This is a genomic window from Streptomyces vastus, from assembly GCF_039532825.1.
GTDB classification, from domain to species: Bacteria; Actinomycetota; Actinomycetes; order Streptomycetales; family Streptomycetaceae; genus Streptomyces; species Streptomyces vastus.
Genome location: NZ_BAAASJ010000007.1, coordinates 1 through 57,671, shown reverse-complemented (window position 1 = coordinate 57,671; position 57,671 = coordinate 1). Strand labels below are relative to the sequence as shown.

Below are 57,671 nucleotides of genomic sequence, written 5' to 3'. Positions count from 1 at the left end.
AGGTGGCCGCCCGCGACGAGGGCGGTGAGTGTGACACAGCTGCGGGAGCGTCTGTCCAGACCGGGCCGGTCCCATATCTCGCCCCACGCGTAGCGCGTGATGAACTCCTGGAAGTCCCCGGAGAACTCGTCCGCCTGGGCGAACGCCCGGTCCACATGCGCGTCGCCGAGCACCTCACGGCGGACCTTGATGCCCGCGTCGTACGGGTCGGGCCTGCCCAGGGCCTCGGGCTGCTCGGCGGCGGCGGCGATCTCGGCGACGGGCGCGACCGGCGGCGCCGCGGCCAGGACCGGCTTGACCGGGGACGCCGCGATCGCCATATGGCCGGAGGTCGTGTCGAAGGCGGGCTGCCAGGCGCTGCTGAAGTGCCGTACGAGCAGGTCGGTGACCGCGGCGGGCTGCTCCACGGGCACCAGGTGTGAGGCGCCGGGCACGACCGCGAGACGGGCGTCCGGTATTCCGGCGACCAGGGTGCGGGCCTCGGCGGGGCCGGTGACCTGGTCGTCGGAGCCGACGAGAACGAGCGTGGGCACACCGACCCGGCCGAGTTCGGGGCGTACGTCGAAGGAGGCGAGCGCCTCGCAGGCGGCGATGTAGCAGCCGGGGTCGGTGGTGCGCACCATCTGCACGGCCCACTCGGTGATCGCGGGCTGGGCGGCTGCGAAGCCGGTGGTGAACCAGCGCTCCGGGGACGTACGGGCGATGGGGTCGAGGCCGTTCGTCCGTACGATCACTCCGCGCTGGCGGAACTCGTCGGCCGTGCCGAAGCGCGGTGAGGCGGCGATCAGGGCGAGCGAGGCGACCCGCTCCGGGTGGCGCAGGGCCAGCTCCGTACCGATGGCGCCGCCGAACGCGCAGCCGGCGTAGCCGAACCGCTGGACGCCGAGCCCGTCGAGCGTGCCGAGCAGCCGCCCGGCCAGGTCGTTGACCGAACCGGACGGGTACGCGGGCGCGCCGCCGTGGCCCGGCAGGTCGAACCGGAACACCCTCCAGTGCTTCATCAGCTCCGGGACCTGTCGGTCCCACATGTGCCAGGTGGTACCGAGCGAGGGACCCAGGACCAGGACAGGTGCGTCATCTGGTCCGTCAAAGCGGTATTGCAGGGTGTTGGTACTGGTGTCGCTCACGCCGCTCACGCTCTCATATCCCACAATTTCTCAGGTGCCTGGGTCGGAACCCCATGCAAGCCATCCCACTTTGTGGCGGCTCCGCGAAGATCCTCTGCATCCGGCTTTGCGTACCACCTTTTCGTGGTCTTGACGTTTCAGGTGCCGGCGGAAGCGCCGGTGAGCACCCGGATCTCCGTCTCCCGGTAGTCGGCCCCTCCAGGCTCATGCCGGTCGCTGAGCGAGCCGAGCCAGCCCAGGAGAAAGCCGACGGGGACGGAGACCAGGCCGGGGTTACGCAGCGGGAAGACCGCGAAGTCGGCGTCGGTCAGCAGTGCGCCGGGATCTCCGGAAACAGCCGGGAGAGCACCACCAGCAGTACGGCCGTGACGAGGCCCCCGTACATGCTCCACACCGCTCCCCGGGTGGTGAACCCCTTCCACCACAGGTTGTACAGGAGGGTCGGCAGGACCGCGGAGGCCGCGATGGCGAAGGCGAGGCCGACGAGGAACGAGATGTTCAGGTGCTGGGCGAACATCGACCAGCTGCCGCATGTCGTAGGGCCGGTGCGAGGTTTCGGGGACGATCGTGTCGAGATCGCCGTCTTCGGCGTGGGTCTCCAGGTCGACGTCCTCGTCCGGGTCGGCCGGCGGGTCCTCCAGGTTGTTGGACGGCAGGTACGACAGCAGGTCCTTGACGTACTCGACGGCGTCCTCGTCACTGTCCGCCAGATGGTGCGCGCTGCCCGAGACGGTGTTGTGGGTGCGGGCGCCGCCCAGTTCCTCCACGTCGAAGCCCTCGCCGGTGATGGTGGTGACGATGTCGGGGGCGGTGGTGAGCAGGTGCGATGCCCGATCGACCATCACGGTGAAGTCGGTGAGCGCGATCGAGTGCACGCCGGTGCCGGTGCAGGATCCCGTGATGAGGGATATCTGGGGGACAACGCCCGAGGCCCGGGCATGGCGGCGCAGTACCCGACCGTACGCGCCCAGCGAACCGGTGCTGTCCTGGGAGCGCGTGCTGCCGGTGTCATGGATGGTGATGACGGGGCAGCCGGTCTTGAGGGCGAAGTCGATCGCAGTGCAGGCCCTTTGGGCGTGGGCCTCGCTCAGGGCGCTGCCCACGCCGGGGAAGCCGAAGGCGAAGACGGCCACAGGGCGTCCGTCGACCGTGCCGTGCCCGCAGACGGCGCCGTCGCCGGTGTCCGCAGGGCTGACGGCGTTCCATCCGAGGAACTCGTTCAGTTCCACGAACGAGTCCTCGTCGAGGAGTTGCTCCACCCTCTGCCGGGCGGTCACCCTGCCTGCGTCTTCTGTGTCCGGCGGGCCGGCGACGGTGCGGAAGAACGCGGCGGAATCGTTGTTGAGCGGCCACAGCTCCGTCGTCTTCCTGACGGTGGTGTGGACGTCGGTGGCGCCTCGACCATCCGGTGTCCCTCCTGTCGTTGCGCGCGTCACGGGTGAGGAAGTGGGCGACAAGAGATTCGGTTACCGGACTCCGCCGCTCGCCGACAGTAGTGATTGTGGAACGATCCTTCAATACTTGGTGGCAGTCCGGCCTTTGAAGCCCGATCACGTACCGGCTTACGGCGAAACAGGCGCGAAACGAGAAGGCTTCGTAGAAAAAACCTTCATACCTCTTGAAGGATCGTTCAACGATCTCTAGCTTGTTCCCACATCGAGCACCAAGCCAGGTACACGTACCGGCAAGGTCTCAGCGGCCGGACTCACGAGGACCGACCGACCCGCAACCGCTCCGACACGACGTCTCGTTGTGCCCGTCCCCTCTTCCGTGAGGTCCACGTGACAACCACTCCTCCAAGAACCACGGCCCGCGTGGCCGGCGAGGCGACCGGCGCCTTCGCCTGGTACCAGACGATGTCCAAGAGGGGTCAGCGCGCCTTCAAGGGTGCGTTCGGCGGCTACGCCCTCGACTCCTACGACTTCCAGGTGTTGCCGCTGGGCATGGCGGCCATCACGGCCTACTTCACCCTCAGCACCTCCCAGACCGGCCTGCTGACCACCGCCACCCTGCTCGCGTCCGCGGTCGGCGGTGTCCTCGCCGGTGTGCTGATCGACCGGCTGGGCCGGGTCAAGACCCTCATGATCACGGTGGTCACCTACGCCGTGTTCACCGTGGCCTGTGGCTTCGCCAACAGCTACGAGATGCTGCTCGCGATGCGCACGCTTCAGGGCATAGGGTTCGGCGGCGAATGGGCGGCCGGCGCCATTTTGGTCGCCGAGTACGCCAAGCCGCGCTACCGCGGCCAGGTCCTCGCCTGGGTGCAGTCCTCCTGGGCGGTCGGCTGGGGACTGGCCGTCATCATCTCCACCGTCCTCCTCGACACGGTGGACCAGGACATTGTCTGGCGGATCCTGTTCTGGACCGGCGCTCTGCCCGCCGTGCTGCTGATCTACGTTCGCCTCAAGGTCGAGGACGCTCCTGAAGTCGCGGAGAAGCTCACCAAGAAGGAGGCCCGCGTTCCGGTGACCGCCGTCTTCCGAGGCGGCCTGGCTCGCAAGACCATCTTCGCGACCATGCTGTCCATGGGCGTGATGGGCGGCTACTACACCTTCGCCACCTGGCTGCCCACCTACCTCAAGACCGAGCGCGGACTGTCCGCGGTCGGCACCGGCGGCTACCTCTTCGTACTCATCACCGGCGCCTTCCTCGGCTATGTCACCGCCGGATACATCATCGACCGTCTGGGCCGCAAGAAGTCCTTCGCCCTCTTCGCCTTCCTCAGCGCCGGCCTGCTCATGGCGTACGTCCAGATTCCCGCGGGTTCCAACACCCTGCTCATGTTCGCCGGCTTCCCGCTCGGCTTCTGCGCCTCCGCCATCTTCTCCGGCTTCGGCTCGTACCTTGCCGAGCTCTATCCGGTCCAGGTCCGCGGCACCGGCCAGAGCCTCACGTACAACGTCGGACGCGCCCTGGGGGCGATCTTCCCGACGGCCGTCGGGTTCTCCGGGGGTGTCGGCGGCGCGCTGACCTACGGCGCCATCGGCTACGCCATCGCGGTGGTCGCCCTCCTGGGGCTGCCCGAGACGAAGGGCAGCGAGCTCAGCTGACCCCGTTTCAGACCTCCCGTGGGGGGAGGCTGCCGGGCCGCACCCGTTCACCGGGTGCGGCCCGGCGTTGCGTCCATGGCAGCCCCCGGGGTCCGGGTCGCCGCGGCGGCCCCGGGACGGGGATTGAAGGTCACACCGGCTGTGGGCGCGGGCTGCCTCAAGGCCCCTGGAAGCGTTCCGAGTACCTCTCGACCAACTGCTTTTCAGCATCGTCGAGGTACGAGGTCAGCAGCAGCTCCGCCCTGACGACGTTCGCCTCCTGGAGGGCGGAGAGGATCTCCCGGTTGCGCGGCAGGTACGGCTCGTGAAAGCCGCGCGGATTGTCCATGGCGTGGAACACCAGACGCAGTTCGGCCAGCACACCCCGCATGAGCTCGTTCAGGCGGGTGCTGCGGGCGAGGGCCACCACGGCCTGGTGGAAGTGGATGTTGGCCGTCCCGAGGGCGGCCCAGTTGCTGTCCTCCGACGCCTTCTCACCCTCGGCGACCGCGGCCTCCGCCTGGCTCAGGTCGTAGGGCGGCATGCTCAGGCTGCGTACCGCGGCGCACTCGATGAGCTTGCGCACCCGGTAGATGTCGATGACGTCCTGGACGGTGAGCACGCGCACGAAGACGCCGCGGTTGAGTTCATGGGTGAGCAGCCCCTCGTGGGTGAGCAGGCGGAAGGCCTCGCGAAGGGTGTTGCGGGAGACCCCGAGAGCGTGCCCGATGGAGTCCTCCGAGAGTTTGGTGCCCGGCGCCAGATATCCCTCCGCGATGCGCGTGCGCAGAATCTCGGCCACCCGGTCGGCAGTACTGGAGCGTCCGAGCAGTTCGCGGTCACCCATGAGCACGGCCGGGTCGATCTCGGCAGCCATGACGTCCATCCTTCGAACAGGGCCGACCGGCATTCCGCGGCGGCTCCAAGCTTGTCTACACCAGTGAATCGAAAAAATGAGAACGAAACAACAAGCTCCCTTGTCGGATTGTTCAACGATCCTTTAAGGTTGGGCTCGCCGCGCAGCCCGGACTCTGGATCCCCGCTGGCGGCTTCCGTCCACCCTTCGTGAGGCGGAGCACCGAAGGTGCCGTGCCGCACGCCCACAGGGCAACCACCGCGGGCCGGAAGAAGGCCCGCGCTCCCCTTTGGCAACAGCGGGTCGGGCTGCCGTGACGAGAGGACCGCAGATGTCGCAAGCAGTTCACGCGGAGGCTCAGACACCCGGACAGGCCCGGGCCGTTTTCCGCGCGGGCGCCCGTGCGCCCACGAACGGCTGGTGTGCTGGATACACCCAGGCCAACCTCATCTCGGTACCCGCCGACTGCGCCTACGACGTTCTGCTGTTCTGCCAGCGCAACCCCAAACCCTGTCCGGTGCTCGACGTCACCGGCCCGGGGTCCTGGACCACGGTCCTCGCCCCCGACGCCGACCTGCGCACCGACGTCCCCCGCTACCGCGTCTGGTGGAACGGCGAGTTGGCCGACGAGCCGACGGATGTCGTCGACGTCCGGCGGGACGACCTGGTCACCTTCGTGATCGGATGCAGCTTCACCTTCGAGGGCGCGCTGGCCGACGCGGGAGTACCGATGCGCCACATCGACCAGGGGCGCAACGTCGCGATGTACCGGACGGACAAGCCGTGCCGGCCCGCCGGCCGGATGCACGGACCTCTCGTGGTGTCCATGCGTCAGATCCCGGCCGGTCTCGTCGAGACCGCGACCCGGGTGAGCTCTCTGATGCCGGCCGTGCACGGCGCGCCCGTACACGTGGGAGATCCCGCGGCGCTGGGAATCAAGGACCTCTCCCAGCCGGACTTCGGGGACCCGGTGGACGGCGATGCCGGGGACGTACCGGTCTTCTGGGCGTGCGGCGTCACACCGCAGGCCGCCCTGATGGCCTCACGGCCGCCCTTCGCGATCACCCATGCGCCGGGATACATGCTGATCACAGACGTCTGGGACGAGACCTGCCGCGTCGGGTGACGCCATCGGCCGCAGGACAGGAAACGGATGACCCCGAGGAGACCAGGCAAGCGATGACCGACAGCGTGATAGACCTCAACGCGGATCTCGCGGAAGGGTACGGCCGGTGGGCACTCACCGACGACGAGGCCCTGTTGTCCGTGGTCACCAGCGCCAACGTCGCCTGCGGCTTCCACGCGGGCGATGCCGCAACCATGCGCAGGGTCTGCGAGGGCGCGGCCGAACGGGGCGTCGCCGTCGGAGCGCACGTCGCCTACCAGGACCTGGCCGGGTTCGGACGCAGGGACATGCGCCTGCCCGCGGACGAGCTGGCTGCCGAGGTCGCCTACCAGATCGGCGCGCTCGAGGTCTTCGCCCGGGCGGCGGGAACGAAGGTCGCCTACGTCAAGCCGCACGGGGCGCTGTACAACCGGGTGGTGCACGACGAGGAGCAGGCCGAGGCCGTTGTCCGCGGGATCGTACTGGCCGATCCTCGTCTGCCGGTGATGTGTCTGCCCGGCTCCGCCGTCCTCCGCAGGGCGGAGCAGGCCGGGCTGGACGGCGTCACCGAGGCGTTCGCGGACCGTGCGTACACCGAGGCGGGGACGCTGGTCCCGCGCGGCACTCCGGGCGCCGTGATCACCGATCCCCGGAAGGTCGTCGAACAGGCCCTCGCGCTGGCCACCCAGGGCCGTACCACCACACTCGACGGCAAGCCCGTGACCGTACGGGCCAGGTCGCTCTGCCTGCACGGCGACACACCCGGAGCGGTGGAACTGGCCCAGCGCGTGCGTACGGCGCTGGAGACGGCCGGAGTCCGTGTGGAGGCGCGCAGATGAGGGCGCTGCCGGTCGGAGAGGACTCACTGCTGATCGACCTGGAGACTCCACAGGAAGCTCAGGCGATGCACGCGGAGCTGTTGCGCCGCCGCGACGCGGGCATGCTGATGATCAGGGAGATCGTTCCCGGAGAGAAGACGGTTCTGCTCTACGGAGTTCCGGACGCAGAACGTCTGCGTGCCGAGCTGAGCCGGTGGACCGTACCGGAGTCGGTTGCGGACAGCGGGCCGCTGCTGGAGATTCCGGTCCACTACGACGGCGTCGACCTCTCCGCCGTCGCCCGGTTGTGGGGCGTGAGCGAGGACGAAGTGGTGCGCCTGCACAGCGGCACCGAGCACCGGGTCGCGTTCTGCGGATTCGCCCCGGGATTCGCCTACATGACGGGGCTTGACGAGGCCTTCCACGTGACGCGGCGCGATGCCCCGCGCACCTCGGTGCCCAAGGGCTCGGTGGCACTCGCCGGCCCGTACACCGGCATCTATCCCAGGTCCTCACCGGGCGGCTGGCAGCTCATCGGCACCACTGAGGTTCCGCTGTGGGACATGGAACGCGAACCGGCGGCGCTGCTCAGCCCTGGCACGCGGGTGCGTTTCGTGCCCCAGGAGCCCGTCCCGGAACCGCCAGCGATTCCCACGTCCACCGGAACACCCGAGTCCGCGGCGAGCGGCCGGCACGTGAGGTACCCGTGAACGACGGCAAGCTCGAGGTCGTACGGGCCGGCGCCCTGACCACGCTTCAGGACCTGGGACGGTTTGGCCACGCGCATCTGGGCGTCCCTCGATCGGGGGCGCTCGACCAGCCGGCTCACCGACTGGCGAACCGGCTCGTGGGCAACACCGCGGACGCGGCAACCCTCGAGACCACGCTCACCGGGGTGGCGGTACGGGCCAGCCGCCCCGTGACCGTCGCCGTCACCGGTGCCCCTGCCTCGGTGCGGATCGACGGCCGTCCGGCGGCCTTCGCAAGCCCCGTGCACGTGCCGGCCGGAGCCGTGCTCGACGTGGGCAGTGCCGCCTGCGGGCTGCGCAGCTACGTGGCGGTGGGCGGCGCCATCGACGTCCCCCCGGTTCTGGGCAGTCGCTCCACGGACCTGCTCTCCGGCCTGGGGCCCGCGCCCCTGCGGGACGGAGACCTCCTGCCCCTGGGTGCGGCACGGGGACGGTCTCGTTACGCCGACACGGTGTTCTGGTCGCAGCCGCCCCGGGAACTGCTGCTGCCCGTGCTGCCGGGTCCGCGGGACAACTGGTTCACTCCCGCCGCCCTGCGCACTCTCGCCACAGCCCGGTTCACCGTCTCGTCCCAGAGCAACCGCATCGCCCTGCGGACGGACGGGCCCGTCCTGGAGCGCGCGGTGCACGGCGAACTGCCCAGCGAAGGCATGGTGATCGGGGCTGTCCAAGTCCCGCCCGACGGCAGGCCGGTGGTCTTCCTCGCCGACTGCCCCACCACCGGTGGCTACCCGGTGATCGGTGTGGTGCCCGAGAAGAGCCTGGCCGACGCCGCCCAGGCCGTGCCTGGCCTCCCCCTCCGATTCGTCCCCGTGCGCCGCCGCGCGCGAACCGCGTGACCGCACGCTCCACTCGCCGAAACGGCCACGCGGTCACGGGTGACGACGAGGCGCCGACGAAGAAGACCGTGACGGTGTCGAACGACAGCGACCGCGATGACGTCGACAACACCGACAACACGGCCCAGAACAGGGCCGAGGAGCAGGCCACCCGCGCCCCGGACGAGGACGCCGAGGACAAGGCCGAGAACGCAGCCGACGCGAGGCCGGGCAGATCACGGCCGCCGACGCGATCAGGGCGGCGCTGAAGCACGCGACTGGCACGGCGGTCTCGGCCGACCTGGACGACGAGGGCACGGCCCACCTCTGGGAGGTCGGCGTGCTGACCAACGGCGGTGCCTGGCACAGCATCCAGATCGACCCGGCCAGCGGCAAGGTTCGCGGCTCGCACACCGAGAAGGACGACGACGGTGACGATGCCGCCGAGACCGCGCAGATCCGTGCCGCCCTGAAGGGGAGCTCCGTAACTGCCGCGGAGGCCGCCGAGGCCGCGGTCGCCAAGGGCACGGTGACCGCCGCCGACGGCACCGGCAGCGACTGGCGCGTGAACCCCGACTCCGGCAAGGTCACCGCCGACCGCTCGAACGACTGACCCAGGCACAGAACGACCGGGAGGAGTGACCCCGCCGCCCGCCGCCCCCGTCGGCCGACAGCCACTCCCCCCGGAGGGTCGTCGCTCGGCAATCAGGCGTCCACGGTCGTGGTCGGCGGCGAGCCGGTCTCGCACGACATCCTGCTTTCCGGCACCAGTGGCCTGCTCGGCACGGTCACCTCGGCCGACCACAAGGAGCCGGTCGTCGGCGCCATGGTGGTCGCGGCCGACGTGCTCGCCGCCGGACTCACCGACACGGACGGCACCTTCACCTTCGCCGAGCTGGTGCCCGGACCGCTGACCCTCGCGGTGACCGCGGCCGGGTTCCGGCCCGTTGCGCTGCCCGTCGAGGTCACCGCGCAGGGCGTCACCAGGAACGAGGTCGCGCTGTCCTCCGGCTCGCAGGTGCAGGGCGCGGTCACGGCCGTGGGCCGGCCGCTGAACGACGTGCGGGTCACGCTCGTCGACGCGGCCGGCAACGTCGTGGCCACCACGACGACCGGCGAGGACGGCGGCTACGCCTTCACGGACCTGGACGGCGGCGAGTACATGCTCATGGCGACCGGCTACCCGCCGAAGGCCACACACCTGACCGTGCACGGCTCCGGTGTGGACGGCCACGACATCGAGCTCTCCCACGTCGGCGAGTGACGGTCGCCGGGCCGGGCGCGCCGAGAGCGGAGGCTCGCCCGGCCCGGTCGGGGAAGAACCGGGCTCGGTGGTGGGGAACGGCAGGGGACGGCCGGCCACCACCGGTCCGGGATTCGGCACGCAAGGCATGAGTATCAGGGCCCCTGACAGGACGGAGAACCCAGGTCAGGCACCGAGGTCGGCAGCGGCCGCGGCGCCGACACCGGCATCCGAGCATGCGGCCCCGTCGGCCGTGGCGCGCGTTTCGCCGGGACCGGCGGCCATACGGCGGGTCACTTCGCCCAGCCCGTCGGCCAGTGCCCGCACCTGTTCGGTTGTGAGCACATCGAAGAACAGTTCCCGGACCAGCCCCACGTGGTCGGGCGCCGCCCGCTCCAGCAACGCCATCCCCTCTTCGGTGAGTACGGCGAACACCGCGCGATCGTCACTGGGACAGGAGCGCCGGCGCACCAGCCCGAGCTTCTCCATCTGCCCGATCTGATAGGTCAGTCCGCTCTTGGAGTTGACGAGGGCGCCGGCCAGCTCCGCCATCCGTAGCTCCCGGTTCGGGGCCTCGCTGAGCCGGGCGAGGATCTCGTACTGCAGGCCGGACAGCCCGAAATCCCGCTTGGCCCGCTGCTCAAGTCGCCGGTACAGCAGCGCGTGCGCGGTGGTGAAGGCCGTCCAGGCACGCTTCTCCTCGTCGGTCAGCCAACGTGTATGCCCCACGTCACACCTCTCCCTTTTGTTCAAATTCGAATTCTATCCGGGGAGACGCCATGACCACCAGCACCGCCGCAGCGCCCGTCCGCACCCGGGTTCGCGTGAGGTGGTCACGTGGCTCCTGGCCGGTGGCGGCGCTGCACGGCTTCGGCGCCGCGGAACGGCTCGCCCGCCTCACCGGGATGTGGCGGCGGCACGCACCCGACGCGCCGGCCATCGGCCAGTGGTGACCGGCGTCTCCGCCGCGTAACTCAGCAGCCGGAACCTCCGGTCGGGTTCGGCTGCTTGACGCGGTGGGGTGCACGGTCGGACTCAGACATGCAGGGTGGGCCGGTAGATGAGCTCTTGGATGTGACCGTCAAGCGTCCGGCTCTCGATCAGCTCGAGGTCGAAGTCGGCCGCACCCTGGAAGACCGGGTCCAGCCCGGTCTGACCGGTGATCACAGGGAAGAGCGTCACCTGGACGCGATCGACCAGACCGGCGGCCATCAGCGCCCGGTTCAGCGACAGGCTGCCGTGCGAGCGCAACGGCACCTCGGACTCCTCCTTGAGCCGGGCGACGACGTCGACGGCGTCGCCGCTCACGACGGTCGCGTCCGGCCAGTCGAGAGGTCCTTCCAGTGTCGTCGACACAACCGTGGCCGGCAGGTTCCTCATCCGTGTGACCCATGGATCACGCACCTCGGACCCCTCGGTGCTCGCGGCCAGCATCCGCGCGAACGCCCGATACGTGTTGGCCCCGAAGACCATCCGCTGCTCCTCGCGGTACAGGGCGAGGCGGTGGCCGAGGAGCTCGGGACCTTGCTTGCCCCAGTAACCGGTCCAGTTGCCACTGGCGGCGCCGAAGCCGTCGAGGCTGGAAAAGACGTCGAAGGTGTAGGTAGCGGTCATGATGCTCTCCTCGAGTGCGGTTGATCGCGTGTTGGAGATACAGACCGGCAACCGCGGCGAGACTCATCGCCCTGGACCCCTGGAGTCCGACGCCCCGGATGCGGAGCATGTGCGCCTGACCTGCAACTTGTGAGGCAACGCCACGCTTTGGGGGGGTGGGACTGGCCTCGTTGGTCGTCATGGGTCTTGGCTTCATGAGTCTTGGCGTCATGGGTCGGTCGGTGCGCCCAGGCCGGTGAGGGCGCCGACCGGGTCGAGGTCGGGGGTGCCTCGGGGCCACCAGTCGTCGTGGCCCGGTTCCGATTCGTACGCGTACCAGAGGCCGTCGTGACCGAGGCGGAGCTGTATGTGGCCGCGGGGGTGGGTGAGGTGGTTGTGCCAGGGGCGGAAGGCCGGGAAGTCGGCGGCCAGGAGGAGGGAGCGGGCGCGGTCGAAACGACCCGCCGGCGGATCCCAGGGTTCCTCGAGGACGGCGAGCCCTTCGAGTCCGCCCTGGCGCCAGGCGGCGACCGCGCGTGCCAGGTCGGCGGGGGTGCGGCCGGCGGCGGAGGCGAGGGACGCGTACAGGGCGCGGGTCGTGGCGGTGAGGCCGGAGCCGGGGCGTGCGGCGGCGAGGCGGACGGCGTCCTGCCAGAGGGTCAGCTCCGCTGCCGGGTCACGCCCCGTCGTGAGCAGCGCGTGCGCACGGGTGGCCGCGTCGGTGGCCAGCTGGTCGAGGGCGAACGGGTCCGGGCCGCCGGGGGCCGCCGGATAGGAGGGCGGCTGCCCGGGGTGTGCGGGCGAGGGCAACGGCTCGGGCAGCGGCGGGAGTTGGCGGGGCGCCAGGGCGTCACGGGCTCGTACGCCGGGGAGTTCGGGTTCTCTGCCTTCCCGGCCTTCCTGGCCTGCGTGGGCCGAGCGTGCGGCCAGGGCGGCGTTGCGGCGCGACAGCGCGTCCAGCAGCTCGCGCTCGCCCCGGCCGCGCAGCAGGAGCAGCACGAAGGGGTCTTCGTCCAGCAGCCGTGCCGTCTGATAGCAGAGGGCGGCCGCGTGCTTGCAGGGGTGGCCGTAGTCGGGACAGCTGCAGTGCGGTTCGAGATCTCCGGGGCCGGGGAGCAGTTCGACCCCGCACTCGGCGAGCGACTGCGGCATGTCCTTGTCGAGCAACGCCGCGATGTGCCCCGGCCGTTCGGCGGCGGCTTCCAGGAACCGCTCCCAGTCCTCGTCCGCGAGCGTACGCATCCGGATCTGCACCCGGTACGGCCGCGGCCGGCTCCCGTGCACATACGCGAGCACGAGCCCCGGCGTGACGGTCACGGCATCCACGTGTCCCTGCCCCGCATACACCCGCCCGCGCGCAAGCCGCGCCGGATCCAGCGCGGCCTCCTCCAACGCCCGCACCCAGGCGTTGCCCCACCAGGTCTCGGCGAACCTGTCCCAGCCCGGGGGCCGCGGAGGCAGGGCGGGGAAGGTACGGCGCAGGTCGGTGCCGTGGGCTGGGGAGGCCATGGGGCGGGGTGGGTTCGTGTTGTGCGGCTGGGGGGCTCCGCCGGGCACGGACGTGGAAGGGGACGGCGAAGAGTCCGTGTCGATCTGTGGCCCGGTGGGTCGCGTGCGGGCGCTTCGGCCCACGGAACCGACAGCGGACGCGGGTGCCGCCCAGGGTGGGAGCTGTCGCTCGGTGCGCGCCGGAGCGGGCTCCGGGGCCGTTGCCGAGGGTTTCGTGCTGCGTGATTCGTCAGGCCTCGTCGTCCGGGCGCGTCCGGCCGGCCGCGGGGGCGCTTCGGAGGCGTCGCTCAACCGGTCGGCCGATTCCGGAGCCCGAGCCGCCGCGCGACGACTGGCGGTGCCCGGCGACGGTTCGGAGGCAGCGGTCCTCCTCGCGTCAACGAGGCGGCTCGGACCACCAACTCCCTTGGCCCCGGCGGCCGTGCGAGCAGTCCGGCTCGCTGCGGATCTCGCGGCGCGCAGCGCCTCGCGGGCCACGTCTCCGGGACGCGGTGTACCGGGCGCCCCGCCGCTGCCGGGACGACCGGCGTCGGGACGACCGATGTCGGAACGGGAGACGTCAGGGCGGCCGACGGCCGACGGCTCGGACGTGTCTCCGGAGCACACGGTGCCCTCGGCCCACGCCGCTCCGGGCACCCCGTCACCGGTCGGCGGGGACATCGCTGCCCCGCCTTCCGCGTGAGCCGCAGCGCCCGCGCCCCGACCGGTCACGCCCCGCAGAGCCTCACGCGCCACGTCACCCGGACGGGGTTCACGCGGTGCCGTCCGCCGCCGGTCAGCGGTCGTCCCGGCGGCTGCCTGCTCCGTACCCCGTGCTGCCGTTCGCGTCTGAGGCGCGGCGGAGTGGTCCTCCTCCGGGTCGACCCCGGCGTTCCCGGCCTCGCCACGCCGCGCGGCCCACAGGGCACGGCGGGCCACATCGGCAGGCCGGGCCTCACCGGATGAGCGCGACGGGTCCGGCCGAACACCTCCGTGCGGCGGCTGCCCGGACCGGCCCGGCTCGGCGACCGTGCTGCTCTCGGTGGAGCTGTCGCGCTCTGGCGACGCGTTGGGCTCGGCTGACATCACGCCGTCCTCCGGAGTGAGACCAGGTCCGACAGCTCGCGGTCGGTCAGTTCTGTGAGGGAGGCCTCGCCGGAGCCCAGGATCGCGTCGGCCAGCGCCCGCTTCGAGGCGAGCATTTCGGCGATGCGGTCTTCTACCGTGCCCTCGGTGATGAGGCGGTGGACCTGGACGGGCTGGGTCTGGCCGATGCGGTAGGCACGGTCGGTGGCCTGTTCCTCGACGGCAGGGTTCCACCAGCGGTCGAAGTGGATGACATGGCCCGCGCGCGTGAGGTTCAGGCCCGTGCCGGCCGCCTTCAGGGACAGGACCAGGACAGGCGTCGCCCCGCTCTGGAAGCGGTCCACCATGTGTTCGCGCTCGGGCACCGGCGTACCCCCGTGCAACAGCTCGACCGGTACCGCCCTGGCCGCGAGGTGGGAGCTGATCAGTCGCGCCATGCCGACGTACTGGGTGAAGACGAGCGCCGAACCGTCCTCGGCGAGCAGCGTGTCCAACAGCTCGTCGAGCAGGGCGAGTTTGCCGGACCGGGCGGCGAGCCGGTCGCCGGTCTTCGGCGGGACGTCCTCCTTCAGGTACAGCGCGGGGTGGTCGCAGATCTGCTTCAGCGCACCCAGCAACTTCAGTACCAAGCCCCGGCGGGCGATGCCCTCCGTCGTCTCGATCGCCAGCATCGACTCGCGCACCACCGCCTCATACAGCGCGGCCTGTTCACGGGTGAGCGGGACCGGGTGGTCCGTCTCCGTCTTGGGCGGCAGCTCGGGGACGATGCCCGGGTCTGACTTCTTACGGCGCAGCAAGAAGGGGCGGATCAGCCGGGCGAGACGGCCCACGGCCTCCTCGTCCTCGCCGTTCTCCACCGCGCGCGCGTGCCGGGCGCGGAAGGACTTCAGCGGGCCGAGCAGTCCGGGGGTCGTCCAGTCGAGCAGGGCCCAGAGTTCGGAGAGGTTGTTCTCCACGGGCGTGCCGCTCAGGGCGACCCGGGCCGGCGCGGGGATCGTCCGCAGGGCCTTCGCGGTCGCCGAGTACGGGTTCTTGACGTGCTGGGCCTCGTCCGCGACGACCATGCCCCACCGCTGCTCGGCAAGCCGGGCCGCCGCCGACCGCATCGTCCCGTACGTGGTGAGGACGAATCCGCCGTCCAGGTCCTCCAGTGTGCGGCCCGCTCCGTGGTAGCGGCGGACGGGGACGCCGGGGGCGAACCGGTTGATCTCCCGCTGCCAGTTGCCGAGCAGCGAGGCCGGGCAGACCACGAGGGTCGGCGCGCGGCGCGCCCGCTTCAGGTGGAGGGCGATGACGGTGACGGTCTTGCCGAGCCCCATGTCGTCGGCGAGGCAGCCGCCGAGGCCGAGCGAGGTCATCAGGTCGAGCCAGGCCAGCCCGCGCAGCTGGTAGTCCCGCAGCCGCGCCGTCAGACCGGCGGGCGGCTCGGCGGGCCGCACCCCCGCCGTCAGCCGGTCGCGCAGCGCGGCCAGTGCGCCGACGGGCACCGCCTCGACCGTCTCGCCGTCGACCTCCGCGCTGCCGGTGAGCGCGGCGGAGAGCGCGTCCACCGGGTCGAGCAGACCCAGTTCGCGTTTACGCGCCTTGCGGACCAGGGTCGGATCGACGAGCACCCACTGGTCCCGCAGCCGTACGACGGGCCGGTGCGCCTCGGCCAGCGCGTCCATCTCGGCCTCGCTGAGCGGATCGCCGCCGAGCGCCAACTGCCAGCGGAACTGGAGCAGTTCCTCGCTCTCGAAGAACCCGGTGCCGTCCGTCGCCGAACCGGGCGCCGGACGCACCACCGCCGCCGCGCTCAGGTCCTGGGCGAGGTCGCGAGGCCAGTGCACGGCGACTCCGGCCGCGCCGAGGCGGGTCGCCGCGACGCCGAGCAGATCGGACAACTCGTCCTCGGACAACGCGAGTACGTCCGGTACGTACTGTTCCGACAGCCGGTCCAGCGGCGGCCAGACGCGGGCCGCGCGCCGCACGGCCAGGGCGGCGTCCACGCGCGCGCGTGGCCCGAACGCCGCGTCGGCCTCACCCGCCCACAGGGCCGCGGCGTCGACGACGAGGGTGGGGTCGGCGAGGCTGTGCACCTGGACGACGGCCGCGCCCGCCCGCCGCGCGGCCTCGCCGTCGTCGGGGTCGCTGTCGTCGAACAGGTCGTACGCGGACAGGTCCAGGCGCAGCGAGATCCGTACGCCCGCGTCCATGCCCGCGGCGACCTCCGCCGCCCAGTCCCGGGCGTCCGGCAGCCGCTGCGGCTCGCGCGCGGCGAAGGCTTTCCCGACGGCGTACGGCGCGGCCTCGGTGCGCGGCAGGGTGTCGGCGACGGCGTCGAGGAAGGCACGCATCAGCGCTTCCGGGTCGGGCAGCTGGAGGGGGCTCCGGCCAGGGAGGGGGACGGCATGTCCCTCGTACGGGAGGGCCGCGGCCATCGCCCTCAAGTGGGCGATGTCGTCCGGATCCAGCGGTCCGGCGCGCCAGGCGTCGTGGCCGTCGCGCGTCAGTCCGGGCAGCAGTCGCCCGCGCGCGAGGAGCCGCAGGGCGTGCAGTGCGGCCGCGCCCCAGCACGCCGTGGCGGGATGCGCCGCGGGATCCCGCCTCGCCCGTACGAGCAAGGGCAGCGCCTCGCCGACCGTGAGGCTCAGTGCGGGCGTCGGTCCCCGCCTGACTCCCGCGCCGTGCCGCCGTACGACCGTCAGCTCGGTCCGCTCACCCTCCGGCAGCGCCCCACCGTCCGGGTCCCAGAAGGCGATCCGCCCGTCCCGCGGCAGTCCGGCCGGCAGAAAGACGGCAGCGAGCCGAACCGGCACCGCGGTCCGCGCGGCTTCGCCCACGCGCCCCTCGACTTCCCCCACGCTCATGCTCCCGGCCACCTCCCTCACCCCAGTCAGACCGCCCCGACCGGTCAGAACACTCGTCGTCGGACGAGACGGATCACTCGTCTTCGACTGTACGGGCCGGGTCTGACAATCGGGCTCGGCGTCCGAACCGCTAGGCCAGGAAGGTCGAGGAAGGTCAGGGCGTCGTTCTGGAGACCACGAACACCATGGGACGGCCTGGCTTCGACCAGTTCACGACCATGTCCAGCGTGGGGGTCGGGTTCTTCCGCGCGCGGGTGAGGCCCGACCAGGGGCCGGGTCCCGTGAAGTCCCAGTCGACGATGTTCCGGTGGCGGGCGCTGATGGGGAAGTCGTCCTTCTCCAGGGCGGCGCGGCTGGTGCCGATGTTCTTGAGGAACGTGTCGAGGCCGTCGTCACTGGTGCGGAACTGGACGTACAGCCGACTGGTCCTCCAGTTGTTCGTCTCGTAGTACGCGACCTTTTTCGAGCCCGGCGGGATCAGCACATGGTAGAGACGGCGCTGGACACGCGAGGGCCAGTCAGGGGTGAGGCCCCTCGCGGCGTACTTCTCCTCCTTGGTCCTGCCGCTGTCGCGACTCTGGTTGGCGGAGATCACCAGATAGCCGGCCGGGATACCGATCAGCAGCACGATGGTCAGCAGCGTCAGCGCACGGCGGCGGATCATGTGGCCCCGGCCCTCGGGTGGGCACGGCTCGTGGGACGACGGCGTCTGCTGGGGCAGCGAGGTGGCCGTCACAGCGACCCCTGCGCCGTACGGCGCGACTGCACATAACGCTCGTATCGCTCATAGCGCTCCACCCGGCGCCGATTGGCGCGCCGGAAGCGGCGGGCGACGAGCCGGGCGAGATCGGCGGCGCCGACCATGCCGGCCTCGGGGCCGAGTTGGGCGCGGGCGATGCGGGCCTCGGGGCGGTAGCCGCGACCGGTCAGATGACGCCGGAAGGCATCCCGCGCGGGGCCGATCAGCAGGTCGTCGGCCGCCGAGACACCGCCGCCGATCACGAAGCAGGAGGGGTCGAGCGCGGCGGCCAGGTTCGCGATGCCGACGCCGAGCCACTGGCCGATGTCCTGGAGCAGCTCGACGCACATCGCGTCGCCCTCACGGGCCAGTTCGGTGATCATCGGGCCCGTGATCTCGGAGATGTTGCCCTTGACGTGCTCGATGATGCCGTACGCCACCGGAGAGTCGGCGGCGGCGAGTTCACGGGCCTCGCGCACCAGCGCGTTGCCGGAGCTGTACTGCTCCCAGCAGCCGCGGTTGCCGCAGGGGCAGCGGTGGCCGCCGGGCACGACCTGCATATGGCCGAACTCGCCCGCCACACCGAACTTTCCGCGCTTGACCTGCCCGTCCTCCAGGATCGCGCCGCCGATACCCGTACCCAGCGTGATCATGACCAGATGGTCCTCGCCGCGGCCCGCGCCGAAGCGCCACTCCGCCCAGGCGGCGGAGTTGGCGTCGTTGTCGACGAGGACGGGGACTGCGAGGCGGCCGGAGATGCGGTCCCTCAGAGGCTCGTTGCGCCACGACAAGTGGGGGGCGAACAGGACGCGGTTGCGGTCGGCGTCGACCCAGCCGGCCGCTCCTATGCCGACGGCATGCACGTCGTGCCGGTCGGAGAGGTCCAGGACCAGCTCGACGATGGTGTCCTCGACGACCTTGGGGCTCTTGGACTTGTCGGGGGTCTCGGTGCGGACCCTCTCGAGGATGTTGCCGTCCGCGTCGACGACACCCGCCATCACCTTCGTACCGCCGATGTCGATGCCGACGGTGGGGACGCGCGGAGCCGTCAGATGCGATCGGCGCTCACGCGTACCGACGGTCCGCAGGACGGTGCCCCGTGCGGAGCCGCGGTGTGCGAGGGCGAGGTCGCGGTAGGTGCTCATCGCGCCGATTCTGCCCCACACCGGCGCCGGCTTGCACAGGGAACCCCTTCGCTTCGCTTGAGGTGCCTGGAAACCGCAGGCCGTTTTGCAGGTCACGGGTGCGTCGTGGCTTGTCGCGCAGTTCCCCGCGCCCCTATGGGGCGCCTCCTGGTGCGCTCGGAGGAAGCAGGCCGCTCGGAGGAAGCAGGCCGCTCGGAGGAAGCGGGCCGCTCGGAGGAAGCGGGAAGCTCACGGGCGTACCAGTAGCTGGAACTCGAACGAGTAGCGCGACGCCCGGTACGTGTGGGTGCCGTACTCCACGGCCCTCCCCGTGTCGTCGAATGTCGTGCGTTGCATGGTGAGGAGGGGGGCGCCTTCCGGTTCGCCGAGACGGTCGGCCTCCACGATGGTGGCGGCGCGGGCTCCGACGGTCTGGCGGGCGCTGTGCAGGGTGATGCCCGCGGCTCGCATCAGGCGGTACAGGCCGGTGGCCTCCAGCTGGGAGCTGTCCAGGTCGAGGAGGCCGGGCGGCAGGAAGTTGCAGAGGTACGCCATCGGCTCGCCGTGGGCCAGGCGCAGCCGTTCCACCCGGTGTACGTCGCTGCCCTCGGCGACCGCGAGGGCGGCGGCGATCTCGGCCGATGCCGGGACGACGGTGTTGACGAGGACCCGGGTCGCCGGACGCTGACCGGCCGCCTCCAGGTCGTCGTACAGGCTGCTGAGCTCCAGGGGGCGCTTGACCTGGCTGTGTACGACCTGGGTGCCGACGCCGCGGCGGCGTACGAGGAGACCCTTGTCGACGAGGGACTGGATGGCCTGGCGGACCGTCGGCCGGGACAGGCCGAGCCGCGCGGCGAGCTCGATCTCGTTGCCGAGGAGGCTGCCGGGCGTGAGCGCGCCGTGCTCGATCGCCGCCTCGAGCTGTTGGGACAGCTGGAAGTACAGCGGCACCGGACTGCTCCGGTCGACGCTGAGCTGGAGCGTCACGGTCGGATCCACTTCTGGTTTGGGCACGGGGCGAGCGTAGCTCTGGTGAATGATGACGGGAAGTTGTGAAGTTCGATTGTCAGGACAAAGCTTGACAGAGGACTGGTTCCAGCCGCAGTTTTGTTTCCATGCGCATCGGACTTATCGGAACGGGTCGTATCGGCACATTCCACGCGACGGCTCTCAGTCGCCATCGTGAGGTCGGTGGCTCTCTCATCGTCACCGATGCGGACACCGCCCGGGCCCGTGCGCTCGCGGACCGCCTGGGCGCGACGGCCGCTCCCGGCGTCGACGAGATCTTCACCTGGGGCGTGGACGCCGTCGTCATCACCACGGCCACGTCGGCACACGCCGAACTGATCGGTCGGGCAGCACGCGCGGGGCTCCCGGTGTTCTGCGAGAAGCCCATCGCCGTCGATCTGCCGGGCACGCTCGACGCACTCGCCGAGGTCGAGGCGGCCGGAACGATCCTGCAGATGGGCTTCCAGCGCCGCTTCGACGCGGGCTACACGGCCGCGCGCGAGGCGGTGCGCTCGGGCAGTCTCGGGAGGCTGCACACCGTGCGGGTGATGACGTCCGACCAGACGCCGCCCCCGGCCGCGTATCTCCCGCTGTCGGGTGGCCTGTACCGGGACTGTCTGGTGCACGACTTCGACATCCTGCGCTGGGTCACGGGCCATGAGATCACCCAGGTGTACGCGATGGGCTCGGACGCCGGGCCCGCGATGTTCCGCGAGGCGCGCGACATTGATACCGCCGCGGCCGTCCTGACCCTGGACGACGGCACGCTCGCCACGGCGACTGCGACCCGGATGAACGGTGCCGGATACGACGTACGCATGGAACTGGCCGGTGAGCTGGACCAGATCGGCGTCGGCCTGGACGACCGCACGCCGATCGGCTCCACCGAGCCGACCGGGCCGCCGCCCGCGACCAAGCCGTGGACCGGTTTCCTGGAACGCTTCGCGCCCGCGTACGAGGCGGAGCTGCACGCCTTCGTCGAGGTCGTCCGCGGGGAGCGGGCCAACCCCTGCGACGGCCGCGAGGCGCTGCACGCACTGCGCATTGCCGAGGCCTGCGAACTCTCGCGGCACGAGCGCCGGTTGGTGTCCCTGGCGGAGATCCCGGGCGGCCGGGACTGACCACGCGCGTGCCCGCGCGGCTAGTGACCGTCGCCCTCCAGGAGGCCCGCGTCGTACGTCAACAGCGCGATTTGTACTCGATTGTTGAGGTCGAGCTTGGCGAGGATGCGGGACACGTGGGTCTTGACGGTGGCGACGCTCATGAACAGCTCGCGGGCGATCTCGGCGTTCGAGTGCCCTTGTCCGACGGCGACGGCCACCTCGCGTTCGCGGTCGTTGAGTGCGGCGATGCGGGTACGGGCCGTCGTGCGCCGGGTGTCCGGGCCACCACCGGCGGCGTGCTCCATCAACTGGCGGGTGACCGTGGGGGAAAGCACGGGATCGCCGGCCGCGACACGGCGTACGGCCTCGAGGATGTCCGCCGGTGGTGTGTCCTTGAGTACGAATCCGGCGGCACCCGCTCGCAGTGCCCTCAGTACCTGCTCGTCGGCGTGAAAGGTCGTCAGCACGACGACCTGCGGCGCATCCTTACGCCCCCTGAGCCTTTCCGTGGCGGCGAGTCCGTCCACGGTCGGCATCCGGATGTCCATGAGCACCACGTCGGGGCGGGTCCGCTCGACGAGTTCCAGCACCTCGCTCCCGTCGGCGGCCTCCCCCACGATTTCCAGATCATCGGCACCGCCCATCATGAAGGCCAGTCCGGCGCGAACCAGCGGGTCGTCGTCGACGAGGAGCAGACGGATCGGAGTCATGGGCCTCACGTAATCACGAAGTGGGGGCGCCTATGGGGGTGTTGGGTCGGGGGTGCGATCAGCGGGCAGAATACGTTCACCTAGCCGCCCGAGGCCCAGGGCAACCAGGCCGACACCTCGAAACCCCCGTCCCCCACCGGCCCATGCGAAAGCCGGCCCCCCGCCAGCATCGCCCGCTCCGTCAACCCGATCAGCCCCTGCCCGGACCCGGGCACCAGCGGCACCTCCCCCGGCGGAGCCGGATTGCGTACGGACACGGTGAGTCCCGAACCCGCCACCCCCGAAACGGACACCGTCACCTCCGCCCCGGGCGCGTGCTTGCGCGCATTGGTCAGACCCTCCTGGGCGATCCGGTACGCGGTACGCCCCACGGAGGCGGGCACAGCGGCGGCATCGTCAACGCGGTTGTCGAGGCTCACCTTCATCCCGGCCTCACGCGACTCGGAGACCAGCGACTCCAACGCCCCGAGCGTCGGCTGAGGCCGCCCGGGCTCCCCCGACTCCGCGCCCGCGGGCCCGGCCCGCAACACCCCGATGATCTCCCGCAAGTCCTGCAACGCTTCGTGCGAACTCTCCCGGATGACCCCCGCAGCCCGAGCGACCTCCTCCCGAGGCGCGTCGGGCCGGAACTCCAACGCCCCCGCGTGCACGCTCAGCAACGTCAGCCGATGGGCCAGTACGTCGTGCATCTCGCGAGCGATCCCCTCCCGGGCCAGCCGCTGCGCCTGTTCGGCACGGAGCGCGGCCTCCGTCTCGGCGCGCCGGGCGCGATCCCGCAGGCTCAGCAGAAGCTGTCGGCGGGAGCGGACGAACATGCCCCAGCCGATGACCGCAACGGTGAGCAGCACCGAGACAAGCACCGCTGCGACGTAGCCGAGATCGGGGTCGGGCCGCAGCCAGCACAGGAGTGGGACCACCGCGGTCGTGGCGGCGCCGACCCAGGCGACATACTTGAAGGGTCGATGCACAGCGAGCGTGAACAGCGCGACCAGGTCCGCCCCGCCCGACGTGATCGAGACGACGCTGACGGGGATCAAGGCCACGGCGAGGCCGACCGGCCAACGGCGGCGCAGCCAGACCGCGGCGCAGGCGAACGCGCCGACCCACTGGTCGGTGACCTCCAGCGCGTACGGAAGGTCGGGGTGTTTGGGCAAGGCGTCCGCACCGAGCAGACCGACGATCACGGCCAGCAGGAAGGCGGCGAAGTCTACGACCCAGTCCCGCACGGTACGCCGGGGCCGTCCCGTCCGCCCGACACGCGCCACCCGGTCGGGGTCGATCTCGACGGCGATCGCCGAGGGCAGCCAGCGCCGCCCGGGCAGCGGCACCGGGGCGGCCCCCGGCTCCGGTGCCAGCCCCGCCGTTCCTGTCCCTGCCGTTCCTGTCCCTGCCGTTCCCGGTCCCGCCCCCGACGCACGCTCGTTACCGCTCACGGTCGACAAATCTACGCATCAACGGCCACCTGCATCGCCCCCTGTGCACGATCGCCGACCAAAGTCGCACCACCGAAGACTTTCGACGCGCACCCTCCGCCCGGACTCCAGACTTCCGTCGGACATACCTCGCCCCGCGGCCGATGAGCGTGGGGGGTCCGCGGGGCGAGGATCCTGGCATGAAGCAGGTTCTGGAGTTTCTGGGCGTGATCGCTTTCCTGCAGGGCGTGGCCGGCCTGGTGCACGAGTTCACCGACTGGGACATCGGCCTCGTACAACGGGTTGGCTTCCTCGACAACTACGAGATGTACGCGAGCGTCGCGCTACTGGTTCTGTCGGTCGCGCTGTTCGCAGTCGCCGAGAGCCGGACACCCGGGTGACCGGCAGCGGTGACCAGCAGTGCCGGCCGGCAGCCGCACGGGGGGCGGCTGCCGGTCAGCAGCTGTAGTTGACCAGCCGGAACGACTCGTAGTGGTCCGCCGAGCGTTTCCAGGACCGTGAGTTCCGCGTCGCCGCGGTCCGCCAGCGTCTGGGCCAGTGGCGTGAGGGGCTCCGGGCCAAGAGCTTGCTCGGCGCTGCTTCCAGTGCGCTGATGCGGCTGGCGACATCCGTGGGGTTCGGCAGGGTGGCGGGATCGGGGCAGTGGATGTGCGCGTCGAGGATTCCCGGGCCGTGCATGGTGACCAGCAGCCACAGTCGCTGAGCCTCATCCGTGGTCAAAGGCGGCAGCTGCTCCGGCTGGGCGGGCAGGGGCGGCAGCCACTGGTAGTCGGCTGTGCCGCGCTCGACTGCCTGCACGATCTCGTCGAGCCGGCCGCGGTATCCCGGCGCGATCTCGGGGTGCTCGTACCACTCGACTTCTCGCACCGCCCGCAGACGCTCCCGCAGCTTGGCCTGTTCCGCCATGAGCTGGTGACGCTGGGTCTGCTGATCCTCAATACGCTGCTGCAGCCTGTCGGGATTCGTGGTCGCGCTCAGGTGGGCCAGAGCGCCGAGCGACTGGCGCAGATCGGTACTGCCGCCCTGCCAATGGTTGCGCTGGATGACGCACATGCTGCGCAGTTTGGCGGGTAGCTGGTCCCGGAGCACCTTCAAGGCCTGGCCCTTTTCGCTGGTGACCAGAACTCGCTTCCCCTCTGCGAGGAGAACTACTATCAGGTTACTGATCGTGTGAGTCTTTCCGGTCCCCGGCGGCCCTTGGACCACCACACTGGTGTCGTGCTGCAGCCTGTCCAGGACATCCAGCTGGGCCGCGTTCGTGACCATCGGGAACAGCGGTTCTGGGTCCAGTGCCGGAGGGACGGAGCCGCTCCTGCTCCGCCAGGCCATACACTCTTCCGGTTCGAGGTCATACAGCAGCTGCGCCAGCCCCAGAGGAGCTTGTGTTCCTGGGCGTTTCAAGGCTCGGGCGATGCCTTCGAAGAAGCCGAGTACCGAGCGCTGGCCGTGCTCGCGGAGGATGAGCGCCGGCGCGTGATGCAGCGAGCGCGCCTGCGGCTCTGCGGTGAGGTCGGGATGCTCCCTGCCCGCGTCGAACGGAAGCGTTCGTTCAACTCCGAAGGCTCGCTGTGACCACGAGCGCAAGGCTTCCATCGCCCGATCCGACAACGGATGGAAGGCAACGTCCTCGACATCGGAGCGCACGACCCCCAGCAGCTCCGAGGTGTAGCCATCGGACTCGCTGAGGAACTCCATGTCTTCCAGTCGGCCGGACTCCCCCGGCACCAGGGACACCGCTATGTCGACCGAATTCGGATCAACCGTGAGGGTGACGGGGGCAGTGACGATGTGCCTGCGCACCCGAGCCGAAACGCGCTCGGCCCCCAGTTGCAAGAGCCCTACCGCAAGCACGACTTCGAACGTGTCACCGTCCTGCTGGATCTTCTTAGCCATCCGGTACAGCTGCTGATGCAGACGACGCTGCGGCTCGGCCGCCAGCTCCTCCTGCGCCCACCGCCTCCATCGGCCGACCCAGGCACCGTAGGCCTTACGCACCTCCGACGTACCGATGTCCAACGCCTTGGGGATCTCGCCCTCGTCAGCGGGAACTTCGGCTTGCTCGCCCTCGATCGACGTACCGTCCATCAGCTCGGGAGGCTCCGCAGCAGCAGTGGCAGCGGCCTCCACCGACACGCGGCCGTCCAGGATCGCAGGCAACCGTGGTGCTTCAAAAGGCGGACGGTGCTTGACCACCATGACCCGGGAGTCCGCGTCCTTGGAACGGCGGACGAGCCCCTCGGGAACGTCCGCGAACCACACCACCTCTGAATACTTGGCACAGTTCCTGACGGGCCGGTAGGCGCCTCGCACCAGATCCTGCAGACAGTCGACCAACACACGAGTGTCACGGATGGCCTTGGGATCGCTGCCATCGCGTACCGCCGGGCGGGCCATCACATCCCCCAAACGCCTACCACCGTGGCAAGCCTTCCAGAGTCCATGACCGACACAAGTCACGCAATACGGCAGGTCTCAGCAAAGGCTATTTCTCGACACGCAGCGCCTTCCTGCTTGAAGGCTCTTCTTGGTCGAGGGAGCCGGCCGACCAGCCACCGGTATCACGGCGCGGTACGCCCCGAGCTGGTGCATCGACGGCCACTCGGCGATCTTGTTTTGAGGCAACGCGGTGAGTTCGGTGGGCAGGGCGGTCTCGGCGGATTCCGACTCGACCGGGTACAGGCGGGCCTTGGCCACCAAGCCGAATCCCGCGTAGCGGCGAGCTTCGGTCCATTGGCCGTCTGGGCGCCGGCCACGGCGCGGCCTCGGCCGCCCTGCGCGCCTACTCCGCCGGGGACTGCAGCGGCAGGGCCGCCAGGAGCTGGTCAAGGTCCGGATCCGATGCCATGCGGTCCAGCATCGCAGAGGCGCAGGCACAGCCAGGCAGCCGGATCATAGCCGCCGTTGGTCCCTCCTGAACACAAGCCCCATGGACCAGGAGGTCCTAGTGTGTCGCCGTGACAGATGGTTCAAAGGGCGAGACGTGAACCGTTCCCGGGCGAATGGAGGCTCCGGACTGTCCCGAGTTGGGTGGAGTCGACGGAGACGCGTTCCGGTGCACCCGTGCCCGGCACCGGCAGCCAGACCAACGTCGACCTCAAGCCGAAGGTCGCGCTGGAGGGACCTTGCCGACTACCTCGGCTGAGTCCGAGTCATCTCATGGTGAAAGGGATCCCCACGTGAGGACAACCCTCTCGCCATGCGTCTGCTCAGACGGACACGGAGGTCTTCTCACCGGGGACGAGGAGGGGTATCAGGTGGACGTAGGCGACCATGCCGAGGACCTCCACCAATGTCTGTGTCACCACGACCACCGCAGCGATGGCCAGGCCCTCCGGCAAGGCGAGGGCCAGGGGCAGGACGACCAGGGAGTTGCGGGTCGCGCCGGTGAAGACGACCGCCCGGGAGGCGGGAGTGTCGAGGCGGAAGACCCGTGCGACTGCCCCTCCGGCGAAGGCCATGACCACCAGAAACAGTGCATAGAAGGGCACTACGGCGACGACGTCGGTGAGGCTGTCGTCCAGTTTGGGGATCTGGGAGGCGACAACCACCAGGAGAGTGGCGGCCATCAGCGGGACCATCGCCATGGTTGCCGCACTGGACACCGTCTTTCCCTCAGGCTTGTGGGCCGCCCACGCCTGGGTGGCCCAGGCCAATGCCAGCGGGATGACGATCAGGAAGAGAAAGGCTTCGAGGAACGGGCCGACCTCGACGATGTCGGCCAGATCCGAGCCCATGAACAGGAAGAGGAACAGCGGTAGCAACAGCATCTGCGCGATCAGCAGCAGCGGAGTAGCGGCCAGCAGGCGTCGGCTGCTCCCTCCGGCCAGCCCGCTGAAAACGATCACGTAGTCCACGCACGGGCACAGCAGCACCAGCAGCACGCCGAGCCGTACGGCCTGGTCGTCGGGAAGGAACGCGAACATCGCGCCGACCACGAGCGGCACGACGGCGAAGTTGACGGCCATGGTGGCGGACAGGAACCGGCCGTCTCGCAGTGAGCGGACCAGCTCGGTGGCAGGGACCTGGAGGAAGGTTACGTAGAGCAGTGCGCCAAGGACGGGGTTGATGACCTGTTCAAGTCCCGGTCCTGCGGCTGGGAGTGCCCACCCTAGGGCAGCACCCCCAGCCATCGCTCCGAGGTAGACCGCGACCTGGTGGTGTTCCATCCGCCCGACCAAGCCCTGCGATTCCTGCGACACCCTGCGGATCCTCTTCCTGCGCTCAGCCCGCCGCCGTACGAGCGGGCCCCTTGCCCTCCATCCTCTCCGACAGCCACCGTGCCGACGGCACGGGAGGGCTCACGTCTCGCGCGTCCGGCGCGGCGACAGGCACCCCTCAGTCCTGATCGGCCGTCACCACCGCTGCCGTTCAGAGACACGGGCCTTCGCCGCGGCCGCCAGCGGGCCCAGGCCGATCACGCCCTCACCGACCTGGCAGGCCACCGAACAGCGGCGGCGCCACATCTACGGAAGCCGACCCCTGCGACGACCGCGAGCACCGCCAGGAGGGAAACTCGTACCGCCGCGACAGCCGAGACGACAGCGATATCCCAAGCAGCGAGAGCACGGGCCCTGCGCCGCACACCGCACAGGCGGCGAGCGCCGCAGCACCGGTGCCGATGCCGGAGCACGGACGGAAGGAACGCGGCGAAGGCATCACGCCATCGCCGCGAAGAGATCGGCCACCAGGGTTCCGGCGGTCTCGGGCGCGCGCACGGTCAGCACCAGCCCTGTCGGGGCCAGGTGCAGCGTGAAGTCGAAGAACGCACAGCAGCCCTGCTCGGCCGCCGCCAGCGCGGCCACCTCGGAAGCCAGCTCCGGCGTACTCGGGAAGGTTAGCTGCAGCCCGTCCGGGATCTCCTCACGACCGGTGACCTTGCCCGCCAGCCGCTGCCACTGCTCAATCCGCTCTCCGAGCTCGGCGCCGCCCAGCGTGCAGGCCACCGGGGCCCGGCGCCATGCCTCATCCTCGCTCGGGGAGGGTTCGGGACGGGTCAGCTCGACGGGCACCGGCCCTGGGCCCGCAGCGGTGATGCAGCCGCAGTCCGGCCCGCACGCCCCTTCGGGCGCGGGACCGGACAGCTCCTCGTGCACGCCCGCCAGGTGGGCGGTGAACGCTGAAAGCTCGGCGATCCGCCGCTCGGCGTCGGCGATCCGATCCGCCACCAGTGACAGCAGCCGCGTACGCCCCGATGCGCACACACCCTGCTCCCCCGCGTCAAGCAGTTCCCAGATCTCCTCCAGCGACAGCCCCAGCAGCTTGGCGGACGAGATGAACGCCAGCCGCTCCACCGCCCGCTCGTCGTAGACGCGATAACCGGAGGCCGTGCGCTCGGCCGGCAGCAGCCCTGCGGTCTCATAGAACCGCAGCGTGGTGGCATCAACGCCGGAGCGTTCGGCCAGCTGCGAGATGCGGTAGGTACCCATGGCCCGACCGTAAACCTTCGACTCGACTTGAAGGTCAAGACCGGCCCAATGTCGCCCGGCCTGCCGGTAAAAGGCACTCCCGCGCCGGCCGAACAGGATGGGGATGCGCACCGAGGCCGTCTGACTTCCCGAACGCCACGACGGGGAGCAACGGCAGTGCGACGTGCTGGTCCAGCAGATACCCACGGTTGCGACGGCCGGTCGTCGACGGCCACACGTAACGCCGGACGGCGGGCGAGTTCGGCGGCGACGGCTCGTGCGGCCGCACCCGACCCGACGCACACCCCTTGTCCCCCCGACCCGCAGGGGTCGCTCAGTCTCGACCGAACTTCGAGGGGGACGTGACGAGTTGGCCGTCGGGCTGTTCGACATGTCAGCAGCGCAGCTCGAGTTGTTCCAGGAGAGCCTCGAGATCCTGATCCGGCAGTTGCGGCCCATCGGGTGACTGAGCCGGACCTGGTCGTCGGCGGTGGTGACCGACTCTGCGTGGGGCTGCTATTGGATCTGCGCCGCCACGTGCACAGAGCTGGCACTGGCGCCGTGATTCTTCTCTGCGCACGGATCGGGCTGCGTCACTGGATCTGGATGCATGCTGCCGCGTGACCGGAGATGGGTTACTGAAGAGTGCTTGCCCGGCGAGTAGACCATGCTTACTCTGTAAGTCCCTTGTGGCAACAGATAGATGTCAGCCATACCGAAACCCGACGGGACATATGGACACTTCAACAGGACCGTCGCAGTCCAAGTCACGCGGATTGCTAGCAGTCATTCTGGGTGCGGGTGGTGCACTCATCTGTTGCGTGGGCCCCGCACTGCTTTCAGTCGGGGCACTAGGAGTTCTTGGCAGCGCCGCAGGTAATCCGTTCGTGATCGCCGCCGCAGCGGTCGGGTTCATGGTGTTGCCCATCGTGATCGTTCGCAGGCGGCGTCGGGCATGCGCCGAAGGGAAAGGGTGCTCCGCCCGCTGACCGCGGCGGCGCACCCTCGTTTGCCGAAGCTATCTCGGTGTCGCTACTCTCCCGACTTTCGCAGCATCCCCTGCAGCCCCGACAGGATGAGTTCCAGGCCGAAATCAAATGATGCGTCGGAGGTGGCTATAGCCGGACTACTGAGGCTGCTGATGAGGAACGGAAAGCGCTCCGGGACCAGGCCCACTTCGCTCAGCTCGCACCCGAGCTCGCGCATGCTCTGGTTGCAGCACGTCAGGCCGATGACCCCAGAACCCTCCTGGAGCGAGAAGCCCAGCACAAATCCGATCAACGTCTGGTAGGCGTGTATGGCCTGATCCTCATCGAAGCCGGCTTCCCTCAGAGCCGCCAGAGCACTCTCAACCGGACGCAACACCTTCTCACTGTGGAACTCCTGGCTGTTCAGGAGCGGCAGGAAGCTGGGATGACGCAGCGCCACACGCCTCACTGACCAGGCCGAACACCTCAGGCGTTCAGACCAGGAGAGACCGTCGCCCTCTCCGGTCTCGACCTCGTCCATGCAACGCTCAAGCAGCCCGTCGAGGAGAGCCGCCTTGTTCGGCACGTGGTTGTACAGCGACATGGCCTCAACGCCGAGCACCGTCGCAAGTTTGCGCATGCTCAAGCTTTCGAGCCCATGCTTGTCCACTAGACCGAGGGCGGCATCCAGGATGCCGTCTCGACGGAGCGACATATATGCCGCTTTCTGAACTGGCGCCATGGATTCCGACTTCCCAACTCCCCCGATCTGGCCATTTGACAAGCGTACAGCATAGACCTCAGGCTTGGCTTTACTTAACTTACGGTGTACGCACCTGCATTGGGGAGGGCCGTACGTGCTGGGTTCCCTTGGCCGCCTGGCATACCGGCGGCGGCGGATCGTCGTGGTCATCTGGCTCGCGCTCCTGGCAGCCGGACTCTTCCTGGGCGGCAGGGTCTTCTCGGAGCTGGATCCCGGCACAGGCATGCGCGATGACGTGGAGTCGGCACGCGCCTCAGACCGCGTCGAGGAGTTGGGGGGCACCGGTCCGGACATCGCGATCCTGGTCGACGGACAGGGCGCGGACAATCCGGCCGTGCTGTCCAGTGTCCGTGACCTCTCCGCCGAACTTCGTCAACTACCCCACGTGCGAGCGGTGTTCGACGCAAACCAGAGCGGCGCCGACAAGGGCCTTGTCGCTCGTGACGAGCGGGCCCAGTTGGTCACCGTCGAGCTGGAGGACTCGGATCTGAGCGCCACCGAACGTGGCCAGCTCGTCGAGGACGTAGAAGCCCTGGCCGCGAAGCTCGATGCCCCGCGCGTCCTCGTCGGAGGCGAGGTTCCCTCGACGGTCGAGTTCCAGGAAGCATCGCAACGCGACCTTCAGCGAGGCGAGTTGATCGCCTTGCCGCTCGTTCTCCTGTTGCTGCTTGTGATCTTCCGGGGCTTCGTCGCACCCGTACTGCCGCTGGTGGTTGCGGTGATGTCGGTGGCAGGAACTCTCCTACTCCTGCTCGGCCTCAGCACGTTGACCGACCTCTCCGAATACTCCGTCAATGTCGTGACCATGGTGGGCCTCGGTCTGGCCGTCGACTACTCTCTCCTGATCGTCAGCCGGTTCCGGGAGGAACGGGCTCGCGGGCTCGAACTGGACAGCGCCATCGAGCGATGCGTTGCTACGGCAGGGCGCACCGTCGCTTTCTCCGGGTTGACCGTGGCAGTAGCGGTCGCAGGCATGTTGGTCTTCGCAGAGCCCTTGCTGCGTTCGATGGCGTGGGGAGCGATAGGAGTGGTCGCGCTGACAGTGGCGGCGGCGCTGACGCTGTTGCCGGCGCTCCTGGGCATGTGGGGTCGTAAGATCAGTGCCGCGCCGGCGCGTTCGGGTGACCGCGGCTTCTTCTACCGCATGGCGCGGACGGTTCAGCGCTTCGCCTGGGGGGTGGCACCGCTCCTGGTGGTCGCCCTGGCTCTGCTGGCCATCCCGTTCCGCGACGTCCAGTTGGGCGGCTCCAGCGCCGAGACGCTGGCCGAGACGTCTGCCTCACGGCAGGTGGCCGAGACAGTACGCGACCGCTTCCCCGGCGGCGGCAGCGATCCCATCGTTGTCGTGGCCGATGCTTCCGCAAAGACCGAGACAACGGATCTCGCCGCACGCATCGGGGACCTGAACGGAGTCACGTCCGTCACGGTGCGACCGGACACTCCTTCCGGCACATCCATACTCGATGTGGTCCCGGAGGGGCGGGCCCACAGCGAATCGGCCAAGGGTCTGGTGGAAGATATCCGAGGCCTCGACACCTCTACCGACCTGCAGGTAACAGGCAGTGCTGCCAGGCTGGTTGACTTCCAGGACTCCATGGTCGGCCGATTGCCCTTTGCTCTGGGCTTCATCGCCCTGGCCACGTTCGTCCTGTTGTTCGTGATGACCAGGTCGTTGGTGCTGCCCGTGAAGGCGATCATCATGAACATTCTGTCCCTGGGAGCCAGCCTTGGTGCGCTTGTATGGATCTTCCAGCAGGGGCACCTCTCCGGCGTACTGGACTTCACGGCGGTCGGGTCGATCGACAGCGCCCTGCCTGTGCTCCTGTTCATCTTCGCGTTCGGGCTGTCCATGGACTACGAGGTCTTCCTGCTCGCACGGATCAAAGAGTCGTACGACGAGACGGGGGACAACGACGGGGCGGTCGCCGTCGGACTCCAGCGCACCGGACGCATCGTCACCTCCGCCGCAGCGCTGATCGTCGCCGTCTTCCTCGGCTTCGGCCTCGGCGATCTGCTCACCATCAAGGCCCTGGGGATCGGCCTCGCCCTGGCCATCCTGATCGACGCAACCGTCGTACGGATGCTCTTGCTGCCAGCAACGATGAAGCTTCTCGGCAGGTGGAACTGGTGGGCTCCGCAGTCGCTTTTGCGGATGCTGCCCGGACGGTCAACAGCGGGACAGGCTGCGGCCGAGTCCGCCGAGGTGAAGTTCAGGCCAACGACTCCGCAGGGGGCGCTTCCCGACGAGAGTGTGAACGCTGCCCGGTCCGCACGCCCTCCCCTGCAGTGAAAGGACGAGCAGTGCCCGTCACCAGCTCGCGCGATGCCAGATTACGTTACGAACTTCGGGGCGAGGGCCCGCCCGTCGTGCTTCTTCCGCCCGCGGGGACCGGGGGTTCGATCTGGACGCTCCATCAGGCCCCCGCACTGCAACACGCCGGCTACCAGACTGTGACCGTCGATTTCCGCGAGACATCCCCTGCCACCACTCAGTCCGACCATCCCGTACGGATCAGCAACCTCGTGACGGATGTGGCTGAGCTGATCGGGACACTGGAGATCGCGCCCTGCCGTGTGATCGGCGCCTCCCTGGGCGCCATGGTGACGCAGGAACTGGCCTTGGCGCACCCCGACTTGGTGATCTCCACGGCACTGCTGGGCACACGGTGCCGCACGGACTTCACCCGCGCCGCATGGGCCCGGGCCAGCGCAGCACATCTACGCACCGAAAACGGAGCACCACGCTCGGACTACGACGCAATCGCCTCGCTCATGCAACTGTTTTCCAGCCGGACTCTCTCGGATGAGAAGGCCATGGAGGAATGGATCACCCTCTTCCGCTCCCTTCCCGTCAGAAGCCCCGGGTCAGCAGAGCAATATGAGGCGTCGATCATCCCGGATCGAACCGCGGCGCTGCGCTCGATGACCCGACCAAGCCTCGTGATCGGATTCGACAGTGACCTCTTGACTCCACCTGATCTGTGTAAGGAGGTAGCAGAGGCGATTCCTCGATCTCGTTACACCGAGGTCGCAGGCTGCGGGCACTTCGGTTTTCTGGAGGAACCGGAAGTGGTCAACTCTGAGCTCATCAAGTTTTTCGCGGAGAACTGACCGGCCCTGCCGGGCAGTTGCGCTGCGCCCTGTCAGCTTCGTACACGCAACATCACTGCAACTGGCCATTCACTCTCGATAGTCCAGATTGTTGGGGGAACACAGTGGTTGCATCATCTGAGAACACCGTCCGGCTCACCTCCCTTTCCAGCGGAGGCGGATGTGCCTGCAAGTTGCCCATGGCCAAGCTGGAGGGGCTGTTCTCGATTCTCGGCTCGGATCTCCATGGCGCTGCGGGCGAGGACTTGCTGATCGGAGCGTCGGAGGGCGACGACGCCGCCGTCATGCGGATCGATGACGAGCGAGCGCTCGTGCTCACAACAGACTTCTTCACCCCCATCGTTGATGATCCATACGATTGGGGCCGAGTCGCTGCCGCCAACGCGGTCTCAGACGTCTACGCCATGGGCGGACGGCCGCTGATGGCGTTGAACCTGACTGCCTGGCCCAGCGAAGACCTCCCGCTGAAGTTGCTGGCAGACGTGCTGCGCGGCGGGGCCGACATGGCGTCGAACGCCGGCTGTGTGGTCGTGGGCGGACACACGATCGACGACCCCATCCCCAAGTACGGGTTGGCCGTCGTGGGCATGGCGGATCCCGGCAGGCTCTTCGCCATCGACAAGGCGGGCGTCGGCAACCAGCTGGTGCTGACCAAGCCACTCGGCACAGGCGTCATCGCGTCGGCCCTGAAGCAGGAGAAGGCCGACGACTCGAGTGTGGCCGCGGCCATCACCTCGATGACCACGCTCAACGACACCGCTGCGGATGTGGCCCATACGGCTGGAGTAACCGCGGCAACGGACGTCACGGGCTTCGGTCTGATGGGGCACCTGCACCGCATGCTCGCCGCAAGCAACGTCGCCGCCCACATTGACGCGGACGCGGTGCCGCTGCTCCCTGGAGCGATCGACCTGGTGGAAGCCGGGGTCGTCCCCGGAGGCACCCGCGCCAACCTGGATCACCTGGCCGAGCATGTGGAACTGTCCGCCGGCCTCTCACGGCCCGTCGTGACTCTGCTGCACGACGCCCAGACCTCCGGAGGGCTGCTCATGGCCCTGCCGTCCGATGACACCGAGTCCCTCTCGGCCCTACGGCGCCACGGACTTACCGCAGCCCGCATCGGCACCGTGGTCGACGGGCCGCGCGGGCACATCTCTGTGACAGGCACCTCCCAGTGACGGATCATGGGCCGGGGGAGTGCATGGCCCTCGCTGTCGCTGTGGGCGCTCGAGCCGTCCTCAGTCGGGCACGATGCGATGCCCACCGTTGCCTAGCCGCTCGGCACGGCCCTGGCTGGCCAGGAGTTCCAGGAGCGGCACCGCGATGCGGCGCGTCGTGGCGAGGGCCCGCCGGGCCTGGCTCACGGTGAAAGGCTGCGGAAGCTCGGAGAGGACGCGGACGGCCTCCGCGTCCGCCTCGGGCAGCAGATAGATCCCCTCGGTCACTTTCAACAATGCTCCGGCCCGCACTGCGGCGTGCAGCCCGCGCCGGTTCAGTTCCAACTCCTCGAGCCGTCCTGCCTCCGGGGCGAGGAAGGGGGTTCGTGACAGATCACTGCGGAGGCGTTCGACGGCGGCGAGCAACGGAGCGGGTAGCTGAGGGCCGACCTCCTTCGGGAGGATGCGCCCTTCGCGGATCACCATCGGCGACGCAACCAGTTCGGTCACGAGCCGCTGGTCAGGAAGCTCGAGGCGGCGGGTGGCGGCCCCTATCGGAATGCCGCGATCGAGAGGGTGGTCGTGCGCGTAATTGGCAACGACCTCTTCGAGTTCACATTTCAGGGACGCCCATCGGTCCGGATCGATGACCCATCCGGCGATAGGCGGAGCGGGAACGTCCGCGCCCATCGCGACCAGTTCGTCGGCCCTGACCATGCCCCGGCGCCGTACTTCTGCCGCGCCATCGGGCGTACCGGTCATCTCCCGAAGAGTTCGGGCCCGTGCCGCGGCGGCGCCCCGCCGGACCAGTGCGGGCGGTCGTACGTCCAGGACGGTGACTCCGGCCGCTATCTGGTGCGCACCGGGATTACGGAGCAGTGCAAGGTCGCCTATCCGCAGGGTCAACGCCCTGTTCAGGGTGAGGCGGGCCGTTTCCTCGTCCAGTCGGCGGACACGTACCGGCACTGCTGCCGCGCCGATATGCATCACGAGCTGCAGTGGCAGCTCCTCTGCCACTTCCCCACGAAGGCGAACGTCGACGACCTTGCTCGTGAGCCACCGGCCTGGGGTGATCAGTGCTTCGCCCCTGGGGATGTCGTCTGGGCGCGCCCCGCGCAGATTGACCGCCACGCGGGCCAGGGCCGTGGCCTTGGGAATGGACTCCCCCAGGGACTGCAGGCCACGGATGGTGACGCTCGTATTCTTGCCTGCGACCTCCAGCTCCTCATCCAGGCACAAGCTGCCGGCCTGCAGGGTTCCGGTGGCCACGGTGCCCGCTCCCTTGATGGTGAAGGAGCGGTCCACCCAAAGTCGGACCGGGCCGTCGGCGGGCGGGGAGGGCAGCTTGGCCACCATGCGCTCGAGGGCTTGCTGAAGCTGATCCAGTCCTTCCCGCTGCGGGGCGCTCACACTGACGGACTCCACCGTGCCCAAAGAGGTCGCCGCGATCTTCTCCAACGCCTCCTGCCGGGCTTCCTCCGGATCGGCAAGGTCGGAGCGGGTGATGGCCAACAGGCCGTGCTGGACACCCAGCGCGTCGAGGGCGGCGAGGTGCTCGTCCGACTGCGGCATCCACCCCTCGTCCGCTGCGACGACGAACATCACCGCGGGCACGGCGCCAACACCGGCGAGCATGCTGCTCACGAACCGGCGATGGCCGGGCACGTCGACGAATGCCACGGTCTCCCCGGACGGCAGGCGGGTCCAGGCGAAGCCGAGGTCGACGGACAGGCCACGACGCTTCTCTTCGGTCAGTCGGTCGGTCTGCATTCCGGTGAGGGCGCCGACGAGCGTGGACTTGCCGTGGTCCACATGCCCGGCGGTCGCCACGACCCGCATGGCCATTACCCGCGCCCCTCCTGTTCTCGGCCAACCGCCCCGAGCACTGCCTCACATACGATCGCGTCGTCAGCTGCGTCCAGTGCCCTGAGGTCCAACAGACAGCGGTCTCGCTCCACTCGGCCCACGACGGCCGGCGTACCGAGCCGCAGGGCCAGCGCCAGACTCGCGGGGACGCTGACCGCGGCACTCGGGAGCACGACTCCGGGCGCAGCGCCGCCGCCGACCGTTGCCTCACTGGGAACTTCGTAAGCGTCGACGCCGTGACACGTGAGGCTCGCGGCCAACGCTTCGGCACGCGACAGCAACACCTTGAGGTCGGCCTGGAGGTACCGCATGACCGGGGCTGGAGGGCCACACAGCGTGGCCTCCATGGCAGCAAGGGTGAGTTTGTCGATGCGGAGGCCCCGGGCGAGCGGGTGCCGTCGTAGTTTCTCCACCAGTTCGCGGCGCCCCGCGATGAGACCGGCCTGAGGGCCACCGAGTAGTTTGTCACCGCTGGCGGTCACCAGATCGGCACCGTCGCGGAGCACTGTCTCAGCGTCGGGCTCGTCGGGCAGTGTGGGGTGCGGTCGCAACAGCCCGGAGCCGATGTCGACCACGACCGGCGCTCCCACTCCTGCAAGTTCCCGGACGGACGCTGCCGCAGTGAATCCCTTGATCACAAAGTTGGAGGGGTGCACTTTGAGAATGAAGCCGGTGCTCGGTCCGATCGCATCCGTGTAGTCACGCAGGACGGTCCTGTTGGTGGTGCCGACCTCGCGCAGTCGTGCACCCGTGGATTCCAGGAGATCCGGGAGTCGAAATCCGTCTCCGATCTCCACCATCTCTCCGCGGGAAACGATGATCTCGCGATCACGTGCCATGGCGGTAGCCGCCAGCACGAGGGCGGCTGCCCCGTTGTTCACCAGGTGCACGCCTTCGGCTGCGGGAATCGCCTGCGCCAGTGCGGCCAGGGCTCCCCGCCCTCGGCGGCCACGACGGCCGGTTTCGAGGTCGAATTCGAGGTCCGTCGTTCCGCTGGTGACGCTCACCGCGCGAAGGGCAGCCTCGGACAGGGGTGCGCGGCCGAGGTTGGTGTGCAGCAATACTCCGCTCGCGTTGAGCACTCGCCTGTGGCCTGTGGTCTCCGCGGGCAGTGCTGCGAGTACTGCCTCCACTGCCGCATCGGCTTCGGTGTCGCCGGCGCGCACGCGCGCCTGGACGGCTTGGACCGTGTTCTTCACGATGCTCCGGCCGAGGCGTACCAGCGGCTCTTGGAGCCGGCCGTCGGCCAGGATCACATCGGTGCGAGGCACGCGACGTCGCACATCACTGGTAGCCAAAGCCGCCCCCCGTAGGCAAAGTTGGCGGAGGTGGACGGGAATCGAACCCGCCTGACCGAGATACTCGATCACTACGGTTTTGAAGACCGCGGGGGCCACCAGGCACCCAGACACCTCCATCGAGATCGTAACCACTGGTAGATCTCGAAGTCTGCGGAATCCTCTGTTTCTTTTGTGCTGTTTGCCGGCGTCCGCCGCATCAACTGGCGGACGTCCGGCTCCATTTGCTCGACTCGACCTGTCAGGTGCTGGACGCCACCTTATGTTCGGCACGCGCGATCAGCAGTTGGCTGAGGGCGATCATCAGAACGGTGCTCAGTACGGCGATACCTGTGGCGCGTGCGTCCAAGTCACCGGTGTATGCGCCGCGGATGGCATCGCAGAGGTAGGTCAGCGGGTTGTAGGTCGCCACGGCTTCCATCCACCCTGGGAGGTTTTCAAGGGGTACGAAGGCGGAGCTCACGAACACCAGCGGGAAGAAGGCGGGCAGGAGAGCCTCCGCGATTTCGGCCTTGCCCGTGCGCAGGCATGCGGCGAAGGACAGTCCGCTGTATCCGAAACCCCATAGCGCGGAGAGCCCTCCGCCGAGGACGAGGGCCATGGGCCAATTGTGGATGTCTGCTCCTGCGACCCAGGAGACGAGGAGCAGGACGAGTGCGAAGCCGAGGAGCTTGGTGGCGTCGCCAATTCTGCGCGCCAGATTGCTGCACCGCGGCCCCATAGGGGAGATGCGCATGCGGTCGTAGAAGCCGTTCTGCCGCTCGATCGCCACACTGACCGAGGCTGTGGCCGGAAGCATGACGGCCATCAGGATGGCCCCGGGCGCGACGTACTGCACGTAGCTCGTGCTCCCGGAAAGCCCGGTGCCTTGCAGGATGTCTCCGAATACCCGTGAGAACACCACGAGCATGAAGATCGGAACGACAAGTGGTACCGCCATCACGACCAGGATGATGCGCCGGGTCTCGCGGAGAGACCGGAAGTACATCGTCGGGAAGAGACTCACTGGCATCGACACAGCGGGCCTCCGCTCGCATTGGCGTTGATCAGGGGCTCGGTACGAACGGCAGATCCGGTCAGCCGAACGAAGGCGTCTTCAAGCGACGGGCGCCCCACTGAGAGCTCGAGCAGCTCCACGTCTGCTTCTTCGAGAACTTTCATCAACCCGTCGGCGTCCGGGCGGCTTTCGGTGCTGGTGAAGACCAGCGCATCGCTGTCCTTGCGGCCCTCGCCCAGCTCGGGGAGTTTGGCGGCGATCAGCTCTTGGGCCCGATCCAGGGAACCTGCTATGCGAACCCGCAGGGTGTGTTCGCCGTAGGCCTTGCGTAGTTCTGCCGGCGGGCCCTGTGCTACGACACGGCCGCTGTCGATGACGTACACCCGCTGCGCCAGGACGTCGGCTTCTTCCAGGATCTGCGTGCTGAAGACGATGGTGCGGCCCTCGCTGCGCAGGCGTTCCAGCAGCTCCCACATGAGACGCCTGCTCTGCGGGTCCAGGCCGGCCGTGGGTTCGTCGAAGACGATGACTTGTGGATCGTGCACGAGCGCGAGGGCCAGAACGAGGCGCCGCTGGAGGCCGATGGAGAAGTGCACCACCTGGCGGTCTACGTACTCGCCGAGCCCCAAGGCTGCCAGCAGTGCCGACGCGCACTCGGTCGCGGTCTCCTTCGGTACTCCGTAGAGGGCGGCCTGGACCTCGAAGTGCTCACGTGCCGTCATCGACGGATCAAGTCCGGTGCTCTGCAGTGCTACGCCGACGAACCTGGCGAGCTTCCGGACGTCGGTGCTGGGCACCCCGTGAACCGTGATCTCCCCATGCGTCGGGCGGATCAAGCCGACGATCATGTTCAGGATCGTCGATTTTCCTGCGCCGTTCGGTCCCAGTACGCTGACGATCTCTCCAGGGGCCGCGTGGAGGTCGACGTTGTCCGCTCCTTTCACCCCGCCTGGATAGACCTTCGACAGGTTCGACACCACTACGGAAGGCTCCCCGGAGCCGTCGTTCGCTCCTCCGGTCCCGGGAGACCGTCCCACGTGGCCCTCGGCAGGCACGGCCATGCCGATTTGGAGGAGTTGCACCTCGGCTTTGGGCGCGGCGCTCTCTTCTTCGCAACCCGCGAGTCGACACGCGGTCTGCACGACCGCGGTCTTCGCCTTCGAGAGCCTGCCTCGCAGCCTCTTGTCTGTGGGCCTGCTCTTCGCAGGCCCGTCCTCCGTAGGCCTGTTCTCCGTCGGCGGTTTGTCCGTCGGCGTCGCAGTCATCGGTTCCTCCTATGAGGCGGCAGCGGCCGCTTCGGGCGGCGTGCGGGGCAGGCGACGATCGGCGAGATCCAGCGGTGCGGGCCGGACGCCGTGCCATGCGGCGATGCGTTCCATACGTAGCGAAGTACTCGGTTCGATCGGCCCGACGGAGTGCTCCCGGGCACCGTCCCGAGACAGGAGGTAGGTCTCTCCCAGACACGCGAAGGTTGAATACGGGTCGGTGATCGCCAAGTCGTAGGTCGAGCGGTATCCGGGGATGCGGACGAGGCCGCCTTCCACCACGCAGACGCCTTTGGCCTCGAACAGGTCGTGGCTCGACCGCGGGATGTTCACCGGCTGGGCCACATCAATGATCACGGCGCCGTCGGAGACATGCTCGGGCCTCACCAAGGACGTCTTGTCGCTGGTGAGGACAAGTACCACGTCGGCCTCGCGCAGGTGACCGAGGCCGGTGGTGAGCCGTGCGACCGGCGCAAGATCCCCGACGGTTACCTTGAGCCTGCCCTCGGTGCGGCCGATGAGCGTGACGTCGAAGCCTTCTTGGACCAGCAAGTGGGAAGCGGGCACTCCCACCGATCCGGTGGCGCCCAGTACCGCGACGCGGGCCTGTCGCCGCAGATCGAGAGCTTCAACGGCCTCGACCACGTTGTGCCGTGACACAGCGGCCGTATAGGCGTTGCCAGTTGTGATGGTGACGCCGTCGGGCGCGCCGTGGAGAAGCGTGCGTCCTGCGGCCGTGACCGGTGCGGTCCATGCCCCCAGGCCGACCACCTTGGCTCCGCGGGCTGCTGCGACACGCAGTCCTTCGGCGACCGCCTCACGGCCTCCGTCTTTGAGGAGGACGTCGGGCATGCGCATGACGCCGACCAGCTCGCCTCGCGGCCCACCCATCCCGAACAGCAGGTCGCCGATGACGACCGGTTCCATGGTGTTGACCTTGCGCAGGAAGTCATCGTCGTCTGCGCTGTACTCACGCATCAGCCGACTGCCTTTCCAACGGGTCAAGTCGGCAATGTCACGCGGGTGCGTGAGGAAGGCGAACCATGGTCCGTCGCCTGAGCTGAACACCACTGCGGGTTCCTTCCCCGTCGAACACGTTGGTGGTTGGCCGGGGCACAGCCGGCAGTCCGCAGACCTCCCGGAGTGCCCCGGCGTTGTGCTGCACGGACTGCCTGTTACGCGGTCGACATAACAGGCACGACCGCCATGGCACCTTCGAAAGCGATGGTGATGTCGCCACCGCCCAGGTGCTCAGGCCACTTGATCAGGAATGTCGTCTCGTAACCGACGCGAACCGGTTTGCCGTCCTTCAGGGCGGCCAGCGTGTCCCCCAGACTGGAGGTTATGCGGCCGTCTCAACCACCTTTTGCGCCGGCCCACAAGGAACCGGGAAGCAGCTCCAGGCATCCGAGGGCCCGCCAGCCGTTGAGCTCGCCCGTGAGGGTGCACTCGTCGGTTGCCACCGCACGGACCGGCCCGAGCAGGCTCAGGTCGTGCTTGCCGCTCATCACCAGCTCATGCAGTCCGGGGAAGACGACCTGGACTCCGTAGCGGACACGCATCTTCCGGGACTCGAAGTCCACCACGCCCATGTTCGTCGTGGCGCTGGACTTCGGGTCGGTCATGAGGCACATCTGCCCGGTGTCGATCGACTCGGTCTCGTTCAGGGGGAACCGTGCGGTTCCCTTGCTGAGGCCGTAGAGGTCTTCGACCTGGAAGATCACTCGCTCTGTCGGTTCCGGCAGCTCTCGCCGGGCCATGACCTCGTCAACGGTCAACGTCAACTGCGCAGCCCTCCCTTCTCCCCCGAAGGAGAGACAGACTTACACTGTATTCGAATTCCGCAAGCTACCAACTCAAGTGCGCCGAGGTCAAACCTTTCTCCGCAATAATCAGCGATCACGGCCTGACCTCGGAATTCACTAATCCGGAATCTGTAAATCCGGAAGAGCTCGATCTGTCGGTCTCGAACGACACCCTCCGCATTCGATCAACAGAACTAATTCTTATTGACACTGTAAGTTCGAATCTGGCAATGTTCGAGGCTCCATGCGCACGACCACCACAGTCGCTGGAGGGATCATGGGGGAAGCGAAGTCGGAGGCGCGCCAGGCAATAACTGACGTTGCGTCATGTGTTGACGACGTCCTCGCAATGGACGGATCCGAGGACCAACCGCACACTTCGCTGGCCGACCTCGGACTGGAGTCCTTCACGGTTGTGCGACTCCGTCGCAGGCTTCAGGACCTGACAGGTATCGATATCCCTCTGTCGTCTTTCTTCGGTGACGCGACCGTGGCCTCCGTGGCTGCCGAACTGGTCGGCGCGACAACCGCCGTTGGCGGCCCCGGTGAAGAGGTCGCCGAGTCGGCGGCCAAGGGCTCAGCGGCCGGCCACGACCCCTCGACGACAGGACGTCACGCATCGGGGACGCTCACGAGCGAGACGTGGTCCGCCTTATCCGCTCGGTGTTCCCTGGTACATGTCAGCACTTCAGGCGCGCTCCTGGCCGCCCTCGCCCTGACGGTGGCGCGGTGGTCGGGCGAGGCTCCTACTTTGGCGGACATCGACCGGCGCCACAGCCCTGGCACTGACGTCGCTCCTGGCGTCACCACCTCAGTCACGCTGCCCAAACTGGACTGGCAGCAGTGGGGTGGCTTTACCCACTACGCCACCGCCGTCGATCAAGGGCTCAGCGACATCGGGCTGTCTCCCGCAGCGGACTCGGCGGTCCTCGTCGATCTTGTCGAACCCATCGGCGATCCGGACCGTGCCCCCTCGGCCGCCTCTGAGGTCTCGCTCCAGCTCAAGCACACCCACGCGTTGGATGAGTCCGGCCTCCGCATCGACTGGCACATCGCCGCCGGCTCGCCGTCCGACGAACTGCTCGCCGGGATGTTCGCCGCTTATCTGCACCTACTGGGGCGCCTCGCCAACGACTCTGACGCTTGGTCAAGTAGCGTTCTGGGCTGGGACCCCGGATTCCACGCGGCCACCAAGCTCGAGTGCACGCCGTTCCCTGGCGCGGGACCTCACCTCGATGCGCCCTGGCGGCAGGCCTCAGCCCGTTCGCCTCAGCAGCCGGCGCTGGTCGGCACGTTCACACCGGTCACGCACGGCGAGCTCGCAGAGCGAGCTGCCGAGACGGCCGCTGCCCTCAACGCGATCGGTATCGGCCCCGGGAGTCTCGTAGCAATCGCCGCAGCGAAGGGCGACGCGCAGATCGCCGCTGTTCTCGGTATCTCTGCCTCCGGAGCCGGTTACGTTCCCATCGATCCGGCATGGCCGGCCGAACGGATCGCCTCGGTGTGCGCCCAAGCGGGCATCCGGCATGCTCTGGCCACGGAGGACACCACCGTCACGTGGCCGAACTACGTGCGGGTGCGCGTCCTCGACCGTGCGGGGCGGCTCGCTGCGACGGGACGGGGACCGCGGACGTCATCGCGCGTCAACCCGGCTCCTGAAGAACTGGCCTATGTCATCTTCACCTCGGGTTCTACGGGCGTCCCGAAGGGAGTCGCCATAGAGCACTGGACGGCTCGGAACACCGTCGACGACATCACCGACCGGTTCGGTGTCGGCGCGCACGACCGCGTCCTCAGCCTCTCCGCACTCAGCTTCGACCTCTCTGTGTACGACATCTTCGGTGTGCTCGGTGCGGGCGGTGCGCTGGTACTGCCCGATGCTGCGCGTGCCGGAGATCCGGAGCACTGGCTCGAGACGATGCAGCAGCACCAGGTCACCATCTGGAATACGGCACCAGCGCTCATGGAGATGCTGGTCGAACAAGCCGAAGCAGCGCCTGCGGTCGCCGAGGCAGCGCTCGCCCATCTGCGTCTCGTTTTGTTGTCGGGCGACTGGATCCCGGTGTCCCTGCCCGATCGGCTCCGCGCCCTGGCCCCTCAAGCCGAGATCGTCAGCCTGGGCGGTGCCACCGAGGCCTCGATCTGGTCCATCTGCTTTCCCATCGACAAGGTCGATCCGAACTGGGCGAGCATCCCCTACGGCCGCGCGCTACGCGGGCAGTCCTTCCACGTGCTGGACGAGGACGGCGCTCCCTGCCCCGTCGGGTTGCCCGGCGAACTGCACATCGGTGGCGAAGGGCTGGCGCGCGAGTACATCGGGAATCCCCGGGAGACCACAGCACGGTTCATCAACCACCCCGTCATGGGCGAACGGCTTTACCGCACCGGGGACATGGGCCGCTGGCAGCCCGACGGAACCATCGAGTTCCTGGGACGCGTCGACCGGCAGGTCAAGATCCGCGGCTACCGGATCGAACTCGGGGAGATCGACTCCGTTCTCAACCGCCACCCCTCCGTCCGCCGATGTATCGCCGCCGCACACCGATGTCCGGACGGACTGCTCCGACTAGCCGCCCACATCGTCCCCCAGGCACGCACCTCTCCTCCACCGCCACAACAGCTCACAGCGGCCCTGCGGGCCCATCTGCCCGCCTACATGCTGCCGACCCGCTTCGTCTATACGAAGGCCTTCCCCGTCACCGCGAACGGCAAGGTCAATTACGCCGCGCTGCCCAATCCGTTCGCAGCACAGACACCCCCTGCGGGGTCCGCCACGAATCGTCGAACGAGCTGACAGAACGCCACCACCCGCAGGGAAACAGGGGGAAGTCATGTCGCTTGAGCAGGTCGCTGCCACCATCGCTGCACACCCATGGGTCTCGGAGGTCCGCCCCAACGCCGATGGGGGCCTGTGTATCTGGCCGGACCCGTCGCTCCTGGCTGTGGAACCGGAGCCCGGCGCATTACTCCGGGAGTACTTGGAGAACTGGGGCGAGCTCTACGACCTCGTCTACGAGCGTGGCGACGGCCACCACGCTGAGAACCTGGACCTCTCCGGCTGGCGTGCCTCGGACTCGGGCCAGCCGTTTGCCACCAGTCACATGACCGAGTGGATCGACCGCACGGTCGAACTCATCCTCCGAGGCCGGCCACGGCATGTACTGGAGCTGGGATGCGGCACCGGACTGCTCTTCCACCGGCTCCGAGGGCAGGTGGCAAGCTACGTCGGTACGGACGTCTCCTCGTTTGCAGTTGATCGTCTACGCAGAGCGGTAAAGCCCAACGAAGCACTGGTACGAGCCGCAGCGCACGAAGCGCACACCAAGGTCGTCCAGGATGCCCTGGACAGCGTCGCCGGTCCCGATGGCCGTCCGGATTGCGTCGTACTCAACTCGCTCACCCAGCACTTCCCCCACGCGGCCTACTTCAGGAAGGTCCTCGCCGACGCCATCGACCTCGTCCAGCCGGGCGGACGCGTCTTCGTCGGAGACATCCGCCATGCCGGACTGCTTGACCATTACTGCCGGTGGCTCGAGCTCTCCGCCGAACCGGGCCTGGAGGGCGACGAACTCGACCAGCGTGTGCGTCAGAGGACCGATCGCGAAGAGGAACTGCTCGCTGACCCACGACTCATCGCCGACATCGCCGCCCGAGCTGCCCGCCCGGTCCGCATGTCGGTCCACGCCAAAACGTTGCAGGCCGACACCGAACTCAGTCGCTACCGCTACGACGTCGTCCTGCACGTCGACCCGTCCGATCCGGGCCCGCCGGTAACCGCTCTCGCCTGGCAAGACCTGCCCGCTCACGACCCGTTGGCCGCTCTCCCAGTCAACGCGCGCGAGCCCCTGCGTGTCCACGGCATCCCCAACCGCTTGTTGATCCCTGAGGCCCCGGGAGCACTCACGGCAGTCGAGCTCCGCAGGGCGGTATCGGATGCCGACTCCTCCGTCCATATCGACCTCCACTCCCCCGACCAGCTCGTCCTCGCCATCCCCTCCCCAGCCGGCGAGTTCATTCCCACCGAGAGCTCAACGCCCATCTCCGCCTTGGCACATGAACCAATGGCGCGCTACGTGAACCAACGCATACGGGAAGTGGTCCGCGGTCACCTGCGCAGAACGGTTCCCGAGCAGGCCCGGGTGAATCTCACGGTGGCGACCGACGCCCTGTAAATCGGTCCCGCCTCAGGCACTTGCGCAGGAAAGCATCCGAAGGGAACCACTGTGACCCAACAACTCGATGCAGCACGTCCCCGTACAGGCAAGCAGCTCCCACGCACCGTGACATGGCGGACCGGCGTACTCCTCGCAGTCGGAACCGCGCTCCTCGTCTGCGTCTCCTTGGGCCCGATGGCGGAAGAGATCGGAAACGCCTCCATCATCGTCTGGCTCGTGACAGCTCTGGTCGGGGGCATCCAGTGCGTATTGCTGGGGCATCTCGCCGTACGCATGCCCAACCGATCGGGCGGGGCGGCCACCTACACCCACGCCGTCATCGGCGACCGGATACCGATCCTCGGCGCACTCTCCAGTTGGGGGTACTGGTTCGCCTGGACTCCCGGTATCGCCGTGAACCTCATCCTGGCGGCCGAGTATCTCAAGGCCACCGTGCTCCAGAGCGTGCCGGTGATCCCGCTGGTCGTGGGTATCGCGGCGATCCTCTACATCGTCAACGCGCTCGGGTTGCGCATCAGTGCTCGGTGCGCCGCGGCTGTCGCCGTGGTTGCCGTCGCGCCGCTGCTCATCATGACTGCAGGATTGCTCTTCAATTCGCACCTGTTGGACTTCGGCAAGCTGCTCCCGCTCGGTGTGCCGGAAGAGTCCTGGGCAGGAGCCGGCACATGGATATTGCTGGCCAAGTGGGCCTTCGTCGCGGCATGGTCCGCCTACGGCGCGGAGATGGCCTTCAGCATCGTGGCCGAGATGCGCAAGCCACAGGAGCACAACCAACGCATGGTCGTCATCGCGGGCCTGACCTGCTTCGTCGCCTTCGGCTTCATCCCCATCCTTCTCACCGCGCTCGTCGGCAGCCGCGGGCTGGCAGCCGATCCCAGCGTCGTCTTCCTGCAGGCTGCGGAACTCGTCTTCGGCGGTGCCGGCGCGACCATGGTCGGCCTGATGCTGGCAGCGGGTCTGATCCTCGGAGCGCAGGCGTTCGTGGTCGGCTCTTCGCGCATCATCTTCCAGATGACCGTCGACGGATATCTGCCGGCACGCCTGTCCTGGACCAACCGACGCGGCGTACCCGTCGGCTCCCTGTTGTGGGACATACCCATCGTGCTCGGGCTAGTCCTGGTTTTCGGCACCAATGTCGTCGATGTGGTGGCCTCGGCCAACTTCGGGTACATCATCGTCTTCATCCTCATGCCCATCGCCTACATCGTGTTCCGCCGACGTGAGCACGCGGAAGGCCGCCGCCTCTCGGCACCTCGGACGTTCAACGCAATCGCTGTCGCCCTGCTGCTCTTCAACACCGTCCTGCTCATCGTCGGCGGGATGCAGTGGGGCCTCAAGACGATCAGCGTCGCTGCGGTGATCATGGCGCTCGTCATTCCCATGGCCTTCTTCCAGAGGCGCCAGCGGCGTCGGGGTCCAGAAGTGCGTACCGACGAGGAGAAAGCACTGGTCTGATGCGCTCAGAGGCTCCCCGCGGACACCCGCACCCGGCACCCGACCCCATCTATCTCGACTACAACGCGACAACTCCCGTCGATCCACGCGTCATCCGGGCATCCCTGCCCTACCTTGGTGAGTACTTCGGGAATCCGTCCAGCAGCCACGCCTACGGGAGCGCGCCCCGGGACGCCATCGCCGCGGCGCGGTCATCAGCGGCCGCCGTGCTTCAGTGCACGCCAAGAGAGATCGTGTTCACGGGCGGCGGGTCGGACGGGGACACGCTCGCGATCCGCGGCGCTGCCCTCGCCCGCCGCCACCGCGGCCGGCACATCATCACGCAGCAGACCGAACACCCTGCTGTCCTGGCAGTGTATGAGAGTCTGCGACGCCTGCACGGCTTTCGGATCACCGAACTCCCCGTGGATCGGCACGGTCTCGTGGCGCCAGCGGCGCTGGCAGCCGAACTGGCCGAAGACACCGTGCTCGTCTCGATCATGCACGCCAACAACGAGACCGGCACCATCCAGCCCATCGCCGAGCTCACCGCGGTGGCGCACGAGCACGGCGCTTTGATGCACACCGACGCGTCTCAGTCTCTGGGAAAGATCCCTTGTTCCGTACGTGGGCTTGGCGTCGATCTCGCCACCGTCACCGGGCACAAGATCCATGCTCCGAAGGGAGTTGGTGCCCTCTTTGTCCGCGAGGGCCTCGTCCTCGAACCCGCCGTCTATGGGGGCGGTCAAGAGGGCGGCCTGCGAGGCGGAACGGAGAACGTCGCATCGATCGTGGCGCTGGGCGAAGCCTGTCGCCTCCTGACCGATCCCGAGCTCGTCGACAACGGACGGCTGGCGCGCCTGCGGGATCTCCTCCAATCTCGCCTCACCCGTCATCTGGGCGACCGCGTACGCCTGAATGGACATCCCACGCTGCGGCTTCCCAACACCCTCAACATCAGCATCGAGGGCACGAGCGGCTCAGAACTCCTCGCCTCTACACCTTCCGTCGCTGCTTCGACCGGATCCGCCTGCCACGAAGGTGACGTCACGCCGTCCGTCGTGCTGTCCGCCATGGGGGTTCCCAAGGAGCAGGCACTCGCAGCGCTCCGTCTCACACTCGGCCGGTGGACGACAACCGACGAAGTCGAACAGGCTGCTGAGGCCCTGGCGAAATCCGTATCAAGGGCTGACTGCACATGACCCGGCAGCTGGGTGAACACCTCGAGGCAACAGCCTCGTTGACCCCATGTCATGTCGCTGGTCAGGGGGAAACGAAGTACTCCTCGATAAGACCGGCCGCCTCTGCAGGTCCCCTGACCTCCAAGTGCAGTCGCTCACCGCCCAGTTGAAGGCTGAACTCGAAGAAGGGGCAGCACTGCAGCTCAGCTGCCGCCAGTTCAGCGACACGGCCTGCCGTATGCATAGGGAGAGACACCCGTACGCCGTTGGCGAGCCTTACATGATCAATCGTCTCGGACAGCAGACGCCGCCACTCCTCGACCCGTCCGGCTTGCCCGTCGCCATCGAGCGAGCAGGCGACCCGTACCCCGCCCTCTACTGGTCCAGGCCGGCCCACGGGTGCGTCAGTGATCTGCAGAAGCTGCGGTTCCTCCGAGTCCACGAACTCGCACGAGGAGCTGCACGGTCCAGCACCGGGGGCAATGGCGTCGAGCTTCTGACGTGCGCGAGTGAGATGAGCGGCGAAAGCCCGCAACTCACCCACGTGCTCATCTGTGTCCGCAAGCCGTGCCTCGATCAGCGGCCGCAGCACGTCTCGAACCTCGGGACACCCGCCGTGATCCCAGACCGGCAGGATTTCCCGGATGTCGTCCAAGGACAGGCCGACACGTTTCGCCGCCTTGATGAACTTCAAGCGCTCAACCGTCTCGTCGCCATAGAGGCGATAACCGGACGGGGTCCGCCGCGGCGCGAGAAGGCCTTGATCCTCGTAGAAGCGGAGCGTCGTCGCCGGTAGCCCACAGCGTTCCGCTACCTGCGAGATCCGATAGGAGGTCATTCTTCGATGCTAGACCTTCACCCCGACTCGAAGGTCAAGCCGGAGCGGCGGGATCCGCTTCAGGCATCAGCAAATCCAGCCCCACAAGATCGGAGCCTTGAGGATCTTCAACCCTCAGCTGAAGTGCCGTGAACCACTGAGCCAGCCCGGACAACGCGTTATCGTGCTCGGGTGACGCTACGTCGATAACAGCGAATAGCCTACCTTGGTATTAACGATCGATCATCGTCTTCATCTTCGCCAACGGGGGCAACGAAAGTGAAACGGATCCGTCTGCTCATCTGCCTCATCGCCATCTCACTCATATCCGCATGCAGTGCCGCTGATGCAACCCAGAAAAATGAACAAGGAGTACCAGAAGAGCTACGCGTGGGCATTATCCCCAATGTGGCACCGGACAAGCAGCGCCTGAGGTACGAGCCACTCAAGGAGTACCTCGCGAAAGAGCTCGATACGAAGGTCGAGTTGTTTGTCGCAACCGACTACGCGGGGGTCGTCACAGCGCTGGCAGCGCACAAGATCGATGTTGCGTATCTCGGCGGTCTCACGTACGTACAGGCCCAAGAGCAGGTGGGAGTAACGCCGTTGGTCACGGAGGTCGATCGAGAGACCGGCTCCAAGGAGTACTTGTCGGGCATTGTCGTACGCGACGATGCCCCGTACAAGAACACGAAGGACCTGCTGGAAGCCAAGGGAAAGTTCGCGTTCGGCGATGTCAGCTCCACTTCAGGGAGCCTCTACCCTCGCGTCATGCTCGATGCCGCAGGAGCCAAGTGCTCCACCTCAACACTCGCCCAATGCCCGCCTCTCTCGAAGATCTCCTTTACCGGAGGCCATGACGCCACAGCTCAGGCGGTAGCCAATGGTTCCGCCGACGCCGGCGGGCTCGAGGTACGCATCCTCCATCGACTTGAGCGCGAAGGCAGCATCCCCAAGGGCCGCCTAAGGATCGTCGAGACCGAGAAAGTCATGGGCTATCCCTGGGTGATGCGTTCAGAGCTGGGTGGCAAGGCAGCGAAGTCGATCAGCTCCGCCTTTACCCGGATGAAAGACCCTCAGCTACTCAACCTCCTGCAGGCAAAGGGATACCAGCGGGTGACGCCTGCCGACTACGAAGCGGTCAAGCAGCACGCCAAGGAGCTCGGACTGCTGACGACAGACCGCTGACCGGGCCGGTACCACCGCCCGAAGGCTGACAGCCGGGGGAATCACATGCAGATACAAATGGCAGATGTGCTCGTGTCGTTCAAGGACCGGCGTTCGCCCGCCCTTTCGAACGTCTCGTTGAGGGTCGAGGAGAGCGAACACGTGGCACTCCTCGGTCCGTCGGGCTCCGGCAAGACGACCCTGTTGCGATCGCTGCTCGGCGCCGTGCCCGTGCAAGAAGGCACCATCAGGGTAGACGGCTTGGATCTCGCGTCCACCAAAGCCCTGCGGACCATTCGGCGCAGGACCGGGAGCCTGTGGCAAAACAGCTGCCTCGTCCCGGGCCTGCGGGCCCAGACGAACGCCATTCTCGGTACGTCCGCGGTATGGGGCTTGCGCGAGTGGGTCACCGCCCTGCGAGGCGCAGTCCCGCGACGGTATGAGGAGCGGCTCTCCTCACTCGCCGATGACCAGGGCATGGGCCCGTACCTGCGAGCCCGGGTTGAACACCTCTCTGGCGGGCAGCGGCAGAGGATAGCTGTACTGCGCGCTGTTCTCCCGGAACCGCGGCTGGTCCTCGCAGACGAGCCGACCAGCGGTCTGGACCCGGTAACCGCGCAGGCCGCGATTCGTACCCTGCGCGGCGTCCCCGGAGCAACGGTGCTGGTCACGACCCACGATCTGGCGGTCGCTCGACAGTTCCCGCGCGTCATCGCCCTACGGCAAGGACATTTGTGCTTTGACGGCACGGACCTGTCCGACCAGGACTCTCGCCAGATCTACGAGGGACCGGTGGTGCCCGCATGAACCCACGCATGGGAACCCTGAACGGTTCGGACCATCCGGACAGGTCCAATCGCAGCCTGCAGAGCACAGCTCGAACCGATGCCCTGGGACTGGGCGCAAGGCGCACCAAGACCCGGTGGGCCCTGCTAGTCATCGTTGTCGCAGCCGTGACGTGGTCGTTGCGCGGAACCGGCGTGAGCCTCTCGACGCTCATAACCGGTTGGGCGGGAGCCAAGGACCTTGCGTCGGGCCTCTTCCCCCCTCAACTCGACGAGGAGCTACTGCGTTCGGTGGGAGCGGCGGTGGTCGAGACCCTGCAGATCTCCATCGCAGCACTGTTCTTCGGCACCATCCTGGGCATCGGCCTGGCCGTCACCATGGCCGGCAACATGGGAGCTCCGACCTGGCTCGCCGTCGGTGCACGCTTCACCGCGACGGTGCTGCGCTCGGTACCCGAGCTGCTGTGGGCGCTCCTCTTCGTCGCCATCGTCGGTCTTGGTCCAGCTGCAGGCGTCTACGCCATCTCCCTGCACGGCACCGGACTGCTGGCCAAGCTTGTCTCCGAGCAACTGGAGGCGGTTGACCCCGGGCCGGTCGAAGCCATGCGCGTGACAGGAGCGTCGCGGGCGGCCGTAGGGGCCTTTTCGATCATTCCGCAGTCGCGCAGCGATATCGCTTCGCTCGTGCTCTATCAGTGGGAGTGCAACATCCGAAGCTCCGCGATCATCGGTTTCGTAGGTGCTGGGGGAATCGGCCAGGCATTGGGCATCTCCATGCGGCTGTTCCGCTACCAGGAACTAGCCACCCTCATGATCGCTCTCCTGTTGCTTGTCCTCATCGTCGATCAGACTTCGCGCATCCTGCGGCGCCGCATGGGGGCAGCCACGGCTAGAGCGGGCAAGGGTTTGTGGGGTATATACAAATGCTGAGGCGACAGCGCATTTCCCCAAACGCGGGTGAGGTCCCACCGGCAGCCAGTTCTCGGTACACGAGGAGCTGGCATCCATCAGGGCAAAAGAATCGAGCGCGTCCCGCCCACGCGGCACCGCGACCCGCCGCAGGGGCCAATCCGCCCCTGACGACCCGTCAGAAGAGTCAGCATTGGGCTGGCTAAAGCTCCTGCCAGGGACTCGAACCCGTGGCAAGCCCGCTACTTCTTGAGCAGAACCACCGCCCGGACCTCCAACTCACCCCCACCGACCAGCGGCTCCCCCCGTTCCCATGTTCCGCCCCCGCCGGGGGCACTCCGGGAAAATCTCCTGACCTGCAGAAATACAGGTCGGGAGTTTCGACTCTCGCCAGTTCGAGCTCTTGAGCACCCTGGATGCTCACCGGGTGGCGCGGCAGCCCTGCTGGGAACGCCGGGACTCACGAGTCCAACCGCAATCCCCTTGGCCGGGTTCGCCGAGCACCGCGCCGCGGCCCTGCGGGGAGGCGGGCTCGGCGGATCCCGGGTGCGCGCGGACTATGACAATCCACTCGGTGTGCCTGTCGTATCCACCGGCCCGCCAGTCGTCTTCTAGGTAGCAGGGCCGCGTCTGGCCCTGCGTAACAGCCAGCGAAGGAGACGAGCCCATGTCACCGACAGCCGCCCCCAAGCCGATCCCCGACGCCTACCGGAGGGTCACTCCCTGCCTGGTCGTCCAGGACGCCGCCAAGGCGCTCGAGTTCTACGGCGAGGTGTTCGGGGCCACTGAGCGGATGAGGTTCCCGGGGCCGGGCGGGACCATCGTGCACGCCGAGATCGAGATCGGGGACTCGGTCGTCATCGTCGAGGACGCCTCGCCCCTGCTGGGGACCGAGGCCCCGCCCGCCGGCGGCCTGCCCGGCAGCCCGGCCTTCCTGTTCGTCTACGTCGAAGACGTGGACGCGGTCGTCGCACGCGCCGTGGAGCTGGGGGCCACTCTCAAGCGGGCGCCGGAGGATCAGTTCTATGGGGACCGGGACGGATCCATCGTGGACCCGTACGGGCACTGGTGGACCGTGGCCACGCATGTGGAGGACGTGGCGCCCGAGGAGATGGAGCGGCGGATGGCCGCCATGATGGGGCAGGGAGGCGCCTGATGAAGTACGTGCTGTTGTTCGTCGAGACCGAGGAATTCGCCCGGGAGTTGCAGGCGATGGGCCCGGCCGAGCGGGCACGGGCCTTCGAGCGGGTCAACGAGTGGTTCACCGCCCACGCCGGCAAGATCACGGGCGGGCAGAAGCTGCGGGATGCGGAGACGGCGACGACCGTGCGGCTGGAGAGCGGGGAGCCGGTCGTGGTCGACGGGCCGTTCGTCGAGGGCAAGGAGGTCGTCAGCGGATACTCCGAGATCGAGGTCGCCGACCTCGATGAGGCGCTGCGCATGGTGCGCACCTGGCCCGGCTGCCCGGTGGTCGAGATCCGGCCCATAGAGATCAGCCCGATGGAGTGAGAACCACGTGACGACGCCGTCCAACGATGCGGCCGAGTCGCATGACCGGCTGGCCCGCGTGGTCCGGGAGCACGCGGGCCGGCTGGCCGCTTCGCTGATCCAGGTGACCGGCGACTTCTCCGCCGCGGAGGACCTGGTGCAGGACGCCGTGCTGGTGGCGCTGAAGCACTGGCCGGTGGAGGGGATCCCAGAGCGGCCCGACGCCTGGCTGTTCACGGTGGCCCGGCGGCGCGGCCTCGACCTGCTGCGGCGTCAGGAGAACTACCGGCGCAAGTTGCAGCAGTTGCAGTGGCCGCCGGACGAGGCCGAGGGGTCGGAGCCGGACGAGCGGTTGCGGCTGGTCTTCACCTGCTGCCATCCGGCGCTGACCCAGGAGGCGCAGATCGCCCTCACCCTGCGGGTGGTGTGCGGGCTGACCACCGCGCAGATCGCCCGAGCGTTCCTGGTACGGGAGTCCACCGTTGCCCAGCGCATCACCCGCGCCAAACAGAAGATCACCAAGGCCGGGATCCCCTACCGCGTTCCCGACGACGAAGAGCTGGGCACCCGCCTCGCCCAAGTCCTCGCCGTGATCTACCTGCTGTTCAACGAGGGCTACCTCTCCACCGCCGAGCAGGCGCAGTCGCACGACCTCGCCGACGACGCCGAGTGGCTGGCCGCCCTGCTGCACCGGCTGATGCCGACCGAGCCCGAGGCCGCGGGGCTGCTGGCGCTGATCCGGCTGCACCGCGCCCGTACGGCCGCCCGCATCACCCCCGAGGGCACGCTGGTCCGGCTTGAGGACCAGGACCGCTCCCTGTGGGACCACGAAGCAATCACGGCGGCCGCAGCCCTGCTGACCCGCGCCATCAGGCGGCAGCACCCGGGCCCGTACCAGCTCCAGGCCGCCATCGTGGCCTGCCATGCGGAAGCCGCACGCTGGGAGGACACCGACTGGGAGCAGATCGTGCTGCTGTACGACATGCTGCTGCACCTCGCCCCCTCCCCCGTCACGCGGCTGCACCGGGCCATCGCCCTCCGCTACAAACAGGGCCCGCAGGCCGCGCTGGCGGAGGTGGACGACCTCGCCACGGAGCTCGATCGCTACTACCTGTTCCACGCCACCCGCGCCGACCTGCTGCGCGCACTCGGCCACCCCGACCAGGCGCGCGCCGAGGACCGGCTCGCGCTGGAACTGACCACCAACCCCGCCGAGCGCGCCGTCCTCCAGGAACGCGCGGGCTTCTAGACAGGCCGATCTCCGCCTCTGGCCGCCGCCGGCTCCAGGACGGCCCACCATCAGACGCGGGAGCGAGTCACCGCTCTGGGCTCTGGGTGCGAGCTGTTCACGGATATGGCCCAGCAGTCGATGGAGCCAGCGGCGCCGGCTGATCGGTCGGACGCTTCGCCCGGACGTTCCCAGCTGTGCAAGGCGCGTGGGCGGGTGAGTCTCCCTGTCGCCACGTGCCAGCCCTCGACCCATCACGGCGGGGCTCGCATCGACGAGGCCGACGCGCCAACTGACGCTGCAGACCGCGACACCGGCGTCGAAGAACCCACATCCTGTGGATCTGCTGTTCAGGGATCTACTGGGCGGCTTGGATGACTCCTTGGATGGCCCGCCTGATGCGGTCAGCGGCGTGGCCGGGCTCGGGCTGGCCGGTGTCGAGCCACATGATGACCGCTTCGAGGGTGAGGGCGGGCACGAGCTGCGCCGCCCAGGTCCGCCAGGGGCTGTCCGGGATCGCGTCGGCGAGGTGGCGGGCGGCGATCTCCATCGAGGCGGAGCGGATGCTGTCGATGACATCGCGGAACTCGGGTTCGCGGGCGGCGTGGCGGAACAAAAGCCGGAACCCGTCTGGATCCGCCGCGGCGGCGCGCAGCAGCGCGGCGACGCTGTCCTCGTCATAGTCGTCGGTGCCGACGGTCTCGGCGAGCCGGGTGCAGGCACGGTCGAGTACGGCGCGGTAGAGGTCGCTCTTCGAGGCGAAGTGCCGGTAGAGGATCACGTGGCTCACGCCGGCCTCCGCGGCCACGTCCTCCAGACCGGTGGCGGCGAAGCCGGTGCGGGCGAAGGCGCGGGTAGCCGCGTCAAGGATCTGCTCACGCCGCTCCGCCCGGGGCATGCGCCGAACACGCTCAGGCTGCCCTGCTGACGTCGATCGAGCGGGCTGTCGACCGGCTGCGGCCACACCACACCTCCTCTTGTTTAAGCCAGACTATACAAGTAGCTTATTTAAGAGAGCTTGTACAAAGACGAATAAACCTCATGGGGGTTGCCATGGCCATCGCGGCGCAGTTGCCGTTCGAGCAGACGGATCCGTTGCGGACCGCGCCCCGGCTGCGTGAGTTGCAGTCCCGGGGCACGGTGCACCGAGTACGCACCGCGGTGGGGGACGAGGCGTGGCTGGTCACCGGCCACACGCAGGTGCAGCGGCTGCTGGACGACAACCGGCTCGGCCGGTCCCATCCAGCCCCTGAGACCGCGGCGCGCACCGGGGAATCGGCCCTGTTCGGCGACCCGCTGGGCAACTTCGCCACCGAGGCGGCCGACCACGCACGCATGCGGTCGCTGCTGCAGCCGCACTTCTCACCCAAGCACTTGCGGGCCCTGCACCCGCGCGTCGAGACCCTAACTGCGCGACTGCTGGACGAACTGACCAAGCAGGGGCCGCCGGGGGACCTCCACTCCGCGGTGGCGGTGCCGCTGCCGATCCTGGTGATCTGCGAACTGCTCGGCGTGCCGTACGAGGACCGCGAGCAGTTCCGCGCCTGGACCGCCGACGCCGCCAACATCCGCGACCGCGCCTGCTCGGAACGGGGGCTGGCCGAGCTGTTCGGCTACGGCCAGAAACTGGTCAAGTGCAAGCGGGCCGAGCCCGGTGACGATGTGATCTCCCGGCTGTGCGCGACCGAGGGCGTCTCCGACGACGAAGCCGCCGGGCTGTCGATTGCGTTGCTGTTCGCCGGGCACGAGACCACGGTGGTCCAGATCGGTCTGGGCGCACTGCTGTTGCTGCCCCATCCCGAGCAGTGGCAGGCCCTGGTGGACGCTACTGCCTCGGCGCACCCCTGGCCCGCATCGAACTGCAGGCGGTGTTCACCCAGCTGGTGACACGGCTGCCGACGCTGCGACTTGCCGACGCCGTGGAGGAGTTGACCATGCGGCGCGACACCCTCACCGGCGGCCTGGCCGAGCTTCCGGTGCGGTGGTGACCGGCATGGGACGCGGCACCTGCGTGCATCATCCACTCTTCGCGCGGCTCTACCCGCTGATGGGCAAGGCCATGGAGCGGGGCGGCATGGCCGAACACCGCCAAGCCCTGCTCGCCCGGCTCACCGGCGAGGTGATCGAGGTCGGTGCCGGCGACGGGCTCAACTTCCCGCACTACCCGACCACCGTCACCCGCGTCCTGGCCGTGGAACCGGAGCCGCACCTGCGAAGCCTCGCCCACGCCGCCGCCGGCCAGGCGCCTGTGCCGGTCGAGGTCGTCGACGGCCTCGCCGAGCAGCTCCCCGCCGAGGACGCCACCGCGAATGCGGTCGTCGTGTCGCTGGTGCTGTGCTCGGTACGCGACCAGGACGCGGCCCTGCGGGAGTTCTACCGGGTCCTCAAACCGGGCGGGCAGTTGCGCTTCCTCGAACACGTCCAGGCCGACACTCCTGGTCTGGCCCGCTTCCAGCGCGTGCTCGACGCGGCCATCTGGCCGCGACTGGCCGGAGGATGTCACACCGGCCGCGACACGGCCGCGTCGATCGAACGGTCCGGATTCACCATCGAACGGCTCGACCACTTCATGTTTCCCGACGCCCGCACGCCTGCCTCATTCCACCTCCTCGGCACCGCCGTACGGTCCGGTTCCGGCTGAGGTGGTGCCGGTCATACCTCTCCTGCTCGTCATCGCTCTCACGTAGGCGCCGACGGTCCCGTTCTCACAGCGCGGCAGCTGCCTTGAGCAGCGCGGTTGCCGCCGTCTCGATGTCCTCGGGCGTGCTCCAGCGGCCCAGGGACAGCCGCAGAGCCCCGAGCGCGCGGTCCGCATCGAGGCCCATGACGGTCAGGACGGGCGAGGGGGTGGGGGTGCCGCTGTGGCAGGCCGAGCCGGTGGAGGCCGCGAGGCCGGGTGCGGCGGCGAGGAGTTCATGCCCGAGCGCGCCGTCGATGCTGACGTTCAGCGTGTTGGGCAGGCGTCCCGTGTCGG

General features: G+C 68.4%; 48 protein-coding genes, 1 tRNA gene and 5 pseudogenes (1 of these 54 running past the window's edge). 27 read left to right on the top strand and 27 right to left on the bottom strand.

What is annotated here, in order from left to right; genetic code table 11:
* From pcaDC to ABD357_RS03660, 3 genes and pseudogenes are all read right to left on the bottom strand, one after another.
* Positions 1-1,127 carry the 5' portion of a bifunctional 3-oxoadipate enol-lactonase/4-carboxymuconolactone decarboxylase PcaDC gene (gene pcaDC / locus ABD357_RS03670; protein WP_344387441.1) on the bottom strand. 169 nt of this gene lie to the left of the window's left edge, so 1,127 of the gene's 1,296 nt are visible here — the first part of the coding sequence; the start codon lies at positions 1,125-1,127; its stop codon lies off the left edge, out of view.
* 137 nt (positions 1,128-1,264) lie between these two features.
* Positions 1,265-1,644, bottom strand: a pseudogene (locus tag ABD357_RS03665) (sodium:solute symporter family transporter); the annotation flags it as partial.
* 58 nt (positions 1,645-1,702) lie between these two features.
* A pseudogene (locus tag ABD357_RS03660) lies at positions 1,703-2,356 on the bottom strand (carboxyl transferase domain-containing protein); the annotation flags it as partial.
* 552 nt (positions 2,357-2,908) lie between these two features.
* On the opposite strand from ABD357_RS03660, the gene ABD357_RS03655 reads away from it, so the two are divergent.
* Positions 2,909-4,177: an MFS transporter gene (locus ABD357_RS03655; protein ID WP_344387440.1), complete on the top strand. Its 1,269-nt coding sequence runs from the start codon at positions 2,909-2,911 to the stop codon at positions 4,175-4,177.
* A gap of 157 nt (positions 4,178-4,334) precedes the next feature.
* Here ABD357_RS03655 and ABD357_RS03650 read toward each other — a convergent pair whose 3' ends face one another.
* Complete coding sequence (locus ABD357_RS03650; protein WP_344387439.1) at positions 4,335-5,033, bottom strand: GntR family transcriptional regulator; 699 nt, start codon at positions 5,031-5,033, stop codon at positions 4,335-4,337.
* Between the two features lie 310 nt (positions 5,034-5,343).
* Here ABD357_RS03650 and ABD357_RS03645 point away from each other — a divergent pair, with 310 nt between their 5' ends.
* From ABD357_RS03645 to ABD357_RS03615, 7 genes and pseudogenes are all read left to right on the top strand, one after another.
* Positions 5,344-6,138 (top strand): putative hydro-lyase, encoded by a 795-nt coding sequence (locus ABD357_RS03645; protein WP_344387438.1) that lies wholly within the window; start codon positions 5,344-5,346, stop codon positions 6,136-6,138.
* 53 nt (positions 6,139-6,191) lie between these two features.
* Positions 6,192-6,956: a LamB/YcsF family protein gene (locus tag ABD357_RS03640; protein WP_344387437.1), complete on the top strand. Its 765-nt coding sequence runs from the start codon at positions 6,192-6,194 to the stop codon at positions 6,954-6,956.
* Complete coding sequence (locus tag ABD357_RS03635) at positions 6,953-7,645, top strand: 5-oxoprolinase subunit B family protein (protein ID WP_344387435.1); 693 nt, start codon at positions 6,953-6,955, stop codon at positions 7,643-7,645. The genes ABD357_RS03640 and ABD357_RS03635 overlap by 4 nt, the downstream gene beginning before the upstream one ends.
* Positions 7,642-8,523: a 5-oxoprolinase subunit C family protein gene (locus tag ABD357_RS03630; RefSeq protein ID WP_344387434.1), complete on the top strand. Its 882-nt coding sequence runs from the start codon at positions 7,642-7,644 to the stop codon at positions 8,521-8,523. Before ABD357_RS03635 ends, ABD357_RS03630 begins: the two co-directional genes overlap by 4 nt.
* Positions 8,520-8,771: a hypothetical protein gene (locus ABD357_RS03625; RefSeq protein WP_344387432.1), complete on the top strand. Its 252-nt coding sequence runs from the start codon at positions 8,520-8,522 to the stop codon at positions 8,769-8,771. Before ABD357_RS03630 ends, ABD357_RS03625 begins: the two co-directional genes overlap by 4 nt.
* Positions 8,738-9,115, top strand: coding sequence for a PepSY domain-containing protein (locus ABD357_RS03620; RefSeq protein WP_344387461.1), 378 nt, complete (start codon positions 8,738-8,740; stop codon positions 9,113-9,115). Before ABD357_RS03625 ends, ABD357_RS03620 begins: the two co-directional genes overlap by 34 nt.
* A 93-nt stretch (positions 9,116-9,208) precedes the next feature.
* Positions 9,209-9,766 (top strand): annotated as a pseudogene (locus ABD357_RS03615) (MSCRAMM family protein); the annotation flags it as partial.
* A 165-nt stretch (positions 9,767-9,931) separates the two neighbouring features.
* On the opposite strand, the gene ABD357_RS03610 reads toward ABD357_RS03615, so the two are convergent.
* Entirely contained in the window at positions 9,932-10,474 is a 543-nt protein-coding gene (locus ABD357_RS03610) for a MarR family winged helix-turn-helix transcriptional regulator (protein ID WP_344387431.1), read from the bottom strand.
* Positions 10,475-10,524: 50 nt separating this feature from the next.
* On the opposite strand from ABD357_RS03610, the gene ABD357_RS03605 reads away from it, so the two are divergent.
* The gene (locus ABD357_RS03605; RefSeq protein ID WP_344387430.1) at positions 10,525-10,698 is read left to right on the top strand and encodes a hypothetical protein; all 174 of its coding nucleotides are present in this window, start codon (positions 10,525-10,527) and stop codon (positions 10,696-10,698) included.
* 82 nt (positions 10,699-10,780) lie between these two features.
* Here the strand turns inward: ABD357_RS03605 and ABD357_RS03600 are convergent, their stop codons facing one another.
* The 6 genes from ABD357_RS03600 to ABD357_RS03575 form a co-directional block, all read right to left on the bottom strand.
* On the bottom strand, positions 10,781-11,359 hold the full coding sequence (locus ABD357_RS03600; RefSeq protein WP_344387429.1) for a dihydrofolate reductase family protein: 579 nt from the start codon (positions 11,357-11,359) through the stop codon (positions 10,781-10,783).
* A 207-nt stretch (positions 11,360-11,566) separates the two neighbouring features.
* Positions 11,567-13,912 carry an SWIM zinc finger family protein gene (locus ABD357_RS03595; RefSeq protein ID WP_425584730.1) on the bottom strand — a complete coding sequence of 782 codons (2,346 nt, stop codon included), beginning with the start codon at positions 13,910-13,912 and terminating at the stop codon, positions 11,567-11,569.
* On the bottom strand, positions 13,912-16,761 hold the full coding sequence (locus tag ABD357_RS03590) for a DEAD/DEAH box helicase (RefSeq protein ID WP_344387428.1): 2,850 nt from the start codon (positions 16,759-16,761) through the stop codon (positions 13,912-13,914). The genes ABD357_RS03595 and ABD357_RS03590 overlap by 1 nt, the downstream gene beginning before the upstream one ends.
* A 154-nt stretch (positions 16,762-16,915) precedes the next feature.
* Positions 16,916-17,497, bottom strand: a complete 582-nt coding sequence (locus ABD357_RS03585; protein ID WP_344387426.1) for a sugar kinase — start codon at positions 17,495-17,497, stop codon at positions 16,916-16,918.
* Positions 17,494-18,645, bottom strand: a complete 1,152-nt coding sequence (locus ABD357_RS03580) for an ROK family glucokinase (protein ID WP_344387425.1) — start codon at positions 18,643-18,645, stop codon at positions 17,494-17,496. Before ABD357_RS03580 ends, ABD357_RS03585 begins: the two co-directional genes overlap by 4 nt.
* A gap of 228 nt (positions 18,646-18,873) precedes the next feature.
* Positions 18,874-19,611 carry a GntR family transcriptional regulator gene (locus ABD357_RS03575; RefSeq protein WP_344387457.1) on the bottom strand — a complete coding sequence of 246 codons (738 nt, stop codon included), beginning with the start codon at positions 19,609-19,611 and terminating at the stop codon, positions 18,874-18,876.
* Between the two features lie 128 nt (positions 19,612-19,739).
* On the opposite strand from ABD357_RS03575, the gene ABD357_RS03570 reads away from it, so the two are divergent.
* Complete coding sequence (locus ABD357_RS03570) at positions 19,740-20,753, top strand: Gfo/Idh/MocA family protein (RefSeq protein WP_344387424.1); 1,014 nt, start codon at positions 19,740-19,742, stop codon at positions 20,751-20,753.
* A 20-nt stretch (positions 20,754-20,773) separates the two neighbouring features.
* Here the strand turns inward: ABD357_RS03570 and ABD357_RS03565 are convergent, their stop codons facing one another.
* Positions 20,774-21,445: a response regulator gene (locus tag ABD357_RS03565; RefSeq protein ID WP_344387423.1), complete on the bottom strand. Its 672-nt coding sequence runs from the start codon at positions 21,443-21,445 to the stop codon at positions 20,774-20,776.
* A gap of 80 nt (positions 21,446-21,525) precedes the next feature.
* A complete protein-coding gene (locus tag ABD357_RS03560) occupies positions 21,526-22,800 on the bottom strand; it encodes a sensor histidine kinase (RefSeq protein WP_344387455.1) in 1,275 nt (424 codons plus the stop codon).
* Positions 22,801-23,057: 257 nt separating this feature from the next.
* Here ABD357_RS03560 and ABD357_RS03555 point away from each other — a divergent pair, with 257 nt between their 5' ends.
* The gene (locus ABD357_RS03555; RefSeq protein ID WP_344387421.1) at positions 23,058-23,258 is read left to right on the top strand and encodes a hypothetical protein; all 201 of its coding nucleotides are present in this window, start codon (positions 23,058-23,060) and stop codon (positions 23,256-23,258) included.
* Positions 23,259-23,313: 55 nt separating this feature from the next.
* Here the strand turns inward: ABD357_RS03555 and ABD357_RS03550 are convergent, their stop codons facing one another.
* From ABD357_RS03550 to ABD357_RS03535, 4 genes are all read right to left on the bottom strand, one after another.
* On the bottom strand, positions 23,314-25,275 hold the full coding sequence (locus ABD357_RS03550) for an AAA domain-containing protein (protein WP_344387454.1): 1,962 nt from the start codon (positions 25,273-25,275) through the stop codon (positions 23,314-23,316).
* Between the two features lie 809 nt (positions 25,276-26,084).
* Positions 26,085-27,077: an arsenic resistance protein gene (locus ABD357_RS03545; protein ID WP_344387420.1), complete on the bottom strand. Its 993-nt coding sequence runs from the start codon at positions 27,075-27,077 to the stop codon at positions 26,085-26,087.
* A gap of 456 nt (positions 27,078-27,533) precedes the next feature.
* Positions 27,534-28,304, bottom strand: a complete 771-nt coding sequence (locus tag ABD357_RS03540; protein WP_344387419.1) for a MerR family transcriptional regulator — start codon at positions 28,302-28,304, stop codon at positions 27,534-27,536.
* Positions 28,305-29,315: 1,011 nt separating this feature from the next.
* Complete coding sequence (locus ABD357_RS03535) at positions 29,316-30,035, bottom strand: TetR/AcrR family transcriptional regulator (protein WP_344387418.1); 720 nt, start codon at positions 30,033-30,035, stop codon at positions 29,316-29,318.
* A 73-nt stretch (positions 30,036-30,108) separates the two neighbouring features.
* On the opposite strand from ABD357_RS03535, the gene ABD357_RS03530 reads away from it, so the two are divergent.
* The 3 genes from ABD357_RS03530 (at position 30,109) to selD (ending at position 34,303) form a co-directional block, all read left to right on the top strand.
* Complete coding sequence (locus ABD357_RS03530; RefSeq protein ID WP_344387416.1) at positions 30,109-32,304, top strand: MMPL family transporter; 2,196 nt, start codon at positions 30,109-30,111, stop codon at positions 32,302-32,304.
* A gap of 11 nt (positions 32,305-32,315) precedes the next feature.
* Complete coding sequence (locus ABD357_RS03525) at positions 32,316-33,125, top strand: alpha/beta fold hydrolase (protein WP_344387414.1); 810 nt, start codon at positions 32,316-32,318, stop codon at positions 33,123-33,125.
* 104 nt (positions 33,126-33,229) lie between these two features.
* Positions 33,230-34,303, top strand: coding sequence for a selenide, water dikinase SelD (gene selD / locus ABD357_RS03520; protein WP_344387413.1), 1,074 nt, complete (start codon positions 33,230-33,232; stop codon positions 34,301-34,303).
* Between the two features lie 60 nt (positions 34,304-34,363).
* Here the strand turns inward: selD and selB are convergent, their stop codons facing one another.
* The 7 genes from selB to ABD357_RS03485 form a co-directional block, all read right to left on the bottom strand.
* A complete protein-coding gene (gene selB / locus ABD357_RS03515) occupies positions 34,364-36,127 on the bottom strand; it encodes a selenocysteine-specific translation elongation factor (protein ID WP_344387412.1) in 1,764 nt (587 codons plus the stop codon).
* Positions 36,127-37,419, bottom strand: coding sequence for an L-seryl-tRNA(Sec) selenium transferase (gene selA, locus ABD357_RS03510; protein ID WP_425584729.1), 1,293 nt, complete (start codon positions 37,417-37,419; stop codon positions 36,127-36,129). The genes selB and selA overlap by 1 nt, the downstream gene beginning before the upstream one ends.
* 49 nt (positions 37,420-37,468) lie before the next feature.
* Positions 37,469-37,564 (bottom strand) — tRNA-Sec (locus ABD357_RS03505).
* A 123-nt stretch (positions 37,565-37,687) separates the two neighbouring features.
* On the bottom strand, positions 37,688-38,434 hold the full coding sequence (locus ABD357_RS03500) for an ABC transporter permease (RefSeq protein WP_344387453.1): 747 nt from the start codon (positions 38,432-38,434) through the stop codon (positions 37,688-37,690).
* A gap of 14 nt (positions 38,435-38,448) precedes the next feature.
* Positions 38,449-39,708: an ABC transporter ATP-binding protein gene (locus ABD357_RS03495; RefSeq protein ID WP_344387408.1), complete on the bottom strand. Its 1,260-nt coding sequence runs from the start codon at positions 39,706-39,708 to the stop codon at positions 38,449-38,451.
* Positions 39,709-39,717: 9 nt separating this feature from the next.
* Positions 39,718-40,686 (bottom strand): hypothetical protein, encoded by a 969-nt coding sequence (locus tag ABD357_RS03490; protein ID WP_344387407.1) that lies wholly within the window; start codon positions 40,684-40,686, stop codon positions 39,718-39,720.
* A 377-nt stretch (positions 40,687-41,063) separates the two neighbouring features.
* Positions 41,064-41,492: a hypothetical protein gene (locus tag ABD357_RS03485; RefSeq protein WP_344387406.1), complete on the bottom strand. Its 429-nt coding sequence runs from the start codon at positions 41,490-41,492 to the stop codon at positions 41,064-41,066.
* 265 nt (positions 41,493-41,757) lie between these two features.
* On the opposite strand from ABD357_RS03485, the pseudogene ABD357_RS44510 reads away from it, so the two are divergent.
* From ABD357_RS44510 to ABD357_RS03465, 5 genes and pseudogenes are all read left to right on the top strand, one after another.
* Positions 41,758-42,012: pseudogene (locus tag ABD357_RS44510) on the top strand (acyl carrier protein); the annotation flags it as partial.
* Entirely contained in the window at positions 42,013-44,307 is a 2,295-nt protein-coding gene (locus ABD357_RS03480; RefSeq protein ID WP_344387405.1) for an amino acid adenylation domain-containing protein, read from the top strand.
* 37 nt (positions 44,308-44,344) lie between these two features.
* Entirely contained in the window at positions 44,345-45,685 is a 1,341-nt protein-coding gene (locus ABD357_RS03475) for a class I SAM-dependent methyltransferase (protein WP_344387403.1), read from the top strand.
* 108 nt (positions 45,686-45,793) lie between these two features.
* A complete protein-coding gene (locus ABD357_RS03470) occupies positions 45,794-47,143 on the top strand; it encodes an APC family permease (protein ID WP_344387402.1) in 1,350 nt (449 codons plus the stop codon).
* Positions 47,143-48,324, top strand: coding sequence for a cysteine desulfurase family protein (locus ABD357_RS03465; protein WP_344387401.1), 1,182 nt, complete (start codon positions 47,143-47,145; stop codon positions 48,322-48,324). Before ABD357_RS03470 ends, ABD357_RS03465 begins: the two co-directional genes overlap by 1 nt.
* A gap of 61 nt (positions 48,325-48,385) precedes the next feature.
* Here the strand turns inward: ABD357_RS03465 and ABD357_RS03460 are convergent, their stop codons facing one another.
* Positions 48,386-49,141, bottom strand: a complete 756-nt coding sequence (locus tag ABD357_RS03460) for a heavy metal-responsive transcriptional regulator (protein ID WP_344387400.1) — start codon at positions 49,139-49,141, stop codon at positions 48,386-48,388.
* Positions 49,142-49,399: 258 nt separating this feature from the next.
* On the opposite strand from ABD357_RS03460, the gene phnD reads away from it, so the two are divergent.
* From phnD to ABD357_RS03430, 6 genes are all read left to right on the top strand, one after another.
* Entirely contained in the window at positions 49,400-50,308 is a 909-nt protein-coding gene (gene phnD, locus ABD357_RS03455) for a phosphate/phosphite/phosphonate ABC transporter substrate-binding protein (protein ID WP_344387399.1), read from the top strand.
* A gap of 57 nt (positions 50,309-50,365) precedes the next feature.
* Positions 50,366-51,094, top strand: a complete 729-nt coding sequence (locus ABD357_RS03450) for an ATP-binding cassette domain-containing protein (RefSeq protein ID WP_344387398.1) — start codon at positions 50,366-50,368, stop codon at positions 51,092-51,094.
* 8 nt (positions 51,095-51,102) lie between these two features.
* The gene (gene phnE, locus ABD357_RS03445) at positions 51,103-52,002 is read left to right on the top strand and encodes a phosphonate ABC transporter, permease protein PhnE (RefSeq protein WP_344387396.1); all 900 of its coding nucleotides are present in this window, start codon (positions 51,103-51,105) and stop codon (positions 52,000-52,002) included.
* 646 nt (positions 52,003-52,648) lie between these two features.
* The gene (locus ABD357_RS03440; RefSeq protein ID WP_344387395.1) at positions 52,649-53,137 is read left to right on the top strand and encodes a VOC family protein; all 489 of its coding nucleotides are present in this window, start codon (positions 52,649-52,651) and stop codon (positions 53,135-53,137) included.
* Positions 53,137-53,490, top strand: coding sequence for a YciI family protein (locus tag ABD357_RS03435; RefSeq protein ID WP_344387394.1), 354 nt, complete (start codon positions 53,137-53,139; stop codon positions 53,488-53,490). The genes ABD357_RS03440 and ABD357_RS03435 overlap by 1 nt, the downstream gene beginning before the upstream one ends.
* Before the next feature lie 7 nt (positions 53,491-53,497).
* Positions 53,498-54,718: an RNA polymerase sigma factor gene (locus tag ABD357_RS03430; RefSeq protein ID WP_344387393.1), complete on the top strand. Its 1,221-nt coding sequence runs from the start codon at positions 53,498-53,500 to the stop codon at positions 54,716-54,718.
* A gap of 337 nt (positions 54,719-55,055) precedes the next feature.
* On the opposite strand, the gene ABD357_RS03425 is transcribed toward ABD357_RS03430, so the two are convergent.
* Entirely contained in the window at positions 55,056-55,595 is a 540-nt protein-coding gene (locus ABD357_RS03425; protein ID WP_344387391.1) for a TetR/AcrR family transcriptional regulator, read from the bottom strand.
* 155 nt (positions 55,596-55,750) lie between these two features.
* On the opposite strand from ABD357_RS03425, the gene ABD357_RS03420 reads away from it, so the two are divergent.
* Together ABD357_RS03420 and ABD357_RS03415 are read left to right on the top strand one after the other, a co-directional pair.
* Positions 55,751-56,584 (top strand): cytochrome P450 family protein, encoded by an 834-nt coding sequence (locus ABD357_RS03420; protein ID WP_344387390.1) that lies wholly within the window; start codon positions 55,751-55,753, stop codon positions 56,582-56,584.
* A 106-nt stretch (positions 56,585-56,690) separates the two neighbouring features.
* On the top strand, positions 56,691-57,338 hold the full coding sequence (locus ABD357_RS03415) for a class I SAM-dependent methyltransferase (protein ID WP_344387389.1): 648 nt from the start codon (positions 56,691-56,693) through the stop codon (positions 57,336-57,338).
* A 64-nt stretch (positions 57,339-57,402) separates the two neighbouring features.
* Here the strand turns inward: ABD357_RS03415 and ABD357_RS03410 are convergent.
* Positions 57,403-57,671, bottom strand: a pseudogene (locus tag ABD357_RS03410) (cysteine desulfurase NifS); the annotation flags it as partial.

Coding starts and splice junctions, on each gene's coding strand:
- ABD357_RS03490 (WP_344387407.1), bottom strand. CDS start 40,686: ATGCGTGAGTACAGCGCAGACGACGATGACTTCCTGCGCAAGGTCAAC.
- ABD357_RS03605 (WP_344387430.1), top strand. CDS start 10,525: ATGACCACCAGCACCGCCGCAGCGCCCGTCCGCACCCGGGTTCGCGTG.
- ABD357_RS03540 (WP_344387419.1), bottom strand. CDS start 28,304: ATGGGTACCTACCGCATCTCGCAGCTGGCCGAACGCTCCGGCGTTGAT.
- ABD357_RS03500 (WP_344387453.1), bottom strand. CDS start 38,434: ATGTACTTCCGGTCTCTCCGCGAGACCCGGCGCATCATCCTGGTCGTG.
- ABD357_RS03640 (WP_344387437.1), top strand. CDS start 6,192: ATGACCGACAGCGTGATAGACCTCAACGCGGATCTCGCGGAAGGGTAC.
- ABD357_RS03635 (WP_344387435.1), top strand. CDS start 6,953: ATGAGGGCGCTGCCGGTCGGAGAGGACTCACTGCTGATCGACCTGGAG.
- ABD357_RS03450 (WP_344387398.1), top strand. CDS start 50,366: ATGGCAGATGTGCTCGTGTCGTTCAAGGACCGGCGTTCGCCCGCCCTT.
- ABD357_RS03600 (WP_344387429.1), bottom strand. CDS start 11,359: ATGACCGCTACCTACACCTTCGACGTCTTTTCCAGCCTCGACGGCTTC.
- ABD357_RS03595 (WP_425584730.1), bottom strand. CDS start 13,912: ATGTCAGCCGAGCCCAACGCGTCGCCAGAGCGCGACAGCTCCACCGAG.
- ABD357_RS03465 (WP_344387401.1), top strand. CDS start 47,143: ATGCGCTCAGAGGCTCCCCGCGGACACCCGCACCCGGCACCCGACCCC.
- ABD357_RS03435 (WP_344387394.1), top strand. CDS start 53,137: ATGAAGTACGTGCTGTTGTTCGTCGAGACCGAGGAATTCGCCCGGGAG.
- ABD357_RS03440 (WP_344387395.1), top strand. CDS start 52,649: ATGTCACCGACAGCCGCCCCCAAGCCGATCCCCGACGCCTACCGGAGG.
- ABD357_RS03420 (WP_344387390.1), top strand. CDS start 55,751: ATGGCCATCGCGGCGCAGTTGCCGTTCGAGCAGACGGATCCGTTGCGG.
- ABD357_RS03475 (WP_344387403.1), top strand. CDS start 44,345: ATGTCGCTTGAGCAGGTCGCTGCCACCATCGCTGCACACCCATGGGTC.
- ABD357_RS03425 (WP_344387391.1), bottom strand. CDS start 55,595: ATGCCCCGGGCGGAGCGGCGTGAGCAGATCCTTGACGCGGCTACCCGC.
- ABD357_RS03645 (WP_344387438.1), top strand. CDS start 5,344: ATGTCGCAAGCAGTTCACGCGGAGGCTCAGACACCCGGACAGGCCCGG.
- ABD357_RS03555 (WP_344387421.1), top strand. CDS start 23,058: ATGAAGCAGGTTCTGGAGTTTCTGGGCGTGATCGCTTTCCTGCAGGGC.
- ABD357_RS03650 (WP_344387439.1), bottom strand. CDS start 5,033: ATGGCTGCCGAGATCGACCCGGCCGTGCTCATGGGTGACCGCGAACTG.
- ABD357_RS03570 (WP_344387424.1), top strand. CDS start 19,740: ATGCGCATCGGACTTATCGGAACGGGTCGTATCGGCACATTCCACGCG.
- selB (WP_344387412.1), bottom strand. CDS start 36,127: ATGGCCATGCGGGTCGTGGCGACCGCCGGGCATGTGGACCACGGCAAG.
- ABD357_RS03415 (WP_344387389.1), top strand. CDS start 56,691: ATGGGACGCGGCACCTGCGTGCATCATCCACTCTTCGCGCGGCTCTAC.
- phnE (WP_344387396.1), top strand. CDS start 51,103: ATGGGAACCCTGAACGGTTCGGACCATCCGGACAGGTCCAATCGCAGC.
- ABD357_RS03565 (WP_344387423.1), bottom strand. CDS start 21,445: ATGACTCCGATCCGTCTGCTCCTCGTCGACGACGACCCGCTGGTTCGC.
- ABD357_RS03580 (WP_344387425.1), bottom strand. CDS start 18,645: ATGAGCACCTACCGCGACCTCGCCCTCGCACACCGCGGCTCCGCACGG.
- ABD357_RS03495 (WP_344387408.1), bottom strand. CDS start 39,708: ATGACTGCGACGCCGACGGACAAACCGCCGACGGAGAACAGGCCTACG.
- ABD357_RS03460 (WP_344387400.1), bottom strand. CDS start 49,141: ATGACCTCCTATCGGATCTCGCAGGTAGCGGAACGCTGTGGGCTACCG.
- ABD357_RS03590 (WP_344387428.1), bottom strand. CDS start 16,761: ATGAGCGTGGGGGAAGTCGAGGGGCGCGTGGGCGAAGCCGCGCGGACC.